The sequence below is a fragment of the Streptomyces sp. NPDC053541 genome (genome assembly GCF_044544705.1).
GTDB lineage: Bacteria > Actinomycetota > Actinomycetes > Streptomycetales > Streptomycetaceae > Streptomyces.
Window position 1 is genome coordinate 1 of sequence record NZ_JBITXM010000009.1, and the last position, 57671, is coordinate 57671.

General features: G+C 73.4%; 44 protein-coding genes and 1 other RNA gene (1 of these 45 running past the window's edge). 26 read left to right on the forward strand and 19 right to left on the reverse strand.

Going from position 1 to position 57671, the window contains the following annotated elements:
- Positions 1-158 precede the first annotated feature (158 nt).
- Genes ACIGW2_RS22760 through ACIGW2_RS22780 form a run of 5 tightly spaced genes read right to left on the reverse strand, consistent with a single transcriptional unit; the run spans position 159 to position 5555 of the window.
- Positions 159-1454 (reverse strand): DUF58 domain-containing protein, encoded by a 1296-nt coding sequence (locus ACIGW2_RS22760; protein ID WP_391655763.1) that lies wholly within the window; start codon positions 1452-1454, stop codon positions 159-161.
- A 13-nt stretch (positions 1455-1467) separates the two neighbouring features.
- A complete protein-coding gene (locus tag ACIGW2_RS22765) occupies positions 1468-2451 on the reverse strand; it encodes an AAA family ATPase (RefSeq protein ID WP_399845406.1) in 984 nt (327 codons plus the stop codon).
- Positions 2448-3671 (reverse strand): DUF4350 domain-containing protein, encoded by a 1224-nt coding sequence (locus tag ACIGW2_RS22770; RefSeq protein WP_399845409.1) that lies wholly within the window; start codon positions 3669-3671, stop codon positions 2448-2450. The genes ACIGW2_RS22765 and ACIGW2_RS22770 overlap by 4 nt, the downstream gene beginning before the upstream one ends.
- Entirely contained in the window at positions 3668-4345 is a 678-nt protein-coding gene (locus ACIGW2_RS22775) for a DUF4129 domain-containing protein (protein ID WP_399845412.1), read from the reverse strand. Before ACIGW2_RS22775 ends, ACIGW2_RS22770 begins: the two co-directional genes overlap by 4 nt.
- A gap of 4 nt (positions 4346-4349) precedes the next feature.
- A complete protein-coding gene (locus ACIGW2_RS22780) occupies positions 4350-5555 on the reverse strand; it encodes a hypothetical protein (protein WP_399845415.1) in 1206 nt (401 codons plus the stop codon).
- A 341-nt stretch (positions 5556-5896) separates the two neighbouring features.
- Here ACIGW2_RS22780 and mtrA point away from each other — a divergent pair, with 341 nt between their 5' ends.
- From mtrA to ACIGW2_RS22810, 6 genes are all read left to right on the forward strand, one after another.
- Positions 5897-6574 carry a two-component system response regulator MtrA gene (gene mtrA / locus ACIGW2_RS22785; RefSeq protein ID WP_009333493.1) on the forward strand — a complete coding sequence of 226 codons (678 nt, stop codon included), beginning with the start codon at positions 5897-5899 and terminating at the stop codon, positions 6572-6574.
- Between the two features lies 1 nt (position 6575).
- Entirely contained in the window at positions 6576-8618 is a 2043-nt protein-coding gene (gene mtrB, locus ACIGW2_RS22790; RefSeq protein WP_361582919.1) for an MtrAB system histidine kinase MtrB, read from the forward strand.
- Between the two features lie 97 nt (positions 8619-8715).
- Positions 8716-10482, forward strand: coding sequence for an LpqB family beta-propeller domain-containing protein (locus ACIGW2_RS22795; protein ID WP_399845882.1), 1767 nt, complete (start codon positions 8716-8718; stop codon positions 10480-10482).
- A 190-nt stretch (positions 10483-10672) separates the two neighbouring features.
- Positions 10673-11524: a ComF family protein gene (locus tag ACIGW2_RS22800; protein WP_399845418.1), complete on the forward strand. Its 852-nt coding sequence runs from the start codon at positions 10673-10675 to the stop codon at positions 11522-11524.
- Positions 11525-11819: 295 nt separating this feature from the next.
- A complete protein-coding gene (gene hpf, locus ACIGW2_RS22805) occupies positions 11820-12500 on the forward strand; it encodes a ribosome hibernation-promoting factor, HPF/YfiA family (protein ID WP_356071882.1) in 681 nt (226 codons plus the stop codon).
- Positions 12501-12725: 225 nt separating this feature from the next.
- Positions 12726-13481: a response regulator transcription factor gene (locus ACIGW2_RS22810; RefSeq protein WP_361582925.1), complete on the forward strand. Its 756-nt coding sequence runs from the start codon at positions 12726-12728 to the stop codon at positions 13479-13481.
- An 83-nt stretch (positions 13482-13564) separates the two neighbouring features.
- On the opposite strand, the gene ACIGW2_RS22815 is transcribed toward ACIGW2_RS22810, so the two are convergent.
- Together ACIGW2_RS22815 and ACIGW2_RS22820 are read right to left on the reverse strand one after the other, a co-directional pair.
- Positions 13565-14728, reverse strand: a complete 1164-nt coding sequence (locus ACIGW2_RS22815; RefSeq protein WP_361582928.1) for a DNA glycosylase AlkZ-like family protein — start codon at positions 14726-14728, stop codon at positions 13565-13567.
- Between the two features lie 9 nt (positions 14729-14737).
- Positions 14738-15346, reverse strand: coding sequence for a GNAT family N-acetyltransferase (locus ACIGW2_RS22820; protein ID WP_399845423.1), 609 nt, complete (start codon positions 15344-15346; stop codon positions 14738-14740).
- 308 nt (positions 15347-15654) lie between these two features.
- On the opposite strand from ACIGW2_RS22820, the gene secA reads away from it, so the two are divergent.
- A complete protein-coding gene (gene secA / locus ACIGW2_RS22825) occupies positions 15655-18465 on the forward strand; it encodes a preprotein translocase subunit SecA (protein ID WP_391655757.1) in 2811 nt (936 codons plus the stop codon).
- Positions 18466-19110: 645 nt separating this feature from the next.
- Here secA and ACIGW2_RS22830 read toward each other — a convergent pair.
- Positions 19111-19563, reverse strand: coding sequence for an Rv3235 family protein (locus ACIGW2_RS22830; RefSeq protein WP_391655756.1), 453 nt, complete (start codon positions 19561-19563; stop codon positions 19111-19113).
- Positions 19564-19864: 301 nt separating this feature from the next.
- Here ACIGW2_RS22830 and ACIGW2_RS22835 point away from each other — a divergent pair, with 301 nt between their 5' ends.
- Positions 19865-20371, forward strand: coding sequence for a DUF6912 family protein (locus ACIGW2_RS22835; protein WP_361582936.1), 507 nt, complete (start codon positions 19865-19867; stop codon positions 20369-20371).
- Positions 20372-20442: 71 nt separating this feature from the next.
- The gene (locus ACIGW2_RS22840; RefSeq protein ID WP_361582939.1) at positions 20443-21108 is read left to right on the forward strand and encodes an HAD hydrolase-like protein; all 666 of its coding nucleotides are present in this window, start codon (positions 20443-20445) and stop codon (positions 21106-21108) included.
- A gap of 52 nt (positions 21109-21160) precedes the next feature.
- Here the strand turns inward: ACIGW2_RS22840 and ACIGW2_RS22845 are convergent, their stop codons facing one another.
- Positions 21161-21724: a DJ-1/PfpI family protein gene (locus tag ACIGW2_RS22845; protein ID WP_361582942.1), complete on the reverse strand. Its 564-nt coding sequence runs from the start codon at positions 21722-21724 to the stop codon at positions 21161-21163.
- A 380-nt stretch (positions 21725-22104) separates the two neighbouring features.
- Here ACIGW2_RS22845 and ACIGW2_RS22850 point away from each other — a divergent pair, with 380 nt between their 5' ends.
- The gene (locus ACIGW2_RS22850) at positions 22105-27069 is read left to right on the forward strand and encodes an NAD-glutamate dehydrogenase (protein WP_391655755.1); all 4965 of its coding nucleotides are present in this window, start codon (positions 22105-22107) and stop codon (positions 27067-27069) included.
- A 90-nt stretch (positions 27070-27159) separates the two neighbouring features.
- On the opposite strand, the gene ACIGW2_RS22855 is transcribed toward ACIGW2_RS22850, so the two are convergent.
- Genes ACIGW2_RS22855 through ACIGW2_RS22865 form a run of 3 tightly spaced genes read right to left on the reverse strand, consistent with a single transcriptional unit; the run spans position 27160 to position 30166 of the window.
- Positions 27160-28464, reverse strand: coding sequence for a glycosyltransferase 87 family protein (locus ACIGW2_RS22855; protein ID WP_399845428.1), 1305 nt, complete (start codon positions 28462-28464; stop codon positions 27160-27162).
- Between the two features lie 33 nt (positions 28465-28497).
- On the reverse strand, positions 28498-29253 hold the full coding sequence (locus tag ACIGW2_RS22860) for an ABC transporter ATP-binding protein (protein ID WP_399845430.1): 756 nt from the start codon (positions 29251-29253) through the stop codon (positions 28498-28500).
- The gene (locus tag ACIGW2_RS22865; RefSeq protein WP_391655752.1) at positions 29240-30166 is read right to left on the reverse strand and encodes an ABC transporter permease; all 927 of its coding nucleotides are present in this window, start codon (positions 30164-30166) and stop codon (positions 29240-29242) included. The genes ACIGW2_RS22860 and ACIGW2_RS22865 overlap by 14 nt, the downstream gene beginning before the upstream one ends.
- Positions 30167-30290: 124 nt before the next feature.
- On the opposite strand from ACIGW2_RS22865, the gene ACIGW2_RS22870 reads away from it, so the two are divergent.
- On the forward strand, positions 30291-30905 hold the full coding sequence (locus tag ACIGW2_RS22870) for a TetR/AcrR family transcriptional regulator (protein WP_399845433.1): 615 nt from the start codon (positions 30291-30293) through the stop codon (positions 30903-30905).
- 17 nt (positions 30906-30922) lie between these two features.
- On the opposite strand, the gene ACIGW2_RS22875 is transcribed toward ACIGW2_RS22870, so the two are convergent.
- The 4 genes from ACIGW2_RS22875 to ACIGW2_RS22890 all read right to left on the reverse strand — a co-directional run bounded on the left by ACIGW2_RS22875 (position 30923) and on the right by ACIGW2_RS22890 (position 38271).
- Positions 30923-31801: a carbohydrate ABC transporter permease gene (locus tag ACIGW2_RS22875; RefSeq protein ID WP_391655750.1), complete on the reverse strand. Its 879-nt coding sequence runs from the start codon at positions 31799-31801 to the stop codon at positions 30923-30925.
- Positions 31798-33168 (reverse strand): carbohydrate ABC transporter permease, encoded by a 1371-nt coding sequence (locus ACIGW2_RS22880; protein ID WP_399845435.1) that lies wholly within the window; start codon positions 33166-33168, stop codon positions 31798-31800. The genes ACIGW2_RS22875 and ACIGW2_RS22880 overlap by 4 nt, the downstream gene beginning before the upstream one ends.
- A gap of 3 nt (positions 33169-33171) precedes the next feature.
- Complete coding sequence (locus ACIGW2_RS22885) at positions 33172-34524, reverse strand: ABC transporter substrate-binding protein (protein ID WP_391655748.1); 1353 nt, start codon at positions 34522-34524, stop codon at positions 33172-33174.
- A gap of 174 nt (positions 34525-34698) precedes the next feature.
- On the reverse strand, positions 34699-38271 hold the full coding sequence (locus ACIGW2_RS22890; protein ID WP_399845438.1) for an FtsK/SpoIIIE domain-containing protein: 3573 nt from the start codon (positions 38269-38271) through the stop codon (positions 34699-34701).
- Between the two features lie 479 nt (positions 38272-38750).
- Between ACIGW2_RS22890 and ACIGW2_RS22895 the strand changes: the two genes are divergently transcribed.
- From ACIGW2_RS22895 to ACIGW2_RS22910, 4 genes are all read left to right on the forward strand, one after another.
- Entirely contained in the window at positions 38751-40508 is a 1758-nt protein-coding gene (locus tag ACIGW2_RS22895; protein ID WP_391655746.1) for a serine/threonine-protein kinase, read from the forward strand.
- Between the two features lie 118 nt (positions 40509-40626).
- The gene (locus tag ACIGW2_RS22900; protein WP_361582962.1) at positions 40627-41868 is read left to right on the forward strand and encodes a serine/threonine-protein kinase; all 1242 of its coding nucleotides are present in this window, start codon (positions 40627-40629) and stop codon (positions 41866-41868) included.
- Between the two features lie 48 nt (positions 41869-41916).
- Positions 41917-43029, forward strand: coding sequence for a peptide chain release factor 2 (prfB, locus tag ACIGW2_RS22905; RefSeq protein ID WP_356067026.1), 1113 nt, complete (start codon positions 41917-41919; stop codon positions 43027-43029).
- 405 nt (positions 43030-43434) lie between these two features.
- Positions 43435-44379 carry an LPXTG cell wall anchor domain-containing protein gene (locus ACIGW2_RS22910; RefSeq protein WP_399845442.1) on the forward strand — a complete coding sequence of 315 codons (945 nt, stop codon included), beginning with the start codon at positions 43435-43437 and terminating at the stop codon, positions 44377-44379.
- 110 nt (positions 44380-44489) lie between these two features.
- On the opposite strand, the gene ACIGW2_RS22915 is transcribed toward ACIGW2_RS22910, so the two are convergent.
- Positions 44490-44675: a hypothetical protein gene (locus ACIGW2_RS22915; RefSeq protein WP_361582972.1), complete on the reverse strand. Its 186-nt coding sequence runs from the start codon at positions 44673-44675 to the stop codon at positions 44490-44492.
- 225 nt (positions 44676-44900) lie between these two features.
- Here ACIGW2_RS22915 and ftsE point away from each other — a divergent pair, with 225 nt between their 5' ends.
- From ftsE to ACIGW2_RS22945, 6 genes are all read left to right on the forward strand, one after another.
- Positions 44901-45590, forward strand: coding sequence for a cell division ATP-binding protein FtsE (ftsE, locus tag ACIGW2_RS22920; protein WP_128983761.1), 690 nt, complete (start codon positions 44901-44903; stop codon positions 45588-45590).
- 22 nt (positions 45591-45612) lie between these two features.
- Positions 45613-46530 (forward strand): permease-like cell division protein FtsX, encoded by a 918-nt coding sequence (gene ftsX / locus ACIGW2_RS22925; RefSeq protein ID WP_356067020.1) that lies wholly within the window; start codon positions 45613-45615, stop codon positions 46528-46530.
- 79 nt (positions 46531-46609) lie between these two features.
- Positions 46610-47788, forward strand: coding sequence for a S41 family peptidase (locus ACIGW2_RS22930; RefSeq protein WP_391655743.1), 1179 nt, complete (start codon positions 46610-46612; stop codon positions 47786-47788).
- 18 nt (positions 47789-47806) lie between these two features.
- Positions 47807-48346, forward strand: a complete 540-nt coding sequence (gene smpB / locus ACIGW2_RS22935) for an SsrA-binding protein SmpB (RefSeq protein WP_399845447.1) — start codon at positions 47807-47809, stop codon at positions 48344-48346.
- Positions 48347-48447: 101 nt separating this feature from the next.
- Positions 48448-48816: a transfer-messenger RNA gene (ssrA, locus tag ACIGW2_RS22940) on the forward strand.
- A gap of 218 nt (positions 48817-49034) precedes the next feature.
- Entirely contained in the window at positions 49035-50117 is a 1083-nt protein-coding gene (locus ACIGW2_RS22945; protein ID WP_391655742.1) for a hypothetical protein, read from the forward strand.
- Positions 50118-50153: 36 nt separating this feature from the next.
- Here the strand turns inward: ACIGW2_RS22945 and ACIGW2_RS22950 are convergent, their stop codons facing one another.
- On the reverse strand, positions 50154-51446 hold the full coding sequence (locus tag ACIGW2_RS22950) for an MFS transporter (protein WP_391655741.1): 1293 nt from the start codon (positions 51444-51446) through the stop codon (positions 50154-50156).
- Positions 51447-51530: 84 nt separating this feature from the next.
- Between ACIGW2_RS22950 and ACIGW2_RS22955 the strand changes: the two genes are divergently transcribed.
- The 4 genes from ACIGW2_RS22955 (at position 51531) to ACIGW2_RS22970 (ending at position 56021) form a co-directional block, all read left to right on the forward strand.
- Entirely contained in the window at positions 51531-52493 is a 963-nt protein-coding gene (locus ACIGW2_RS22955) for a LysR family transcriptional regulator (protein WP_399845451.1), read from the forward strand.
- A 216-nt stretch (positions 52494-52709) separates the two neighbouring features.
- Positions 52710-54065: a nitrate/nitrite transporter gene (locus ACIGW2_RS22960; protein WP_391655739.1), complete on the forward strand. Its 1356-nt coding sequence runs from the start codon at positions 52710-52712 to the stop codon at positions 54063-54065.
- A gap of 178 nt (positions 54066-54243) precedes the next feature.
- Positions 54244-55392 carry a uroporphyrinogen-III synthase gene (locus ACIGW2_RS22965; protein WP_391655738.1) on the forward strand — a complete coding sequence of 383 codons (1149 nt, stop codon included), beginning with the start codon at positions 54244-54246 and terminating at the stop codon, positions 55390-55392.
- A gap of 38 nt (positions 55393-55430) precedes the next feature.
- Entirely contained in the window at positions 55431-56021 is a 591-nt protein-coding gene (locus ACIGW2_RS22970; protein WP_399845454.1) for a GNAT family N-acetyltransferase, read from the forward strand.
- A 169-nt stretch (positions 56022-56190) separates the two neighbouring features.
- Here the strand turns inward: ACIGW2_RS22970 and ACIGW2_RS22975 are convergent, their stop codons facing one another.
- Positions 56191-57018 (reverse strand): helix-turn-helix domain-containing protein, encoded by an 828-nt coding sequence (locus tag ACIGW2_RS22975; protein ID WP_391655736.1) that lies wholly within the window; start codon positions 57016-57018, stop codon positions 56191-56193.
- Positions 57019-57315: 297 nt separating this feature from the next.
- On the opposite strand from ACIGW2_RS22975, the gene ACIGW2_RS22980 reads away from it, so the two are divergent.
- A protein-coding gene (locus ACIGW2_RS22980) for a HelD family protein (protein WP_399845457.1) crosses the window boundary here: on the forward strand, positions 57316-57671 show its beginning. Its footprint extends 2032 nt past the window's final position; only the first 356 of its 2388 coding nucleotides appear in the window; its start codon is at positions 57316-57318; its stop codon lies off the right edge, out of view.

The window sequence follows — 57671 nt, forward strand, 5'->3', positions numbered from 1 at the left end:
GGGGGACCCTGTGGGAGAGTAGGACGCCGCCGAACAATCTTTGTGGGAAAGCCCCGCACCGTATGGTGCGGGGCTTTTCTGCGTTCACGGCCCGGTCCACGACCCCGCAGACGGCCCGGCGCCGGTCCCGGCCGACGCCGGGCAATGCCGGGCACAGATCAGAGCTTGCCGGCCGCCTTCAGGGCGAGATACGCGTCCGCCAGTGCCGGGGCCAGGGCGTCCGGGGCCGCGTCCACGACGGTGACTCCGTGGCGCTGGAGCTGTTCGGCGGTACGGAGGCGCTGCGTCTGGGTCTGGGTGGCCGCGGCGGCCTCGTAGACGCCCTCGATCGTGCCGCGGTTGCCCGCCATGCGGGCCACGTGCGGGTCGGCCGGGGAGGCCACCAGAACCGTGTGGCGCTGGGTGAGCTGCGGGAGGACCGGGAGGAGGCCCTCCTCGACGGGGGCGGCGTCCAGAGCCGTGAGCAGCACGATGAGCGAGCGGCGCGGGGCGCGGGCCAGGGCGGTGGCCGCGAGGCCGCGGGCGTCGGTCTCCACGAGTTCGGGTTCGAGCGGGGCCAGGGCCTGGACCACGGCCGGCAGGACGTCGCTCGCCGAGCGGCCCTGGACCTGGGCGCGGAGGCGGCGGTCGTACGCGAGGAGGTCGACCCGGTCGCCCGCGCGGGAGGCGAGGGCGGTGAGCAGGAGCGCGGCGTCCATGGCCGCGTCGAGGCGGGGGACGTCGCCGACGCGGCCGGCCGAGGTGCGGCCGGTGTCGAGGACGATGAGGATGTGGCGGTCGCGTTCGGGGCGCCAGGTGCGGACGGCGACCGCGGTCTGGCGGGCGGTGGCCCGCCAGTCGATGGAGCGGGTGTCGTCGCCGGGGACGTACTCGCGGAGGCTGTCGAACTCGGTGCCCTCACCACGCGTCAGGACGCTGGTGCGGCCGTCGAGTTCGCGGAGCCGGGCCAGGCGCGAGGGCAGGTGCTTGCGGCTGGTGAAAGGCGGCAGGACGCGCACGGTCCAGGGGACCTCGTGGTTGCCCTGGCGGGCGGCGAGGCCGAGGGGGCCGAAGGAACGGACGGTGACGCGTTCGGCGCGTCGGTCGCCGCGGCGGGTGGGGCGCAGGACGGTGGTGACGCGGCGGCGTTCGCCGGCGGGGACCGTCAGGCGCTGGCGCGGGGGGCTCTGGGCGCTGCTGGGGGGCCAGGCGTCGCGGAGCTGGGCGCGAAGTCGGCGGCCGGACGGGTTGGTGACGGTGAGTCGGACCTCGGCGGCGTCACCCAGTCGAACCGTTGTGTCACCGTTTCGGGTGAACTGGAGCTTTCGCACTGGCGCGGCCATCGCGTAGTCGCACAGAATTGCGAGTGTGAGCGGCGCGTTCACCGCGAGCATCCCCGTCCAGCTGGGCGCGAGGATGCCCACGGGGAGCGACCCGATGGCGGCGAGCAGGGCGGTTCGTCCGGTGAGGGCCATGAGAGTGCCGTTCTCAGCGAGGTACGGGGACGTGGGCGAGGATCGAGTTGAGGACGGAGTCGGAGGTGACTCCCTCCATCTCGGCCTCGGGCCGCAGTTGGACACGGTGCCGCAGGGTCGGCAGTGCCAGGGCCTTCACATCGTCCGGGGTGACGTAGTCCCGGCCGGTGAGCCAGGCCCAGGCGCGCGCCGTGGAGAGCAGGGCGGTGGCTCCTCGGGGGGAGACGCCGAGGGTGAGCGAGGGGGATTCACGCGTGGCACGGCAGATATCGACGACATAGCCGGCGATCTCGGCGGAGACGGCGACCTCGGCCACCGCTTCGCGCGCGGCGGTGAGTTCGGCGGGGCCGGCGACGGGGCGGACTCCGGCGGCCTTCAGGTCGCGCGGATCGAAGCCCTGGGCGTGCCGGGTGAGGACGCTGATCTCGTCCTCGCGTGAGGGCAGCGGGACCGTCAGCTTCAGCAGGAAGCGGTCGAGTTGGGCCTCGGGCAGCGGGTAGGTGCCCTCGTACTCGACAGGGTTCTGGGTCGCGGCGACGAGGAAGGGCTCGGGCAGCGGACGGGGGGTTCCGTCCACCGTGACCTGGCGTTCCTCCATGGCCTCCAGGAGCGAGGCCTGGGTCTTCGGGGGCGTCCGGTTGATCTCGTCGGCGAGGAGCAGGTTGGTGAAGACCGGACCGGGCTGGAAGGAGAACTCGGCGGTCCGGGTGTCGTAGACGAGGGAGCCGGTCACGTCGCTCGGCATCAGGTCAGGGGTGAACTGGACGCGCTTGGTGTCGAGTTCGAGCGAGGTGGCGAGGGCCCGCACCAGGAGGGTCTTGGCGACGCCGGGGACGCCCTCGAGCAGCACGTGGCCCTTGCAGAGCAGGGCGACGACGAGTCCGGTGACGGCCGGGTCCTGGCCGACCACGGCCTTGCCGATCTCGGTGCGCAGGGCCTCCAGGGAGGCGCGGGCGGCGTCCGAGGGCGTCACGGTCTCGGGGGTCGGGGCGCTCATGAGGTGCGTACCTCTCTTTCGAGGGCGTCGAGTTGGTCCGCGAGGCGGACGAGGGCGGCGTCGTCGGCGGGAGCCGGGCCGAAGAGGAGGGTCCGGTGGACCGCGGCGGTGGTCGCGGGGATCCGCGCGGAGAGTGCGGACAGGAGCAGATCGGGGGAGTGGGCGTCCTTGGCGGGGAGGCCGAGGAGCGGGGCGATCCGGTCGCGGGTCGCGGTGCGCAGGACGGTGGCCGCGCGGTCGCGGGCGTCGGTCCTGCGGTAGAGGCGGGCGCGGCCCTCGGTGGCCTCGGAGGCGCGGATGGCGACGGGGAGGCGTTCGGGGACGAGGGGGCCGAGCCGGCGGGCTCGCCAGACGGCGGCGAGCACGGCGGCGAGGGCGAGTTGGAGGGCGCCCCACAGCCAGCCGGAGGGGATCAGGTCGAGGAAGGCGGAGCCGGGGTCGTCGGAGGCCTCCGGGTCCGGGGGCAGGTCGGAGAGCGAGGGGAGGAACCAGGCGAGATGCGGTCGGGAGCCGAGGAGTTGCAGGGCGAGGGACGCGTTGCCCTGCTGGGCGAGGCGCTTGTTGTAGAGCAGTTCGGGGGAGCCGACGAGGACGGTGTCGGCGGCGTCCGTTCCGGGGCCGGGGAGGCGGACCAGGGTCGGCAGGCCGTCGGCCGGGTAGCAGGCGTCGGCGGTGGGGGCGGTGCCGGTGCGGTAGCGCTCGCCGCCGAGGTCGGCCGTGCCGGCGCGGGTGGCGGCCGGGAGGGCGCAGGCCGGGCCGGGAGCGCGGGTGGCGACGGCGGCGCTGAGGTCGGTGGCGATGCCGGGGGCCAGGGTGTCCAGGCTCGCGGCGCCGGCGCCGAGGAGGACGGTGCGGCCGGCCGAGCGGCTCATCGCCCCGTACAGCGTGGACTGCTGCTCCGGGGTGAGCAGGTCGGGGGTGGTGACGAGGAGGGTGGTGTCCGCGCTGGTGGCGGCGGTGGCGTCGGCGAGGGTGTCGAAGACGTCGACGCTGACGCCGTGGGCCTTGAGGAGTTCGGCGACGGCGCGGCTGCCGTGCGGGTCGGCGGAGCGCGGGTCGAGGCGGCCGCCGTGGTCGCCGGAGCGGACCGTGGCGAGGACGAGGCCGCCGATCAGGGCCACGGCGATGAGCAGCAGGGCGCCGCGGGCGCGGCCCCACAGCTGGCGGGGGGTGAGCGAGGTGGAGGTGGCGGCCCGGGGCGTGGCGGTGCGGCGGCTCATCGGGGCGCCTCCGTGAAGCCGTCGGTGCTGCTCGTGGCGAGGACCGGTTTGGTGCGCTCCAGGGCGGTGTCGAGCTGTTCGACGCGCCGGTACGCGGGCTCGTCGGCGCTGCGGCCGCCGTATGTGACGTCGTCGAAGGTGCGGGCGGCGGAGCGCAGGGCGTCGGCGTGGGTCGGCAGGTGGCGGCCGGCCTCGGCGGCGGCCTCGTCGGCGGTGCGGCCGGGGCGCGGTTCGAGCAGGGTGCGCTCTTCGAGGGAGCGGACGATGGCGCGCATGCGTTCCTGGACGGCCTGGTTCCACTGGCCGGCGGAGGCGTGCCGGGTGGCGGCGGCCCGGTGTTCGGCGGCGGTGCGGGGAGCCGTGTCGAACAGGGCGTCGCCGCCGGTGGCGGGCGTGCGGTGGGGCGTGCCGAGGCGCCACCAGAGGGCGCCGATCAGGGCGAGCACGACGATGACGACGGCGACGAGCCCGACGGTGCCGCCGGGGGTCGCGGTGGAGGCGGCCTCGAAGAGGCCGTCGACCCAGTCCCAGAAGCGGTCGAGAGCGCGCTGGAGGAGGCTGGGGTCGTTCTCGTGGTACATCGGCTTGGACAGTTCGCGCTCCGCCGCCTCGCGGGCGGGGACGCGCGGAATGTCGACCGGTGTGTCACCGGCCGTGCCCCCCGTGATCGTCACGCCATCAGCCTCCGTAGCCGGGGAGGCCGGCGGCGCGGGCCAGTTCGAGGTCGAGGGCCTCGCGGCGGATGCGCTGGTCGATGTAGAGGAGCACCGTCACGCCGGAGGTCAGCGGGTAGGTGAGGGCGCTGGTGATCACGCCGCCGATGCCGACGACGATCAGGAAGGTCCAGCCGGTCTCGGCGACGGAGCCGTCCATGAAGGCGTCGAGTCCGCTGCCGGAGGCGAGCGTGGCCAGGATGAGGAAGGGGACGGCGACCAGCATCGAGAAGACGGCGACCATCACGTTGGTGAGCAGGGTGATGCCGAAGATGCGCCACCAGGAGCCCTGGACCAGCTTCATGGACCGCTTCATCGCCTTGACGACGCCCTGGCGCTCCAGCATGAGGGCGGGGGAGGCGAGGGAGAGGGCGATGGTCAGCCAGACGACGGCGACGAAGGCGCAGAAGCCGCCCACGAAGGCCAGGCCGTCGCCGGCGCTGCCGCCGAGGAGCAGTCCGGGCAGCACGCCGACGAGCATGATCGCGGCGGAGAGGGCGATCACCAGGAACGTGATGCCGAGGAGCTGGAGGAGCCGCGGGCGGGCGTCCCGCCAGGCCTCGCCGAGGGTGATCGGGCGGCCGAGGACGGCCCGGCTCATCACGACGGTGAGCAGCGCGGAGCAGAGGACTCCGGCGCCGATCATGATGATGTACGAGGGGCCGGACTGGACCAGCGCGCTCTTCAGCGAGTCCACGCTCTGCGCGAGCGCCTCGGCCGGGGTGGCGTCGGGGTCGAGCGGCACCGGCTCCGAGGCCAGGAAGCGGATGCTGAGGATGTCCGCGAGCTGGGCGACGACGGCGACGCCGAGGCTGATCGCGAGGACCGTCTGCCAGTAGCGGCGCATGGTCGTCGCGGCGCCGTCGAGGATGTCGCCGAGGGTCATCGGCCGCAGCGGCACCACACCGGGCTTCGCGGCGGGCGGCGGTCCCCAGTGGCCGTACGGGGGCGGCGCGTTCCAGCCGCCGCTCTGGGCCCGGGCCGGGGCCTGCGGCGGGGCGGCGGCACCGGGGGCGGTCGGCGGCTGCCACTGCCCGGCGGGCGGTTGCTCCTTCGACCACTGGGCGGAGCCGTTCGCGTCGCCGGGCGAGGCGGGCCGGGACACGCCCGAGCCGTCGTGGCCGTCGGAGGGAGCAGATCCGGGCGAGGTCCAGCCCGGAGTGTCGTTCACGGTCGTCCACCTCGAGGAATGGTCGCGGGGCCGGCTCGCCGAACCGGCTCGGTCTCTGCGGCCGTACGCCTGTCCGGGCGGCGGGCCGGGAGCCATCGTGCCACGCGGGCCCCTCCGCCGGGCGGGGCCTGGCGGATCGGGCGGCTCGCTCCATGGGCCGGAGGGGGTGGCGCGGGGTACGGTGCAGGGCGACCACGGGGGCAAGGGCTTGACCATCAGGTCTGACGTCGACACCCAGGGACACCGGCAGTTCACGGCGGGCTATCACGGGCGTCACCGCAGGTCAGTGAGGTATCTCACCAGCCGCCTTGAGACTGATACGGAAATGGGATGATGTCGATATGAAGGGACGCGTTCTCGTCGTCGACGACGACACCGCACTGGCCGAGATGCTCGGGATCGTGCTGCGAGGTGAAGGGTTCGAGCCGTCGTTCGTCGCGGACGGCGACAAGGCGCTCGCGGCCTTCCGGGAGGCCAAGCCGGACCTCGTGCTGCTCGACCTGATGCTGCCCGGGCGGGACGGCATCGAGGTGTGCCGGCTGATCCGGGCGGAGTCCGGGGTGCCGATCGTGATGCTCACGGCCAAGAGCGACACCGTCGACGTCGTCGTCGGCCTGGAGTCCGGCGCCGACGACTACATCGTGAAGCCGTTCAAGCCGAAGGAGCTCGTCGCCCGGATCCGGGCGCGGCTGCGCAGGTCCGAGGAGCCGGCGCCCGAGCAGCTGGCCATCGGCGATCTGGTGATCGACGTGGCCGGTCACTCCGTGAAGCGGGACGGGCAGTCCATCGCCCTGACGCCGCTGGAGTTCGACCTGCTCGTCGCCCTCGCCCGCAAGCCGTGGCAGGTGTTCACGCGCGAGGTGCTCCTGGAGCAGGTCTGGGGCTACCGGCACGCCGCCGACACCCGCCTGGTCAACGTGCACGTCCAGCGGCTGCGCTCGAAGGTCGAGAAGGACCCGGAGCGCCCGGAGATCGTCGTGACCGTCCGCGGTGTCGGTTACAAGGCAGGACCGAGCTGACATGAGCGCAGGCAGTGCTGCTCCGAAGCCCGGGAACCCGGGAGTCCGTACGGGGCGGGCTGCCGGACCGGGACGGGGGGGTTCCCGTTTCGGCCGTCTGCTCCAGGACGGTGCCCCGGGCGGGCCGGTGTTCCGGCTCGTCGTGCGCTGGGTGCGGCGTCCGCTGCTGCCCGCCGTACGGCTGTGGCGGCGCAATCTGCAGGTGCGCGTCGTCGCGGGCACCCTGCTCATGTCCCTCGGAGTGGTGCTGCTGCTCGGCCTGGTCGTCATCGGCCAGGTGCGCAACGGCCTGCTCGACGCCAAGGAGAAGGCGGCGCAGAGCCAGGCGGCCGGCGGGTTCTCCGCCGCGCAGGACCGGGCCGCGACCACGCCCTCCCAGCCCGGTGAGCAGGACGGCGGCCGGGCCGGCGCGTCCGTGAACTGGCGCTCGACGCTCGTCGAGCAGCTCGCCAGCGGCGGCCAGAGCGCCTACAACGTGGTCGCGCTGTCCCTGGAGACCGGCAACACCGCCAGCCGCGGCGCCCGCGCCTCCGGCGAGGTCGACCCGACCACGAGCATCCCCGCCGACCTGCGGCACAACGTCGCTCAGGGCACGAGCACCTACCAGAAGTTCGCCCGCATCCACTACACCAGCGGCAAGCCCTCCGAGGCCGGCCTGGTGATCGGCAAGCGGCTCAACGACGCCGACGGCACCCCGTACGAGCTGTACTACCTCTTCCCGCTGACGCAGGAGGAGGACTCCCTCGCCCTGGTCAAGACGACCCTGGCGACGGCGGGGCTGTTCCTCCTGGTGTTGCTGGGCGCCATCGCCTGGCTCATGGTGCGCCAGGTCCTCACGCCGGTGCGGATGGCCGCCGGGATCGCCGAACGGCTGTCCGTCGGCAAGCTCCAGGAGCGCATGAAGGTCACCGGCGAGGACGACATCGCGCGCCTCGGCGAGGCCTTCAACAAGATGGCGCAGAACCTCCAGCTCAAGATCCAGCAGCTGGAGGAGCTGTCCCGGATGCAGCGGCGCTTCGTCTCCGACGTCTCGCACGAGCTGCGCACCCCGCTGACCACCGTGCGGATGGCCGCCGACGTCATCCATGACGCGCGCGCCGACTTCGACCCGGTGACCGCGCGCTCCGCCGAGCTCCTCGGCGACCAGCTCGACCGCTTCGAGTCGCTGCTCTCCGACCTCCTGGAGATCAGCCGCTTCGACGCGGGCGCGGCGGCCCTGGAGGCCGCGCCGATCGACCTGCGCGAGGTGGTGCGGCGGGTGATCGGCGGCGCCGAGCCGCTGGCCGAGCGCAAGGGCAGCCGGATCGTCGTCACCGGTGACGAGCAGCCCGTGGTGGCCGAGGCGGACGCCCGCCGGGTCGAGCGGGTGCTGCGCAACCTGGTCGTGAACGCCGTCGAGCACGGCGAGGGCCGGGACGTCGTCGTGAAGCTGGCCTCGGCCGGCGGGGCCGTCGCGGTCGCCGTGCGCGACTACGGCGTGGGCCTCAAGCCCGGCGAGGCGACCCGGGTCTTCAACCGCTTCTGGCGCGCCGACCCGGCCCGCGCCCGCACCACCGGAGGTACGGGCCTTGGCCTGTCCATCGCGGTGGAGGACGCCCGGCTGCACGGCGGCTGGCTGCAGGCCTGGGGCGAGCCGGGCGGCGGCTCGCAGTTCCGGCTCACCCTGCCGCGGACCGCGGACGAGCCGCTGCGCGGTTCCCCGATCCCGCTGGAGCCGGAGGACTCGCGGCGCAACCGCGAGCAGGCCGCGCTCGCCGCGGGCGGTGCGCGCAGGGCCGGTGACGAGCCGGCCGGCGGCACGGGCGCGGGGGCGCGCCTGTCGGCGGTGCCGGTGCAGCCCGCCGGGGACCGCCCGGCCCTGCCCGTACCGCCGCGGATGCCCGCCGTGCCGCGGGCGGCCGTCGATCCGACGGCCCTGCCGGGCAACGGCGCACGGGTGGTGTCCCGGTCCGCCGAGGGCGCGGAGGACCCCGCGGGAGACGGGGGTGGTGAGGCGATGGCGTCGACGCGCGCCGAGCGGGAGGACGGAACTGGTGGGCGCTGACCTTCGAGGGAAGCGGGAGCCCCTGGGGCGGGGAAGGACAGTACGGATCGCGGTCCTCGTGGCGTGCGGCACGCTGCTCGTGGGCGGCTGCGCGACCATGCCCGACAGCGGTGACGTCCAGCCCGTGAAGGCCTCCAATCCGGGGGACTCGCAGGTGCGGGTGTACGCCGTGGCGCCCCGGGAGGGCGCCGATCCGGACGAGATCGTCGACGGCTTCCTGGAGGCCATGACGAGTGACGACCCCGGCTTCGCCACCGCGCGGAAGTACCTGACGAAGGAGGCGGCGCGCGGCTGGAAGCCGGAGGAGAGCATCGCCGTGCTCACCAACGCGCCCGGCCGCGACCCGGCCGTGCGGCTCGCCGATCCCGAGAGCAAGGGCCGGACCTTCCCGCTGTCGGGGCGGCAGATCGCGACGGTGGACGCCAGTCACGCGTACCAGCCGAAGGCGCCCGCCGAGTACACGCAGTCGATCCACGTGGTGCAGCAGCCGTCGGCGGACGGCAAGAGCAAGGAGTGGCGCATCGACAAGCTGCCGCAGGGCCTGGTGCTCGGCGAGGCGGACTTCCTGCGCAACTACCGCTCGGTCAACAAGTACTACTTCGCCTCCGGTGAGAACTGGGTCGTCGCCGACCCCGTCTACATCCGGCAGCGCCAGGACCCGGTCACCCGCATGGACCCGGTGGCGCAGACCGTGAAGGCGCTCCTGGAGGGCCCGACGGGCTGGCTCGACCCGGCCGTCGACACCCGCTTCCCGTCCGGGACGCAGTTGCGCGAGGGCGTGACCACGCTGGTCACGGACGACCAGTCCACCCTGAAGGTGCCGCTCAACGAGAAGGCCGACCACGTCGGCGCGGCGGCCTGCAAGGGGATGGCGGCGCAGCTGCTGTTCACGCTGCGCGACCTGACCTCGGTACGGGTCGAGCAGGTGGAGATCCAGGACAGCGGGCGCAACCGGCTGTGCCTGCTCGGCAAGGGGCAGGCCCTCGACGAGTACTCGCCGGTCCGCAACCCCGGCGCCGGTGAGAACCCCTACTTCGTCGACGAGCACGGCAAGCTGATGATGCTGTCCGTCGACGGGCAGCGGCCCGACAAGCCGACCGAGGTGACCGGGCCCTTCGGCAAGGGCACGGTCCCGCTGCGGTCGGTGGCCGTGGACCGGGAGGAGAGCCACGCGGCGGGCGTCGTCCTGGAGGGGCGCGAGCTGCGCGTCGGCTCGCTGACGACCGACGAGGAACTGCCCGCGCCCGTCGTCACCAGCAGCGCCGCCCTCCCCGACAACCGTCTGTCGGCGCCGAGCTGGGACGGCCGGGGCGATCTGTGGGTCGCCGACCGCAATCCGCTCAGGCCGCGCCTGTGGATGGTGCCGGGCGGCCGGGGCGAGCGGATCGAGGTCGCCACGCCGTGGCTGCGGGACGGCGCCCGGATCGAGTCGCTGCGGCTCTCCGCCGACGGGGTGCGCATCGCGCTCCTGGTCACCCAGGACAAGCGGACCACGCTGCAGATCGGGCGGGTCGAGCGGACCTTCGAGGACGGCGTGCAGACGGTCGCCGTGACGGACCTGGAGAACGCGGCGCCGCGCCTGGAGTCGGTCACCGCCGTCTCCTGGGCCGGGCCGAGCCGGCTCGTCGTGGTCGGCACGGAGGCCGGCGGGGTGCAGCAGGTGCGCTACGTGCAGACGGACGGCTCCACCTCGGCGACCTCGGTCCTGCCGGGCCTCAACGGTGTCGAGGCGGTCGCCGCACCGCACGGCGAGCAGGCTCCGGTGGTCGCCGACTCGGGCAACGACGGCATCGTCCGGCTGATGCCGGGCACCAACTGGCAGCCGGTGGTGAAGGAGGGCGGCTCACCGGTCTACCCGGGCTGAGCCGTCCACCTCACCCTCGGCACCCGCTTCCCCCCGGGGCCGAACACCGTCCCCGCGCCCGTACGGGCCCGGGCCGCACGCATGTGCGGTCCGGGCCCTCTTCGTGTCCCCTTCGCCGTTGTCCACAGGCTGTTCGCGGTGGTTGTCCACAGGGGTGGCCGGAGGCGCCGGGCAGGAGGACAGTGGAGCCATGCGGGGGTGGTGGCGAGAGATGGCCGGGCTGGTGCTGCCGGGCTCCTGCGGAGGCTGCGGCAGACCCCGTACGGCGCTGTGCCCGTCGTGCGCGGTCGAGCTCACCGGCGCGGCCCGCCGGGTGCGGCCGGCGCCGGAGCCGCCGGGGCTGCCGGTGGTGTTCGCGGCGGCCGCCTACGAGGGCGCGACGCGGGCCGTGCTGCTCGCCCACAAGGAGCGCGGCGCGCTGGCGCTCGCGGGGCCGCTGGGCACGGCTCTCGCCGGGGCCGTGACGGCCGTCGCCGGGGGCCGGGGCGGGCTCGGGGGCCGCCCGCTGCTCCTCGTACCGGTGCCGTCTTCGAGGCGCTCGGTGCGGGCACGCGGCCATGATCCGACGTGGCGGATCGCGCTGGCCGCGGCGGGCCGGCTGCGGCGTACGGGCCGGGCGGCGCGGGTCCTTCCGGTGCTGCGGCAGCGGCGGGAGGTGGCCGACCAGGCCGGTCTGGGGGCGCGCGGGCGGCGGGCGAACCTGGCCGGGGCCCTGGAGGTGCCGGCGGCCGGGCTCGGGCCGCTCGGCGAGGCCCTGCGGGCGGGGGCGCGGGTGGTGCTCGTGGACGACCTGATGACCACCGGGGCCTCGCTCGCGGAGGCGGCGCGGGCGCTCGCGGCGGCGGGGCGGGGGCTCCGCTCCGTACACCGTCCGTTCATGTACCCCGGATTACCGGACAGGCCGAAGGGAGGACCGGCGGGAGGCGTCACTGAAGGCGAATTCGAACAGGCCGCGGCAGCGGTAGTCGCATCTTCTCCGTCCTCGTTCGAAATAAACCGGAACTCGCGGGGAACTTGCGTCGTTGCAGGTGGTGAGAGGTGAAAACACCCGAACGGAGGTAACCGGCTCCAGCGGGTGCCGACACCCGTCCGAACGAGCTATGTTCGGTTGTGAGGAATGGCGAATGCCACACCTCATCGAATGCACGGGTGCGCCTACAGGACAGGAGTTCAAGGCGAATTAACCTCTCGTTGATGGGGTGGGGAGCTTGTCGACTGGGGAGGAGGAGGTCAGGTCGCCAAGTCCGAGACTCCGGTAATCGCCGGGGTCTGGTGCAAAGGGATGTAGCCCGCCGGGCCAAGGAGCCGGGACGGGCAATCCGGGAACGGAGTTCTGCGTGGACATCGTCGTCAAGGGCCGCAAGACCGAGGTGCCCGAGCGGTTCCGGAAGCACGTGGCCGAGAAGCTGAAGCTGGAGAAGATCCAGAAGCTCGACGGCAAGGTGATCAGCCTCGACGTCGAGGTGTCCAAGGAGCACAACCCGCGGCAGGCCGACAGGTCGGACCGCGTGGAGATCACCCTCCACTCCCGAGGCCCGGTGATCCGGGCGGAAGCGGCAGCAGGCGACCCGTACGCAGCGCTCGACCTCGCCAGCGACAAGCTGGAGGCCCGACTGCGCAAGCAGCACGACAAGCGCTTCACCCGCCGTGGCGCCGGCCGGCTGTCCGCGGCCGAGGTCGGCGACGTGGTGCACGGCGCCGCCCAGCTCGACGGCAGCGGTCAACTGGTCGCCGACGAGACCCAGAACGTGCCCACCACGATGATGGGTTCGATCGAGGTCCAGGGCGAAGGGCCGCTGGTGGTCAGGGAGAAGACCCACAGTGCCGCCCCCATGAGCCTCGACCAGGCGCTCTACGAGATGGAGCTGGTCGGGCACGACTTCTATCTCTTCGTCGACTCCGACACCAAGCAGCCCAGCGTCGTCTACCGCCGACACGCCTACGACTACGGCGTCATCCACCTGGAGAGCGACCCGCTGGCCGAGGGTGGCGGCGCGGGCGGCGCGCTCGGCGGCTGACCCTCCGGGCCCGCCCCGCGCGGACCACGACACCGGTGCCCCTGGAGCGCCCCGTGCGCTCCCAGGGGCACCCCTGTGCGCCCACGTGCGCCCATGGGATCACCGCGCGGTGGCCGCGGCATGAAAGCATGGGGTGCACGCCAACCGGTGCTCATCGGGCAGCGGTTGGGACCGAAAGCGAACCAGTACACGACTTCAGGCCACGGCCTTCATGGGGGAGGAACGATGGCGGACAGCTTCGGGCCGGTGCACGGCGGGCGAACGCTCGACGAGCCGGTGAACCCGGAGGTAATGGATTCGGCCAACGACGCGTCGCGCGACGAACCGATCCGGGTCCTCGTCGTGGACGACCACGCCCTTTTCCGCCGCGGTCTGGAGATCGTCCTCGCGCAGGAGGAGGACATCCAGGTCGTCGGCGAGGCGGGCGACGGCGCGGAAGCCGTCGACAAGGCCGCCGATCTCCTGCCCGACATCGTCCTGATGGACGTCCGCATGCCCAAGCGCGGCGGAATCGAGGCGTGCACCTCCATCAAGGAGGTCGCCCCCAGCGCCAAGATCATCATGCTGACGATCAGCGACGAGGAGGCCGACCTCTACGACGCCATCAAGGCCGGCGCCACCGGATATCTCCTCAAGGAGATCTCCACCGACGAGGTCGCCACCGCGATCCGCGCCGTCGCCGACGGGCAGTCGCAGATCAGCCCCTCGATGGCCTCGAAGCTGCTCACCGAGTTCAAGTCGATGATCCAGCGCACCGACGAGCGCCGGCTCGTGCCCGCGCCCCGGCTGACCGACCGCGAGCTGGAGGTCCTCAAGCTCGTCGCCACCGGGATGAACAACCGGGACATCGCCAAGGAGCTGTTCATCTCCGAGAACACCGTGAAGAACCACGTCCGCAACATCCTGGAGAAGCTGCAGCTGCACTCCCGGATGGAGGCCGTGGTCTACGCGATGCGCGAGAAGATCCTCGAGATCCGCTGAGACAACGGCTGAGAGAACGGCTGAAGAACGGCCGAGAGATCCGCTGGGAGAGCCGCTGAGGGACCTCCCGAGGGATCTGCCGCTCAGGCCAGGGCCTTCACCAGCGCGGGCGCCAGCTCCGGGGCGTCGACCCGCTCCACCGCCACCGCGTCGCAGCCGACCCACTCGGCCGCCTCGCGCAGCGCCTGCGCCACCGCCGGGACCGCCTTGGCGCCGTCCAGGGTGACCTGCCGGGCCACCAGCGTGCGCCCGTCCCGGGCCGGGTCCACCCGGCCCACCAGCCGGCCGCCGGCCAGGACCGGCATCGCGAAGTACCCGTACACCCGCTTCTGCTTCGGCACGTACGCCTCCAGGCGGTGCGTGAAGCCGAAGATGCGCTCGGTGCGCGGGCGCTCCCAGATCAGCGAGTCGAAGGGCGAGAGCAGCGTCGTGCGGTGCCGGCCGCGCGGCTCGGTCGCGAGCGCGGCCGGATCGGCCCAGGCCGGCTTGCCCCAGCCCGCGACCGTCACCGGCACCAGACCCGAGTCCGCCACCACCGCGTCGAAGGCCTCGCCCTTGATCCGGTGGTAGTCGGCGAGGTCCGCGCGGGTGCCGACGCCGAGCGCCTCGCCCGCCTGCCGCACCAGGCGGCGCAGGCACTCCCGGTCGTCCAGGTCGTCGTGCAGCAGCGCGTCCGGGATCGCGCGCTCCGCCAGGTCGTACACCCGCTTCCAGCCGCGCCGCTCGGTCACCACGACCTCGCCGAACATCAGCGCCCGCTCGACGGCGATCTTCGAGTCGGACCAGTCCCACCACTCGCCCTTGTTCTTGGCGCCGCCCAGCTCGGTGGCGGTCTGCGGGCCCTCGGTCTTCAGCTGGGAGATCACCGCCTCGTAGGCCCCGTCGGCCAGCTGGTGGTTCCAGTGCGGGCGGTCGCGGTAGGCGCGGCGGCGGAAGGCGAAGTGCGGCCACTCCTCCACGGGCAGGATGCAGGCGGCGTGCGACCAGTACTCGAAGGCGTGGCCCTCCGTCCAGTACGCCTCCTCGACGGTGCGGCGGCCGACCGCGCCCAGGCGCGCGTACGGAATCAGCTCGTGCGAGCGGGCGAGCACGGAGATCGTGTCCAGCTGGACCTGCCCGAGACTCCGCAGCACGCCCCGCACGCCGGCCCGGCGGTCGGGGGCACCGAGGAATCCCTGGGCCCGCAGGGCGATCCGGCGGGCTTCGTCGGCGGACAGTTCGGCAGCGGGGCGCGGGGCGGTCGTCATGCTCCGACCCTAGGGCCTGGCACTGACATCCCGGAGGGGCTCCGAGCCGCTCTTCGCCGGGAGGTACGGCACCGGCGACGGCAGGCCCACGTCGGAGGGGAGGAGCGCGCCGAGCCAGCAGTCGCGGGCGGTGCCCTTGTTCGTCAGACCGGCCCGCTCGACGCCCTCGACGACGAAGCCGGCCCGCTCGGCCACGGCCCGGGACGGGACGTTGCCGACCTCGGCGCGCCACAGCAGGCGGTGGGTGCCGAGCGCGGTGAAGGCCCAGTGGGCGAGGGCGCCGACGGCCTCCGTGACGTAACCCCGGCCGCGCTGCTCCGCGACGGCCCAGAAGCCGACCTCGCGCACGCCCGGACCGCGCGCGTGCAGGCCGACGGCGGCGACCAGCGGGCCGCCCTCCAGCGGCTCGACGGCGAAGGCGTAGTCGTTGTCGGCGCGCCAGCCGTCCGGGACGATGCGGGTGGTGAAGAGTTCGGCGTCCTCGCGCGTGTACGGCGAGGGGACCTGGGTCCAGCGCTGGATGTCCGGGCTCTGGCAGGCCTGGTGGACGGCGTCGGTGTCGGCGGGCGTGAAGACGCGCAGGCGCAGTCTGGCCGTGGTGAGGGTGATGGGCTCCATGACCGAATTCTGGTGACCCGCCGCGGCCGGTGCGAACACTTTTCGCAGCGGGCGGCACCTTCCGGCGGCCTCGTGCGTTGGTCAGGGAGCGAGGTGTCACGGGCGGGAGCGGGACCCTCGGCACCGGCCCCGGCACCGGGCCCGGACCCGTCCCGCAGCGCTCCGCCACCGCTCCGGCCTTGCGGGCCTCCCTCCACGAGGGGGGTCTCGCTTACGATGGCCGTTGCGGTGGGGACCACCTGCCGTGCCCGCGCCCGAGTCATGACAAGACCCAGTGCCAGGCCCGACCGGCAAGGAGACCAGCCTCAGTGTCCGTCTTCCACAAGCTCATGCGTGCAGGCGAAGGCAAGATCCTGCGCAAACTGCACCGCATCGCGGACCAGGTCAACTCCATCGAAGAGGACTTCGTCAACCTCTCCGACGCCGAGTTGCGGGCGCTCACGGACGAGTACAAGCAGCGCTACCAGGACGGCGAGTCCCTGGACGACCTGCTTCCGGAGGCGTTCGCCACGGTCCGCGAGGCCGCCAAGCGCGTCCTCGGCCAGCGCCACTACGACGTGCAGATCATGGGTGGCGCCGCCCTGCACCTCGGCTACGTCGCCGAGATGAAGACCGGTGAGGGCAAGACCCTCGTCGGTACCCTCCCCGCGTACCTGAACGCGCTGTCCGGCAAGGGCGTCCACCTGATCACGGTGAACGACTACCTGGCCGAGCGCGACTCGGAGATGATGGGCCGGGTCCACCGCTTCCTCGGTCTGACCGTCGGCTGCATCCTCGCGAACATGACTCCGGCCCAGCGCCGCGAGCAGTACAACTGCGACATCACCTACGGCACGAACAACGAGTTCGGCTTCGACTACCTGCGCGACAACATGGCGTGGTCGAAGGACGAGCTGGTCCAGCGCGGCCACAACTTCGCCTGTGTCGACGAGGTCGACTCGATCCTGGTCGACGAGGCCCGCACGCCGCTGATCATCTCCGGCCCGGCCGACCAGGCCACCAAGTGGTACGGCGACTTCGCCAAGCTGGTCACCCGCCTGGTCAAGGGCGAGCCCGGCAACCCGCTGAAGGGCATCGAGGAGACCGGCGACTACGAGGTCGACGAGAAGAAGCGCACCGTCGCCATCCACGAGTCCGGCGTCGCCAAGGTCGAGGACTGGCTGGGCATCGACAACCTGTACGAGTCGGTGAACACCCCGCTCGTCGGTTACCTGAACAACGCCATCAAGGCGAAGGAACTGTTCAAGAAGGACAAGGACTACGTCGTCATCGACGGCGAGGTCATGATCGTCGACGAGCACACCGGCCGCATCCTCGCCGGCCGCCGCTACAACGAGGGCATGCACCAGGCCATCGAGGCCAAGGAGGGCGTGCCGATCAAGGACGAGAACCAGACGCTCGCCACGATCACCCTCCAGAACTTCTTCCGCCTCTACGACAAGCTCTCCGGCATGACCGGTACGGCCATGACCGAGGCGGCCGAGTTCCACCAGATCTACAAGCTGGGCGTCGTGCCGATCCCGACGAACAAGCCCATGCAGCGCAAGGACCAGCCGGACCTGATCTACCGGACCGAGGTCGCCAAGTTCGCCGCCGTCGTCGACGACATCGTGGAGAAGTACGAGAAGGGCCAGCCGGTCCTCGTCGGCACCACCTCCGTCGAGAAGTCCGAGTACCTCTCGCAGCAGCTCAGCAAGCGCGGCGTGCCGCACGAGGTGCTCAACGCCAAGCACCACGAGCGCGAGGCCGCGATCGTCGCGCAGGCGGGCCGCAAGGGCGCCGTCACGGTCGCCACGAACATGGCCGGCCGCGGTACGGACATCAAGCTCGGCGGCAACCCCGACGACCTCGCCGAGGCGGAGCTGCGGCAGGCGGGCCTCGACCCGGTCGAGCACGTCGAGGAGTGGGCGGCGGCCCTGCCGGGCGCCCTGGAGCGCGCCGAGAAGGCCGTGAAGGCGGAGTTCGAGGAGGTCAAGGAGCTCGGCGGGCTCTACGTCCTCGGCACCGAGCGGCACGAGTCGCGCCGCATCGACAACCAGCTGCGCGGTCGTTCCGGCCGTCAGGGCGACCCGGGCGAGTCCCGCTTCTACCTGTCGCTGGGCGACGACCTGATGCGCCTGTTCAAGGCGCAGATGGTCGAGCGGGTCATGGCCATGGCCAACGTCCCGGACGACGTGCCGATCGAGAACAAGATGGTGACCCGTGCCATCGCCTCCGCGCAGGCCCAGGTCGAGTCGCAGAACTTCGAGACCCGCAAGAACGTCCTGAAGTACGACGAGGTGCTCAACCGGCAGCGCGAGGTCATCTACGGCGAGCGTCGCCGCGTCCTGGAGGGCGAGGACCTGCACGAGCAGGTGCAGCACTTCATGGACGACACGATCGACGACTACATCCGCCAGGAGACCGCCGAGGGCTTCGCGGAGGAGTGGGACCTCGACCGCCTGTGGAACGCCTTCAAGCAGCTGTACCCGTGCAAGGTCACGGTCGAGGAGCTGGAGGACGCGGCGGGCGACCGGGCGGGCATCACCGCCGAGTTCATCGCGGAGTCCATCAAGGACGACATCCACGCGCAGTACGAGGCGCGCGAGAAGCAGCTCGGCTCGGAGATCATGCGTGAGCTGGAGCGCCGGGTCGTCCTGTCGGTCCTGGACCGCAAGTGGCGCGAGCACCTCTACGAGATGGACTACCTCCAGGAGGGCATCGGCCTGCGCGCGATGGCGCAGAAGGACCCGCTGGTCGAGTACCAGCGCGAGGGCTTCGACATGTTCTCCGCGATGATGGAGGGCATCAAGGAGGAGTCCGTCGGCTACCTGTTCAACCTGGAGGTCCAGGTCGAGCAGCAGGTCGAGGAGGTCCCGGTGCAGGAAGCGGCGCCGTCCCTGCAGAAGGACGCCGTGCCGGCGGGCACCGGCCGTCCGGAGATCCGGGCGAAGGGCCTGGACGCCCCGCAGCGTCCGGACCGGCTGCACTTCTCGGCGCCGAAGGTCGACGGTGACGGCTCGGTCGTCGAGGGCGACTTCGCCGCCGACGGCGAGCCGCTGGACGCGGGCGACGGGATGACCCGGGCGGAGCGCCGCAAGGCGCAGAAGAGCGCGGGCGGGCGTCGCCGCAAGAAGTAGTGCCGACACGAGGGAGGGGCCGGTCGTCCTGGACGACCGGCCCCTCCCTCGTGCTGTCGGGCGGCCGGCGGCCGGATCGCCCGAAGGGGTACGGCCGCCTGGTCGCGTTGTCGTGGGCCCCGGACGGCCCGTGAGCTTCGCCTCGGACGGAGCCCAGGGGGCCGGCGTCGCTTCCGCCCCCAGGCCCTGGCGGGGCCTGGATGGCGCCAGCTCTGGCCCTGCGGGTCCGGGGGCCCAACCCCGGGCTTGGGGGGCCCAGAGCTTTGACCCCCGGTCCCGTCGGGCCTGGGTGGACCCGGCCCGGGGCCGCGGCCACCCCGGTCCCGTCGGGCCTGGGTGGACCCGGCCCGGGGCCGCGGCCCTGCGGGCCCGGGCCCCCACCCCCCCCGACCCTTGGGGGCCCGGAGAGGCCCCGGCTCCGGCCCTGCGGGCCTGGGAAGCCCCACCCTCGGCCTTGGGAGCCCGGAGAGCCCCGGCTTCGGCCCTGGCCCCCGGGAAGCCCCACCCCCGCCCTGCCGCGCCCGGGGGTCCCTCCCCGGCCCCGGCGGGCCCCGGGAGCCCGCCAGGCGCCGGACGACGCTCTCCCGCCGTGCCGGGGGCACGGCCCGGGCGAGCGCGAGCGCGGCCCGGTCCGGAAGGGGTGGTCTACGGGAGGCCGTCGAGTTCGATGGCGGCGCAGCGCCAGCGGAGGTCGCGGCCGCGTTCGAGGCGGAAGGCCATGGCGCGGACGCGGTCTCCGGTGGCGATGGTGGCGCAGGCTTCGACGGCTTCTCGGTGGCCGGGTTGGCGGGCGGTGCAGCGGCGCAGGACCGGGCGGGGGCCGGTCGAGCGGAGGGGGGTGCGGGGGGCGAGCCGCACCAGCTGTTCGTACGCCTCGCCGATGGTGAAGCCGAGCATCCAGTGCACCGGCCGCTCCCCGCTCAGCACGGCGAGCAGGCGCTCGGCGAACATCACGTGCGGCGGGAGCCAGTGCGCCGGGCCGGTGCCGGCCCGTCCGCGCGGTCCGGTGCCGGCCGGTCCGGCCGGTCGCCGGGGCGCGGAGCGCGGACGCCGCTGGGGGCGTGGGCGCGGCTGCTGGGTGTCCGTGTCCGTGGTCATGCGGGTCCCCGTTCGTCGCGTGGAGTCACCGTTCCGTACTCATCGGTAACTCTCTGTCGGGGATCTTGTACGGGCGGGGGAGCGGGCCCGGCAAGGGCGGCGGGGGTCCCGGCGGTCACGCAGCGCGATTCACCTATCCGGGTGGGGGCCGGGGCGGGCCTGGTTCCGGGCGCCCCCGCGGGCCGTGCCGCCCCGTCTCCGGCGCTGACGGACGGTGGTCCGCCGGTCGGGCCCCACCGCCCCCCGAAAGAGGACGCCGCACGTATCCTGAGGGCGATTCCGACGATGAAAGCGGCCTGCCATGCGTGTGTACGTACCCCTGACCCTCTCCGGGCTCGCACAGGCGTACAAGGGCGGTGAGCTGGGGCCCGGGCCCGTGGTGGCCTACGGCGTGACCCCGGCGCTGCGCGAGTGGTACGTGTCGGACGACATCGAGGAGCTGGAGTACGCGGCGCTGAACCGGGCCGCGGCGGCCTCCCTGCGGCTGATCGCGGGCGACCCGACGGCGGCCCGGCGCCGGGTGGTCGTGGCCGTGGACGTGGCCGACAAGGACGCCGTCGTCGACCCGGACCGGGGGCTCGACCCCGGGGCGCTCGGCGAGGTGCGGATCGCGCGGGCGGTGCCGATGGGCAAGGCGGCGGCGGTGCACGCCGACGCCGACGACGCCGAGGCGGACGTGGCCGCCGCGGCCGCCGCGCTCGGCGCGGCCGACCAGGGCGACGACGACGCCCAGTTCGTCGTGGACGGCGCCGAGGACCACGAGCTGCTCTGGTTCGGCGTGCAGGAGATCCCCGGCCTGCTCGGCTGACGGCGGAGGCGAGGGCGGAGGCGACGGCGGGGCGCGGGGGCCGCTCCGTGCGGCCGGTACCGTGGCTGTCCATGGGGAAGCACGGCATACACGGCAAGCATCTGGTCTGGGACTGGAACGGCACGCTGCTCGACGACATCGGCGCGGTCATCGGCGCCACCAACGCGGCCTTCGCCGAGCTCGGGCTCGAACAGATCACCCTGGAGCGGTACCGCGAGCTGTACACGGTGCCGGTCCCGAAGTTCTACGAGCGGCTCATGGGGCGGCTGCCCACCGACGACGAGTGGACGCTGATGGACGGCACCTTCCACCGGCACTACTGGCAGCGCGCCGACGCCTGCGGGCTCACCGAGGGCGCCGCGGAGCTGCTCGCCGCCCGTCGGGCCGCCGGCGCCACGCAGTCGCTGCTCTCCCTCGCGCCGCACGAGGAGCTGATCCCGCTCGTGCGGCGCCACGGCATCGCCGAGCACTTCGTCCGCATGGACGGGCGGGTCGGCAGCTCCACGGACGGCAAGTCGGGCCACATGGTCCGCCACCTGGCCGCCCTGGAGGTCCCGGCCGAGCGGGTCGTCGTCATCGGTGACGCCGCGGACGACGCCGTGGCGGCCCGGCACGTGGGCGCCAGGGCCGTCCTGTACACCGGCGGCTCCCACAGCCGTCGCAGCCTGGAGCGGGTCGGCGTGCCGGTCGTCGACTCCCTGGCCGAGGCCGTCGCGGTCGCCGAGGAGCTGGTCTAGCCGAGGAGCCGGCCCAGGGTCCGCGCGCCGTCGGCCCGCCCGGGCCGGCTCGCTACGGGCGGACGCCCGACTCCCGCAGCAGCTTCAGGAACTCCCGCATCCAGGACGGGTGGTCCGGCCAGGCGCGGGAGGAGACCAGCTTGCCGTCCACGACCGCCGCGGTGTCCTGGAAGCTCGCGCCGGCCGCCTGCATGTCGAGTTCGAGGGCCGGGTACGCCGTGACGCGGCGGCCGTCCAGGGAGCCGAGGGCGGCGGTCAGGAGCGGGCCGTGGCAGATCTGGGCGACCGGCTTGTCGGCGTCGAAGAAGGACTTGAGGATCTTGCGCAGCTCCGGGTCGTTGCGCAGGTACTCCGGCGCCCGGCCGCCCGGGATCACCACCGCCGCGTAGTCGCCCGGGTCGACCTCCGAGAAGGCCAGGTCGGCGGGCCACGTGTAGCCCGGCTTCTCCGTGTACGTGTCGTAGCCCGGCTCGAAGTCGTGGACCACGAAGCGGAGCTGCTTGCGGGAGGGGGCCGCGATGTCGACCTCGTACCCCTCTTCGAGCAGACGCTGGTAGGGGTACATCACCTCCAGCGACTCCGCCGCGTCCCCGGTCACGATCAAGATCTTCGCCATGGCGACTCCCCGGTCCGTCCAGATCCCTGATGTCGGTGTGTGCCCCGCAGAAACATTCGTCGCTGTCCACAGTGTCAAACTTCGCGCCCCTGTTTTGTACACATAAGGCTCATGACGGCCAGGGGGGCAACAGCGATAGGCTTTTCCCGTGATCAGCGCGATACGCCGTGGGGGCAGCGCAGCCCCCGGCATCCGCCCGGTTCGCCTCAGCGGCCGGGCCGACGGTGCGTTCGCGGAGGTCCCCGGTCCGGTGGCCGAGAAGCGCCCGGACATCTCTCATCGCGGCATAACGTCTCTTTCGACCGGTACCACCGCGTCGTGGCGTTGTGTCCTTTCTTCCACCGACGTCACGCAACGGCGCGCGACAGGAGTCAGAGGACATGCAGACCAAGCTGGACGAAGCCAAGGCCGAGCTGCTCGATCGGGCCGCCCGGGTAGCTGAGAACAGCCCGGTCGGGGGGCGACTTCCGACAGGGCCCGACGGGAAGCGTCCGGACCACGCGACCGTGCTCGACTACCTCCAGCGCTACTACCTGCACACCGCGCCCGAGGACCTGACGGACCGCGACCCCGTCGACGTCTTCGGCGCCGCGCTCTCGCACTACCGCCTCGCGGAGAACCGTCCGCAGGGCACCGCGAACGTCCGCGTGCACACCCCGACGGTCGAGGAGAACGGCTGGACCTGCAGCCACTCCGTCGTCGAGGTCGTCACCGACGACATGCCGTTCCTCGTCGACTCCGTCACCAACGAACTGTCCCGCCAGGGCCGCGGCATCCACGTGGTCATCCACCCGCAGGTGCTGGTCCGCCGCGACCTCACCGGTCGGCTCATCGAGGTGCTCGCCAAGGAGCCCGACCTCAAGGCCGGGGCCGAGCTGCCGCACGACGCGCTCGTCGAGTCCTGGATCCACGTCGAGATCGACCGCGAGACCGACAAGGCCGACCTCAAGCAGATCACCAGCGACCTGCTGCGCGTCCTCTCCGACGTCCGCGAGGCCGTCGAGGACTGGGAGAAGATGCGCGAGGCCGCGCTGCGCATCGCCGACGGCCTGGCCGACGAGCCCACCGCCTCCGACCTGCGCCCGACCGAGGTCGAGGAGGCCCGCGAGCTGCTCCGCTGGCTCTCCGAGGACCACTTCACCTTCCTCGGCTACCGCGAGTACGAGCTGGTCAACGGCGACGCCCTGGCCGCCGTCCCCGGCACCGGCCTCGGCATCCTGCGCTCCGACCCGCACCACAGCGGCGAGGACAACCACGCCCACCCGGTCTCCCCGTCCTTCAGCCGGCTGCCCGCCGACGCCCGCGCCAAGGCCCGCGAGCACAAGCTGCTGATCCTGACGAAGGCCAACAGCCGCGCGACCGTGCACCGCCCCTCGTACCTCGACTACGTGGGCGTGAAGAAGTTCGACGCCGAGGGCAACGTCATCGGCGAGCGCCGCTTCCTCGGCCTGTTCTCCTCCGCCGCGTACACCGAGTCCGTGCGCCGCGTCCCGGTCATCAAGCGCAAGGTCCAGGAGGTCCTGGAGGGCGCCGGCTTCTCGCCGAACAGCCACGACGGGCGCGACCTGCTCCAGATCCTGGAGACCTACCCGCGCGACGAGCTCTTCCAGACCCCGGTCGACGAGCTGCGCTCCATCGTCACCAGCGTGCTCTACCTGCAGGAGCGCCGCCGGCTGCGGCTCTACCTGCGCCAGGACGAGTACGGGCGCTACTACTCGGCCCTCGTCTACCTGCCGCGCGACCGCTACACCACCCGCGTCCGGCTGCGGATCATCGACATCCTCAAGGAGGAGCTGAACGGCGCCAGCGTCGACTTCACGGCCTGGAACACCGAGTCGATCCTCTCCCGGCTGCACTTCGTCATCCGCGTCGAGCCCGGCACCGTCCTCGCCAAGCTCACCGAGGCCGACGTCGACCGCATCGAGGCCCGGCTCGCCGACGCCACCCGCTCCTGGGCCGACGGCTTCGCCGAGGCCCTCAACGCCGAGTGCGGCGAGGAGCGCGCCGCCGAGCTGCTGCGCCGCTACGGCAACGCCTTCCCCGAGGGCTACAAGGCCGACCACTCGCCGCGCGCCGCCGTCGCCGACCTCCAGCACCTGGAGGCCCTGGCCGGCAGCGAGAAGGACTTCGCGCTCTCCCTCTACGAGCCGGTCACCTCCGGCACCGGCGAGCGCCGCTTCAAGATCTACAAGACCGGCGAGCAGATCTCCCTGTCCGCCGTCCTGCCGGTGCTCGCCCGCCTCGGCGTCGAGGTCACCGACGAGCGCCCCTACGAGCTGCGCTGCGCCGACCGCACCCACGCCTGGGTCTACGACTTCGGCCTGCGGATGCCCACGCCCACCGGCAACGGCGACTACCTCGGCGACGACGCCCGCGAGCGCTTCCAGGAGGCCTTCGCCGCCACCTGGACCGGCGAGGCCGAGAACGACGGCTTCAACGCGCTGGTCCTCTCCGCCGGGCTGACCTGGCGCGAGGCGATGGTGCTGCGCGCCTACGCCAAGTACCTGCGGCAGGCCGGCTCGACCTTCAGCCAGGACTACATGGAGGACACCCTCCGCAACAACGTCCACACCACCCGGCTGCTGGTCTCCCTCTTCGAGGCCCGGATGGCGCCCGAGCGCCAGCGCGCCGGCACCGAGCTGACCGACGGGCTCCTGGAGGAGCTGGACGGCGCCCTGGACCAGGTCGCCTCCCTCGACGAGGACCGCATCCTGCGTTCCTTCCTCACCGTCATCAAGGCCACCCTCCGCACCAACTTCTTCCAGAAGGCGGAGAACGGGCAGCCGCACCCGTACGTGTCGATGAAGTTCGACCCGCAGGCCATCCCGGACCTGCCGGCCCCGCGCCCGGCCTTCGAGATCTGGGTCTACTCGCCGCGCGTCGAGGGCGTCCACCTGCGCTTCGGCAAGGTCGCCCGCGGCGGTCTGCGCTGGTCCGACCGCCGCGAGGACTTCCGCACCGAGATCCTCGGCCTGGTCAAGGCGCAGATGGTGAAGAACACCGTCATCGTGCCGGTCGGCGCCAAGGGCGGCTTCGTCGCCAAGCAGCTCCCGGACCCGTCCGTGGACCGGGACGCCTGGCTGGCCGAGGGCATCGCCTCGTACAAGACCTTCATCTCGGCGCTGCTCGACATCACCGACAACCTGGTGGCCGGCGAGGTCGTGCCCCCGGCGGACGTGGTCCGCCACGACGAGGACGACACCTACCTGGTGGTCGCCGCCGACAAGGGCACCGCGACCTTCTCCGACATCGCCAACGGCGTGGCCCAGGACTACGGCTTCTGGCTGGGCGACGCCTTCGCCTCCGGCGGCTCCGCCGGCTACGACCACAAGGGCATGGGCATCACCGCCCGCGGCGCCTGGGAGTCGGTCAAGCGGCACTTCCGCGAGCTGGGCCACGACACCCAGACCGAGGACTTCACCGTGGTCGGCGTCGGCGACATGTCCGGCGACGTCTTCGGCAACGGCATGCTGCTCTCCGAGCACATCCGGCTCGTGGCGGCCTTCGACCACCGCCACATCTTCATCGACCCGAACCCGGACGCGGCCACCTCGTACGCCGAGCGCCGCCGGCTCTTCGAGCTGCCGCGCTCCTCCTGGGCGGACTACAACACCGAGCTGCTGTCCGCGGGCGGCGGCATCCACCCGCGCACCGCGAAGTCCATCCCGGTCAACGCGCAGATGCGGGCCGCCCTCGGCATCGAGGACGGGATCACCAAGCTGACCCCGGCCGAGCTGATGAAGGCGATCCTGCAGTCGCCCGTCGACCTGCTGTGGAACGGCGGCATCGGCACCTACGTGAAGTCCAGCGTCGAGTCGAACGCCGACGTCGGCGACAAGGCCAACGACGCCATCCGGGTCGACGGCCAGGACGTGCGCGCCAAGGTCATCGGCGAGGGCGGCAACCTCGGCGCGACCCAGCTGGGCCGCATCGAGTTCGCCCGCTCCGGCGGCCCCGAGGGCCTGGGCGGCAAGGTCAACACCGACGCCATCGACAACAGCGCCGGCGTGGACACTTCCGACCACGAGGTCAACATCAAGATCCTGCTCAACGGTCTGGTCGCCGAGGGCGACATGACCGTCAAGCAGCGCAACAAGATCCTCGCCGAGATGACGGACGAGGTCGGCGCGCTGGTGCTGCGCAACAACTACGCGCAGAACACCGCGCTGGCCAACGCCGTCGCCCAGTCGCCGTCCCTGCTGCACGCCCACCAGCGCTTCATGCGCCGGCTCGGCCGGGACGGGGCGCTCGACCGCTCGCTGGAGTTCCTGCCCAACGACCGGCAGATCCGCGAGCTGCTCAACAACGCCCGCGGCCTGACCCAGCCGGAGCTGGCCGTCCTGCTCGCCTACACCAAGATCACGGTGGCCGACGAGCTGATCGGCACCGAGCTGCCCGACGACCCGTACCTGCGCGGGCTGCTGCACGCCTACTTCCCGACGCAGCTGCGCGAGAAGTTCGGCGAGGCCGTGGACAACCACCCGCTGCGCCGCGAGATCGTCACCACGGTCCTGGTCAACGACACCGTGAACACCGGTGGCTCGACCTTCCTGCACCGTCTGCGGGAGGAGACCGGCGCGTCCATCGAGGAGATCGTGCGCGCGCAGACCGCGGCCCGCGCGATCTTCCGCCTGGGCGAGGTCTGGGACGCCGTGGAGGCCCTGGACAACCGGGTGGCCGCCGAGTTCCAGACCCGGATGCGCCTGCACTCGCGCCGGCTGGTCGAGCGCGGCACCCGCTGGCTGCTCAACAACCGGCCGCAGCCGCTCCAGATCGGCGAGACCATCGACTTCTTCGCGGAGCGGGTCGAGCAGGTCTGGGAGAAGCTGCCGCAGCTGCTGCGCGGCTCGGACCTGGAGTGGTACCAGTCGATCCTGGCGGAGCTGACCGGCGTCGGCGTCCCCGAGGAGCTGGCGCTGCGGGTGGCCGGGTTCTCCTCGGCCTTCCCGACGCTCGACATCGTGGCGATCGCGGACCGCACCGGCAAGGACCCGCTGGCGGTCGCCGAGGTCTACTACGACCTGGCCGACCGGCTGCGGATCTCCGACCTGATGGACCGGATCATCGAGCTGCCGCGCAACGACCGCTGGCAGTCCATGGCCCGCGCCTCCATCCGCGAGGACCTGTTCGCCGCGCACGCCGCGCTCACCGCGGACGTGCTCGCGGCCGGGAACGGCACCTCCACGCCGGAGGAGCGGTTCAAGGCCTGGGAGGAGAAGAACGCGGCGATCCTGGGCCGGGCGCGCACGACCCTGGAGGAGATCCAGGGCTCGGACGCCTTCGACCTGGCGAACCTCTCGGTCGCCATGCGGACGATGCGCACCCTGCTCCGTACGCACAGCTGAGCGCCGTACGACGCGGAACGCCCCCGCCGGTCCTCGTGACCGGTAGGGGCGTCCCCGTTCTCGCGCGTCCTTCGCGCGCGTAGGGCGCGGTTACGGGGTCACGGTGGCGCTCCACAGGCGGCGGGCGGCGAGCACGGCGGCGGCGAGGAGCAGGGCGTTGCGGACGGTCATGACGGCGAGGCCCGTCCAGGTGCCGGCGACGACGTCCTCGTAGAGCACGGGGTACGCCAGCGCGCTGAGCGCGGCGGCGGGCAGGAGCAGCAGGGCCACCGGGCGCATGACGGTGGCCCGGGAGGTCAGGCAGACGGCGGCCAGGCCGAGCAGCCAGATCAGGTACTGGGGGCTGATCACCCGGCTGGTGACGGTGAAGAGCAGGACGGCGGCGAGGGCCGCGTCCAGCGGGGTGGCCGGGTTCCAGCGGCGGGCCCGGACGCGCCAGAACACCAGCCACACGAAGGCGGCGGCGGTCAGGAACAGGGCCAGGTGCCCGACGGTGGAGACGTAGGGGCCGACGTACTCGAAGGCGCCGTAGCGGAACTCGACCCGCCCGGGCCACAGGCCGCCGGCCCGGGCGAGGGCGAGCCCGGTGCCGCCCAGGGACTCGATCTGCACGCCCCGGTCGCCCTGCTGGCGCAGGAAGCCGAGGGGCTCGGCGAAGAGCAGCGCCAGGGCGCCGAGCAGGGTGACGGCGGTGACGGCGGCGGCGGTCCAGGCCGCGCGGGTGGTGCGGCCGCGCGGGGTGCCGATCAGCGCGAGCGCGGGCCAGACCTTGACCAGGGCGCCGAGTCCGGCGAGCGCGCCGCCGATCCGGTGGGCGGCGGCGGGCCGGGCGGCGAGCGCGAGCAGGGCGAGCACGGCGAGGGCGGTGGTCTGCACGTCGTAGCGGGCGAGCGGGATGTGCAGGAGCAGCGGCAGGCCGAGGGCCCAGTACCAGGCGCCGTGGGTGAGCCGGGCGCGGTCGGCGTGGGCGAGCGCGACGGTGACGACGGCGTCGGCGAGCAGCGCGAGGGCGACGAAGGCCTGGAAGTAGCTGAGCCAGGGCAGGGCGCCGGGCGCCATGATGACCAGGCCGGCGCCCGGAGGGTACTGCCAGGTGACGTCGCCGGGCGGGAAGGTGCCCTGGGCGAACTGCCCGTACCAGTGCCGGTAGAGCAGGTACACCTCGCTGGCCACGCCGCCGATGCCGAGGCTGTCGCGGACCAGGAGCAGCAGCATCCCGGCCCGGGTCAGCAGCCAGACGGCGGCGAGGGCGAGCAGCGGGCCGCGGCCGACGGTCACGAAGGTGGCGGAGGTGAAGGTCTCGGACTCGAACGGGGAGCGGGTCAGCGCCGGGGGCGCGGGGCTGGTGCGGGCGGGGTCGGGGGAGGGCGGGCCGGTCGCCGGATCGGTCGTCACCCCACCGCACTGTAGTGCGCTTTATCCCTTTTGTTAGGTTTTTGCGGGCCGTCGGGGTGAGGTGTCCGTCCGCCGTTCGTAGGCCGCCACCACCTCCTTCGCCGGGCCGTCCATGAGCAGTTCGCCCGACTCCAGCCACAGCGCCCGGTCGCAGGTCTCGGTGATGGTCGTGTTCGAGTGGCTGACCAGGAAGACCGTGCCGGCCTCGGCGCGCAGTTCGTCGATCCGCTTCTGGCTGCGGCGCCGGAAGGCCGCGTCGCCGGTGGCGAGGGCCTCGTCGATGAGCAGCACGTCGTGGCTGCGGGCGGCGGCGATGGCGAAGCGGAGGCGTGCGCCCATGCCGGAGGAGTAGGTGCGCATCGGCAGGGAGACGAAGTCGCCCTTGTCGTTGATGCCGGAGAACTCGACGATGTCGGCGTACCGGGCGGTGATCTCCTTGCGGCTCATGCCCATGGCGAGCCCGCCGAGGATCACGTTCCGCTCGCCGGTCAGATCGCCCATGAGGGCCGCGTTCACTCCGAGCAGGGCGGGCCGGCCCCGGGTGTAGATCCGGCCGGCGCTGGTCGGCAGGAGCCCGGCGATCGCCTTCAGGAGGGTGGACTTCCCCGATCCGTTCGACCCGATCAGGCCGATCGCCTCGCCCCGGTACGCGGCGAAGCCGACGCCCTTGACCGCGTGCACCGTGCGCCGGCCGCGGGGGCCGCCGCGTTCGGTGTACGTGACGTGGACGCCGTCGGCGACGACGGTGGGCGTGCGCTGCTCGGGTCCCGGGTGCTCAGCCACGGCCATAGCTCTCCTCGGCCCTCCAGAAGTAGACGAAGCCACCCGCGAAGGCGAGCAGCGCCCAGCCGGCCGCGAGCGCCCACACGTGCGGGGGCAGCCGGTCGGCGGTGAAGCTCTCGACCAGGGCGAAGCGCATCAGGTCGATGTAGACGGCGGCCGGATTGGCCTGGAGCAGCAGCACCACCGCGTGCGGCAGGCCGCGGCCCCGGGTGACCCCGGCGATGGACCACATCACGCCCGAGGCGTACATCCAGGTGCGCAGCACGAAGGGCATCAGCTGCGCGATGTCCGGGGTGCGGGCCGCCAGACGGGCCGTCACCAGGGCGAGCCCGGTGCTGAACAGCGCCTGCAGGGCGAGCGCCGGCACCGCGAGCAGCCAGCTCGGGCGCGGGAACTCGCCGAAGCAGAAGAGCAGGACGACCAGCGCGCCCAGCGAGAAGAGCAGCTGCTGGAGCTGCTGGAGCGCGAGCGCCACGGGCAGGCTGGCGCGCGGGAAGTGCAGCGCCCGGACCAGGCCGAGGTTGCCGCTGATGGCGCGGGTGCCGGCCATCAGGGTCTGCGCGGTGAAGGTCCACACGAAGACGCCGGTGATGAGGAAGGGCACGTAGTCCGGGATGCCGTGCCGCACGTCCATGAGGACGCCGAAGATCGCGTAGTAGACGGCCGCGTTGAGCAGCGGGGTCATCACCTGCCAGATCTGGCCCAGCCGGGCCTGGCTGTACTGCGCGGTCAACCGGGCCGTCGCGAACGCGGTGATGAAGTCCCGCCGGGACCACAGCTGCCGCACGTAGGCGGGGAGGGAGGGGCGCGCGCCGCTCACGGTGAGCCCGTGGCGCAGCGCGAGGGCGCGCAGCTCCTCGGAGCTCGGTGGTGCCGGGGCGGGGCCCGGTGGGCGGTCGAGGGTGGGGGAGGTCGTCACGGCTTCGCCTTCGATGGAACGGGTCCGTATCGTCGCTACGTGGAGAGTAGGTCCTCATTACGTCGGAACGCAACCGTCTCGTCGTCACGTCATCCGGGCGTCGGCGCTGGATAGGATCGGCTCCATGACGTCATCCACCGGACCCTCGGGAACCCCTCGCCGCGCCCCCGCGGGAGCCGCCGTGCTCCGGGAGGACGTCACCGAGGCCATCCGCGCCGCCGTCTTCGAGGAACTGGCCGCGGTCGGCTTCGCCCGGATGTCCATCGAGGGCATCGCCCGCCGCGCCGGGGTCGGCAAGACCGCCGTCTACCGGCGCTGGAAGTCCAAGCTCGCGCTCGTCCTCGACCTGGTCGGCGCCGTCGCCGTCCAGGGCCTGCCCGCCCCGGCCACCGGCACGCTGCACGGCGACGTCCGCGCCCTCCTGGAGGTCGCCGCGCACGCGCTGCGGCACCCCGTGGCCTCCCAGGTCATCCCCGACCTCCTCGTCGAGGCCGCCCGGCACCCGGAGATCGCCGACACGCTGAAGGCCGTCCTGCTCGACCCGCAGCAGGGCGTCGTCGCCCAGGTCGTCCGCGCCGCCGTCGAGCGCGGCGAACTGCCGGCCGGGGCCGACCCGGACCGGGCGCTCGACCTGGTCCTCGGGCCGCTCTACTGGCGCCTGGTGGTGGTCCGCACCGAGCCGCCGCAGGGCTACCTCGACGACCTGGCGCGGTCGGCGGTGGCCGCGCTCACCGCGTAACACCCCTCAGGGGGAGGTCACTTGACCGCCCCGGCCATCACCCCGTTGACGAACTGCCGCTGGAACGCGAAGAAGACCAGCAGCGGGATCACCATCGACACGAACGCGCCCGGCGCCAGCACGTCCACGTTGTTGCCGAACTGCCGCACCTGCTGCTGCAGCGCCACCGTGATCGGCGGCGACTGCGCGTCCGCGAAGATCAGCGCCACCAGCATGTCGTTCCACACCCACAGGAACTGGAAGATGCCGAGCGAGGCGACCGCCGGGCCGCCCAGCGGCAGCACCACCCGGGTGAACAGGCGCAGCTCGCCCGCCCCGTCGAGCCGGGCGGCCTCCAGCAGCTCGCGCGGGATCTCCGCGAAGAAGTTGCGCAACAGGAAGATCGCGAAGGGCAGGCCGAAGGCCGTGTGGAACAGCACCACGCCCAGTGTCGTCTCGAAGATCCCCACCGCGCCGAACAGCTTCGACACCGGCACAAGCGCCACCTGCACCGGCACCACGAGCAGCGCCACGACCAGCAGGAACCACCAGTCCCGGCCCGGGAAGTCCAGCCACGCGAAGGCATAGCCGGCGAAGGCACCGATCACGATCACCAGCAGGGTGGCCGGGACGGTGATCAGCACCGTGGCGACCAGCGAGTCGGTGATGGCCTCGTTCGCGAGCAGCCCGCGGTAGTTCTCGGTGGTCAGCTGCGCCGGCGCCGTGAACACCTGCCACCAGCCGCTGGACGCGATGTCGGCGGGCGAGCGCAGCGAGGACAGCAGCAGCCCGACGGTCGGCAGCAGCCAGAACAGCGCGACCAGGACCAGCAGGACGCGCAGCGCGCCGCCCCCGGCGCGGGCGGCGATCCGCGCCGCCGGGGAGGTGCGGGGACGGACACCGCTCGTGCTGCTCATCGGCGGTTCTCCCTTCGCATGCGGCGGATGTTCACGGCCATCACCGGCAGCACGAGCAACAGCAGCACCACGGCGATCGCCGAGCCGACCCCGAGGTCCGCGTCCGTCCCGAACGACGAGCGGTAGAGCTGGAGCGCCAGCACGTTCGCGTCGTCCTGCGCGGAGCCCGGCGCGATGATGAAGACCAGGTCGAAGACCTTCAGGACGTTGATCATCAGGGTGACCAGGACGACGCCGAGCACCGGCGCCAGCAGCGGCACGGTGATCCGCCGGAACACCTGCCACTCGTTCGCCCCGTCGACCCGGGCCGCCTCCAGGACGTCCCGGGGCAGCCCCGCGAGCCCGGCGGCGATCAGCACCATCGCGAACCCGGCCCACATCCACACGTAACTGCCGATGATCGCCGGCGTGACGAGCCGCGGACCCAGCCACGAGACGCCGTTGTACTGCTCGCGGAAATTGCTCGCCGGCAGCCGCAGGACCGCCCCCTCGGCGGCGCCGTCCAGGGAGAAGCTCCCGTCGGCGGCGGCCGTCGCCCGGGCCACCACCCGCCCGTCCTTGACCGCCTCGATCCGCAGCCCGGCGAGCCCGAGCTCCTTCGGATCGACCGTGTTCGGCCGCCCGCCGCCGCCCCGGGTGAAGTCCAGCCAGGCGACGCCCTCGATCGTGTCCTTGACCCCCACCTCGGGGGTACGGGCCGGGCGGGCGCCCTCCGGCATCTGCGCCGGAGCCACCCCGACCAGCGGAAGCCGCGCCACCTCGCCCATGCGGACCGGGGACTTCGTCTCGTACGCCCCGCCGCCGGCCGCCTTCAGCGGGTGCACCGGCAGCGGGCGGGCCCGCGGGAAGACCGAGGCCTCGGCGAAGGTGTCGTGCACCCCGACCCAGACCGCGTTGGCGATCCCGCGGTCCGGGTCCTGCTCGTACACCAGCCGGAAGATGATCCCCGCGGCCAGCATCGAGATCGCCATCGGCATGAAGACGACCAGCTTGAACGCCGTGCCCCAGCGCACCCGCTCGGTGAGCACCGCGAAGACCAGGCCGAGCGCCGTCGCCACGGTCGGCGCCAGCACCACCCAGATCAGGTTGTTGCGCAGGGCGGTGCGCAGGGACTCGTCCGTGAACAGCGCCACGTAGTTGTCCAGGCCCGCGAAGGAGTCGCCGGACTTGTCGAAGAGCGAGCGCTGGACCGAGTACCCGATCGGGTAGACGACCAGCGCGCCGAGCAGCACGAGCGCCGGCAGCAGGAACAGCGCGGCGACGACGGTGTGCCGGGAGCGGGCCGACCGCGGGGCCCCGACCGGCTCGACGAGGCCGAGGGGCTCGGCGGGCGGCGTGGACGTGGTGGACCCGGTGGGCGTCTCCACGGCTCAGCCCCGGTACGCCTTGGCCGCCTCCGCCTCCAGGCGCGCCTGCGTCCCCGCCACGTCCTTCGGGTTCTTCAGGAAGTCCTGGAGCGCCTTCCACTCGCCCTTGCCGGGGGTGCCGCCGAAGGACTGCGGCATCTGGTCCGACATGTCGAAGCGGAAGGAGTCGCCCGCGCCGATGAGGGCCTTCGCGATGGTGCGCTGCACCTCGTTCGGGTAGGCGGCCGGGTCGAGCGCCTTGTTGGGTGACAGGAAGCCGCCCTCGGCCGCCCACACCCGGGCCGCGTCCGGCGAGGCGAGGAAGGTCAGCAGGGCCTGCGCGCCCTTGCCGTCCTTCAGCGCCACGGCCGCGTCGCCGCCGGTCACCACGGGGGCCGCGCCCTCGCCGACGGCCGGGAACGGGAACGCCTTCGCGTCCGTGCCGATCTTCGCGCCGGTCTCGGCGATGTTGACGGCCGAGAAGTCGCCCTCGAAGACCATGGCGGCCTTGGCCTGGTCGCCGCCCGTGAAGGTCTGCGTGACGGACACCGGGAACTCGGTCTGCAGCGCGCCGTTGGTGCCGCCGGCGATCAGGTTCGGCTTGCCGAACAGCTCGGCGAGCGTGGTGAGGGCCCGCGCCACGGACGGGTCGGTCCACTTGATCTCGTGCTTCGCCAGCCGGTCGTACTTCTCCGGGCCGGCCTGGGAGAGGTAGACGTTCTCGAACCAGTCGGTGAGCGTCCAGCCGTCCGCGCCGCCCACCGAGACGGGCGTGACGCCCGAGGCGGAGATCGTCTCCGCGGTGGCGAGGAAGTCCTTCCAGGTCTTCGGTTCGCTCGCGCCCGCGTTCTCGAAGGCGGCGGTGTTGTACCAGACCAGCGACTTGTTGGCGGCCTTGAAGTACACCCCGTACGCGGTGCCGTCGACCGCGCCCAGGTCCTGCCAGCCCTTCGAGTAGTTCGCCGCCAGCTGGGCCTTCGCCTCCGGCCCGAGCGGCTTCAGCCACTTCTGCGCGGCGGCCTGCTGGATCGCGCCCACCTGCGGCAGCATCGCCACGTCGGGCGGCGAGCCGCCGGCGATCTTCGTGCCGAGGAAGTTCACGATCGGGTCCTGGGCGGGCACGAAGGTCACGGTCGCGCCGGTGCGCTTCTCGAACTCCTTCAGGACCTTGGTGAAGTTCGCCTGTTCGGGTCCCGTCCACACGGCGGCGACCTCCAGCTTCTCGCCCTTCAGGGAGGGCAGCGCCACCCCCGGGCCGCTGGATCCGGGCGCGGCGCCCGCCGGTTCCTTCCCGCCGTCGCCGCCCCCACAGCCGGCCGCCGCGAGCACGGCGACCGCCGCCACCACGCCGAGTCGAAGAGTTCTGCCGTTACGCATCCGAGCCCCGCCTCTCCCGCGTTCTTCGGTCCCGTGCCCTCAGGTCTACGCGCGGCGCCGGAGCCCCGCAAGGCCGCCTTCGGGGCCGGACGGGGGATCGTGATGGGCTCGTGACGTGACGTCAAGTGGCGTACAGGGGCGGTGTGGAGGGGCGACGGGGGCGCGTCCGGAGGCTCAGGCGGGCGTCGGCGACACCAGCGGCGGCACCGGCGTCGCGTCCACGGAACGGGCCGCGCGGTCCAGGGCGCTGGCCAGCAGCGCCAGGTCCGTCGGGCCGTTGCCCAGCTCGCGGACCGGGCGGCGGGCCGGCGGATCGCCCATGCGCTCCCACTCCAGCGGCACCACCGTCGGGCGCTGCGTCGCCGTGCGCGGGATGCGGCCGGTGACCCGCCCGGTCTGGAACGGCGTCACCCGGCCGTCCGGGTGACCGAGCCGGCCGCGCCCCGGCCGCGGCTCCTCCGGACCGGGCGCCGCGGGCGGCGGGTCCAGGACGATCCGCAGCCGCGCGCCGTGCGCCAGCTCCGTGTCCACCGTGCGGTCCGGGCGCGCCGAGGCCGCCACCAGGTGCACCCCGAGCCGCGCCCCGTTGCGCGCGACCGCTTCCAGGGCCCGCACCACGGACCCGGCCGCCGGACGGCCGGGCGCGCCGAGCGCGGGCGCGACCAGCGCGTCGAAGTCGTCCACCAGGACCACCAGCCGCGGCAGCGCGCTCGCCCCTTCCGCGGGCGGCCCGCTGCGCACGGGGTCGGTCCGGCTGCTCGGCGTGTCCCCGAGCACCCCGTCGCCGGTCAGCCGCAGGGTGCGACTGCTGGGCCGGTCGCCGAGCAGGTCCGCGCCGGGCGGGGGCGTGCGGTCGGCGGGGGCGTGGCGGGGGAGGCGTCCGCTGGGCCGGTCGCCGAGCGGGTCGGCGCCCGGGGGAGGGGTGCGGTCGCCTGCGCCGGGGCGGGGGAGGCGTCCGCTCGGGCGGTCGCCGAGGAGGTCCGCGCCGGGCGGGGGCGTGCGGTAGGTGCCGGTGTCGGTCTGCTGGTCGTAGACCTCGCGGGGCGGGGTGCGGTGGCTGCGGCTGCTCGGGACGTCGCCGATGGCGCCGTCGGCGGAGACCCGCAGGGTGCGTCCGCTGGGCCGGTCGCCGAGCAGGTCGGAGCCCGGCGGCGGCGTGCGGTCGGCACCGCCCGTACGGGGCACGCGGCCGCCGCCCGGGGCGGACGGGTCCTGACCGGAGCGGGCGTCCGGGACCCGGGCGCCGGCCCGGCCGGCGGCCGGCGGCACGGACTCGGCCGGGCTCGGGGAACGCTGGCCGATCAGCCGGCCCGAGCGGCGGTCGGCGAAGTGGGTGTCGCCGAGGAGCTCGGCGCGGCGCTTCAGCTCGGCGCCCAGCGCCTGCGCGAACTCCCGCATCCGGACCGGGTCCGAGGCCACCAGGTGCTCGGTGACGTGCGGCAGCTCCGTGCACGCCGCGAGGCCCTCGCCGCGCTCGCCGCCCGCGCCGTCGACCAGGAGCAGGCCGAGGCGGTCGGGGCGGGCCCCGGCGGCGAGGGAGGCGGCCACGGCGCGCAGCAGCTCGGTGCGGCCGCTGCCCGCCGGGCCCTCGATGAGCAGGTGCGGGCCCTCCTGGGCGAGGTCGACGGCCACCGGGCCGTGCGGGCCCGCGCCCAGGACGGCGGTGCCGTCGGCGGAGGAGGCCCAGCGGGCCATCAGGGAGGCCGGGGTGGCCCGGGCGAGGCCCAGCTCGTCGAGGAGGCGGGCCGACAGGGGCAGCGCGGCGGCCGTCCGGCCGCCCGGCCCGGCGCCCGCGGCCGTCTCGGTGCGCAGCGGGGCGAGGGCCCGGCCGAAGCGCTCGGCCCAGGCCACGGACACCGCGTCGACCACGCCGACCGTGCCGTGCCCGGCGGCCCGGCCGCCCGCCGTGCGCAGCAGCCGCAGCGCGGTCGCCACGTCACCGCTGAGCAGGGCGGCCGCCCCGCACTCGCGGAAGGCCAGGGAGGCCGCGCAGGCCGTCTCGTAGGTGGCGGCGACCGGGGAGGCGGGGGAGGCGGCGGGGGCCTCGGCGAGACAGAGCAGATGGATGCCGGCGGCGGGGCCGGCCCCGGCGAGCCGGGCCGCCGTCTCGCGCAGCGCGGCGGAGCCCGGGTCGCCGTCGACGATCACGACCGTCGCCGGGCCCTCGTGGCGCGCGGCGGCCTCGGCCACGGCGGCCCGGTCGGCGCTGGGCCAGCCGGGGCCGAGCGGCCCGTCGTCGAGCCGCCGGGTGAGCTCGGTGAACCGGGCGTGCGCCTGGTCGCGGTCGTAGGCCAGCAGCAGCCGGCAGTCCTGGCCGTGCGCCGGGCGGGTGTGCGGCAACCAGCCGAGCCAGGCCCAGTCCCGGCGCCGCTCCTCCAGCGGGCGGTTGCGGTCGGCGGAGACCAGGACGATCTCCAGGTCGGCGGGGGAGTGCAGGGCGGCCAGCTGGGCGACCACGGAGCGGGCCAGGCCGCCGAGCCGGGGCGCGGGCCCGGCGAGGCCGAGCGAGCCGGCCTCGCGCAGCCCGACGGTGACCGGCACCCCGGACAGCTCGGCGCGGTCGGTGGTGCCGAGCCGGACCACCAGGGCCTCGGGGTGGCCGGCGTCCCGCTCCCACAGGCGCGGCCCGGGGCCGAGGGCGGTGAGCAGGATCGCGGCCGGGTCGGGCCAGCTGTCGGGCGCGGGCAGGGCGGCGCCGCTCCCGCCGGGCGCCTCGCCGGCGGGCGGGCCGCCGGCGAAGGCGGGCACCGGGGCCACCCCGTACTCGCCGTCCCGGTCCTCGTCCCGGCCGCCCGCGAGCCGCCGGGCCCAGGCGCCGAGGCCGCGGCGGCGGGTGGGCCGGGTCCTGCCGTGGGCCGCGACCTCGCCGTCGGACCCGGTGGGGTCCGCCACGCGCGCGTGGCCGTGGCCCTCGTCCTCGCGCGCGCCCGGGAAGCCGCCGGGCCCGTGCTCGCCGGGCGGCACGTGCGCGTACGGCGCGGGGCCCGCGGCCGGCTCGTCGGCGCCGCCCGCCGGGGCCGGGGCGGCTTCCGGCGCGGCCTCCCGGGGGCGCAGGCCCACCCGCAGATGGCCCTCGCCGTCGGGGACGACCGGCAGCCGCAGCTCGTCCGCGCCGGGGTCGGCGCCGCCCTCCGCACCCGGGCCCGCGCCCGTACCGCCCGTGAGGCGCAGCGCGGACTCGCCGACCCGCAGGACGCCGCCGGGCGGGAAGCGGACCGGGCGGGGGCCGACCGGCGCGCCGTCGAGGGTCGTGCCGTTGGTGGAGCCCCGGTCGGTGACCGTGATCCGGCCGTCCGGGCCGACCGTGACCGTGCAGTGCACCCGGGAGACGTCCGGGTCGTCGAGCGGCACGTCCGCGTCCACAGAACGGCCGATTCCGATCGCTCCGCCGTTCGCCCCGCCGTGCAGCAGGTGGACGCCGCCGGCGTCGGGGCCCGCGACCACGTGCAGCCGGGCCGGGGCGCCCTCGCCCATGACCTCGCCCGGGCCGGGCACCTGGAGGGACAGCACCGCCCCGTCGACCAGCGGCGGCTCGCCGAGCAGACAGCGGCGGGGGTCGAGCCGGCGCTCGCCCGCGTACAGCACGGTGGTGCCGGAGGAGGAGGTGTCGGGGCCGGCGACGGCCGCGGCCAGCGAGGAGGCCACGGCGGCCAGCTCGGTCCCCGCGGGCGCGGTGACGAGCACGTCGCAGGCGCGCCCCGCGCCGTGGCCGGCGTGCGGCGCGAGGACGGTCAGCCGGATCTGCATCGCCGTCAGCGGTCCCTTCTGCGCGGCGCGCCCGGCAGGGGACAGGACCGCTCGCTCCCCCCACCCGGCGCGGACGCGTCGTCCGGTACAGGTCGGCACGGGGCCGGGGCTCCCGACCCCGACACGACGTGCTGTACGCATCCTCGCACCTGCCACTGACAACCCGCCCCCGGGTCGCCTCGAAGTGATCTTGTTCGGTCGCCGATGGACGCTATTTCGCCTGGTTGCGCATGGCTCGCGGCACATGCGGCAACCCCGGCCGGGTTCCGGGCGTCCTCTCCTCCGACGCGTTCCGGACCGGATTCGGACAGGCACGGCACCGGAATCGGCCGTCCTGTGGACGGTCGATGACACGTTCGGCGGCACCGGAGAGGCCCTAAAGTGGGTCGGACACCCGGACGGGTCACAGAACACACAGGGACCCCGGGGACACTCCGACGACGACACCCCAGGACCACGATCAGCAGGGAGCGCGTGACGTGCGGCCTATCGGCAGCAAGTACCTGCTCGAGGAGCCGCTCGGCCGCGGCGCCACGGGCACCGTCTGGCGAGCCCGCCAGCGGGAGACCGCCGGCGCCGAGGCGGCGGTGGCGGGCCAGCCCGGCGAGACCGTCGCGATCAAGGTCCTCAAGGAGGAGCTGGCCAACGACGCGGACATCGTGATGCGCTTCCTGCGCGAGCGGTCCGTGCTGCTCCGGCTCACCCACCCCAACATCGTGCGCACCCGCGACCTGGTCGTGGAGGGCGACGTCCTCGCCCTCGTCATGGACCTCGTCGAGGGCCCCGACCTGCACCGCTACATCCGCGAGAACGGCCCGCTCACCCCGGTCGCCGCCGCGCTGCTCACCGCCCAGATCGCCGACGCGCTCGCCGCCAGCCACGCCGACGGCGTCGTGCACCGCGACCTCAAGCCGGCCAACGTGCTGCTCGCCGAGCAGGACGGCGGCATGCACCCGATGCTCACCGACTTCGGCATCGCGCGGCTCGCCGACTCCCCGGGCCTGACCCGCACCCACGAGTTCGTCGGCACGCCCGCGTACGTCGCGCCGGAGTCCGCCGAGGGCCGCCCGCAGACCTCCGCCGTCGACATCTACGGCGCCGGCATCCTGCTCTACGAGCTGGTCACCGGCCGCCCGCCGTTCGCCGGGGGCACCGCCCTCGAAGTGCTGCACCGGCACCTCAGCGAGGAGCCGCGCCGCCCGTCCACCGTCCCGGGCCCGCTGTGGACGGTGATAGAGCGCTGCCTGAGCAAGGAGCCGGAGCGCCGGCCCAGCGCCGAGAACCTGGCCCGCGGCCTGCGCACCGTCGCCGCCGGCATCGGCGTGCACGCCTCGCCCGCCCAGATCGAGGCCGCCGAGGGCGTCGGCGCGCTGCTCGCCCCCGACCCGGCGCCCGCGCCGGTCCCCGAGACCCCGGGCGTCGACCCGGCCGGCGCCACGCAGGTGCTGCCGAGCGGTTCGGCCGCCCCGGCCGGCGCCGGTGCCTACGACCCGGCCGCGCCGACCAGCGTGCTGCCGACCAGCGGCCCGCAGGGCGCCGCCGACCCGACCGCGGTGATGCCCCCCGTACCCCCGCAGGACCCGCCCGGCCCGCGCCCGGAGGACCCGCACCCCTGGCAGACCCAGCTGGGCGCGCTGCGCGACCGCAACGAGCAGACCCAGGTGCAGTACCTCGACCCGAGCGAGGACCCGCTGCGCCGCCGCCCGCAGCGCCGGGCCCAGCCGCAGCCCCCGCAGGGCCAGGGGCAGGGTTACGGGCAGGGCCAGGGGTACGGGCAGCCGGCACCGCAGGCGTACCAGCGGCCGCAGGGGCCCCCGCCGGGCTACCCGCAGCCCCAGCAGCCGCCCCAGCCGCAGCAGTACGCCCCGCAGCCGCCGCCCCGGCAGTACGCGCCCCAGCCCCAGCAGCAGTACACGCCGCCGCAGCCGCCCCCGCAGGCCCCCGCGCCCGCCCCGGCGCCGCGCGAGCCGCGCCCGCCGCGGCAGCGCAGCGCCAACCCCATGCGCATCCCGGGCCTCGGCTGCCTCAAGGGCTGCCTGTTCACGATCGTCCTCTTCGTGGTCGCCGGCTGGCTGATCTGGGAGCTCACCCCGCTCCAGGACTGGGTCGCCCAGGGCAAGGGCTACTGGGAGACCATCGGCGACGCGATCAGCTCCTTCACCGACTGGGTCTCCTCGCTCGGCGACACCGCGAGCGGCTCGGGCAGCACCGGTGCTACCGGCGGTACGGGCCAGTAAGGGCGACCCGTTCTGTCGCTTTGTCGACTTCCGAGGGGTGATTTCCCCTCGGAAGTGCCGGTCGGTGCCCTCGGCCGCGTAACTTTGACGCGAACTCGCAGCCGCTGAGGGAGCAGTCTTGGCACGGAATATCGGCAGCCGCTACACGGCCCACCAGATCCTCGGGCGGGGCAGCGCCGGCACGGTGTGGCTCGGCGAGGGCCCCGAGGGCCCCGTCGCCATCAAGCTGCTGCGCGAGGACCTCGCCTCCGACCAGGAACTCGTCGGCCGCTTCGTCCAGGAGCGCACCGCGCTGCTCGGGCTCGACCACCCGCACGTCGTCTCCGTCCGCGACCTCGTCGTCGACGGCAACGACCTCGCGCTCGTCATGGACCTGGTCCGCGGCACCGACCTGCGCACCCGCCTGGACCGCGAGCGCCGGCTCGCCCCCGAGGCCGCCGTCGCGATCATCGCCGACGTCGCCGACGGCCTCGCCGCCGCCCACAAGGCCGGCGTGGTCCACCGGGACGTCAAGCCCGAGAACATCCTGCTCGACATGGAGGGCCCGCTCGGCCCCGGCGGCGCCCACCCCGCCCTCCTCACCGACTTCGGCGTCGCCAAGCTCATCGACACCCCCGGCCGCACCAAGGCCACCCGGATCATCGGCACCCCCGACTACCTCGCCCCCGAGATCGTCGAGGGCCTGCCGCCCCGCGCCGCCGTCGACATCTACGCCCTCGCGACCGTGCTGTACGAGCTGCTGGCCGGGTTCACCCCGTTCGGCGGCGGCCACCCCGGCGCCGTACTGCGCCGCCACGTCACCGAGACCGTCGTCCCGCTCCCCGGCATCCCCGAGGAGCTGTGGCAGCTGATCGTCCAGTGCCTCGCCAAGGCGCCGGCCTCCCGGCTGCGCGCCTCCGAGCTGGGCAGCCGGCTGCGCGACGTGCTGCCGATGCTCAAGGGCATCCCGCCGCTGGACGTGGACGAACCGGACGCGGACCCCGTGACGGAGCCCGAGGCGGACCCGTACCCGACGAACGGCGGCGCCGGCGGCGGCGAGCCCGCCCCCCGCCGCGCCGCCGTCCCCCTGGTGCCGGGCGCCTCCCCCGACTCCAACCGCGACACCCACACCTCCATGCGGGTGCCCGGCCCCGACGAGCTCTCCGGCGGCCCCCTCGGCACCGCCCGCGCCCCGCGCCCGGCCGGCGCCCGCCGCCCCGGCTCGGCCCGCCACAAGGCGGACGCGGTCCGCAAGCGCCGGATCACCCTCGCCGTGGCCGCGGTCGTCCTCGCCGGCGCGCTGGGCACCGGCGCCTACCTGGCCGCCTCGGGCGGCGAGGAGGCCCCGCCGCAGGACTCGAAGCAGTCGCAGCAGCCGTGAGCGCGTAGCGGAGTCCGGGTCGGGGCGCGGAGCCGTTACGCTGGACGCGTGGCAGTCGTCGATGTATCCGAAGAGCTGAAGTCCCTCTCCTCGACCATGGGGTCGATCGAGGCCGTCCTGGACCTCGAGAAGATGAGGGCAGACATCGCCGTGCTCGAAGAGCAGGCCGCGGCCCCGTCCCTGTGGGACGACCCGGAGGCGGCGCAGAAGATCACGAGCCGGCTCTCGCGCCTCCAGGCCGAGGTCCGCAAGACCGAGGCGCTGCGCGGCCGCATCGACGACCTCGCGGTCCTCTTCGAGCTGGCCGAGGAGATGGACGACCCGGACACCCGGGCCGAGGCCGAGACCGAGCTCACGGCCGTCCGCAAGGCCCTGGACGAGATGGAGGTCCGCACCCTCCTCTCCGGCGAGTACGACGAGCGCGAGGCGCTGGTCAACATCCGCGCGGAGGCCGGCGGCGTGGACGCCTCCGACTTCGCCGAGCGCCTCCAGCGCATGTACCTGCGCTGGGCCGAGCGCCACGGCTACCCGACGGAGATCTACGAGACCTCGTACGCGGAAGAGGCCGGCATCAAGTCGACCACCTTCGTGGTCAAGGCCCCCTACGCCTACGGCACCCTCTCCGTCGAGCAGGGCACCCACCGCCTGGTGCGCATCTCGCCCTTCGACAACCAGGGCCGCCGCCAGACGTCCTTCGCGGGCGTCGAGGTGCTCCCGGTCGTCGAGCAGTCCGACCACGTGGACATCGAGGAGTCGGACCTCCGCATCGACGTCTACCGCGCCTCCGGCCCCGGCGGCCAGGGCGTCAACACCACCGACTCGGCGGTGCGCATCACGCACATCCCGACCGGCATCGTGGTCTCCTGCCAGAACGAGCGCTCCCAGATCCAGAACAAGGCGAGCGCGATGAACGTCCTCCAGGCCAAGCTCCTGGAGCGCCAGCGCCAGGAGGAGCGCGCCAAGATGGACGCCCTCAAGGGCGACGGCGGCAGCTCCTGGGGCAACCAGATGCGTTCGTACGTGCTGCACCCCTACCAGATGGTCAAGGACCTCCGCACCGAGTTCGAGGTCGGCAACCCGCAGTCCGTCCTGGACGGCGAGATCGACGGCTTCCTGGAGGCGGGCATCCGCTGGCGCAAGCAGCAGGAGCAGACCGCGTAACTCCGGCGCCCCGCGCCTCGTGTCGTACGACGGCCCCGGCCCACCGACGGTGGTGGCCGGGGCCGTCGGCGTCTCCGGGGCCGGCCCCGAGCGACTTCGCGGGCGCAAGCGCCGAGTTGGCGGTTCTGGCGCTTTGTCGACATGAGAACTGGTCCGGCGGGGCCGGGAGTTCCGGGATTACGTCACAGTTGCATCGTCGCATGGCGGTCACAAGGTGATCTTTCGGGCATCGCACGCGCAACGACCTTGACGTGTCATCGGAAACTCGGAAGGGTGGCGAACGGCATGCGTGAATCTGGGGCGCGTGTGAACGGGGGCAGGTCCAGAGCGTTGTGACGCCCCCGGTGTCCGGCGGCCCCGAGCGCAGCTCTACAGACGATTTGAGCTACTGGGGGTAGCAGCCAGATGACCAAGAAGACGCGGATCCGCGTCGCGCGGATCGCCGCCGGTGCCGTCATCGCGGCCGGCGCGTCGCTGACCGTCGCGGGTGCCGCTCAGGCCGTGGTCGGCGTCGACGCCGACATCACGGTGACGGACGAGCAGGTCGACATCGGCCTCGGCATCAACGAGGACGGCGGCGCCGGCAACGGTGGCACGGGCCCCGGCGGCGTCGACGCCGGAGCGACGACCGCGGGTGGTACCGACGCCGGTACGACGACCGCGGGTGGCACGGACGCCGGTACGACGACCGCCGGTGGCGCGGACGCGGGCACCACGACCGCGGGTGGCACGGACGCCGGTACGACGACCGCCGGTGGCACGGACGCGGGCACCACGACCGCGGGTGGCACGGACGCCGGTACGACGACCGCCGGTGGCACGGACGCGGGCACCACGACCGCCGGTGGCACCGACGCCGGAACCACCACCACGGGCGGCAGCACCACGACCGGCGGTACCACCACGACCGGCGGCACGACCACCACGGGCGGCAGCACCACGACCGGCGGCACCACCACCTCGGGTGGTACCACCACGACCGGCGGCACCTCCACCAACGGTGGCAACCACGGCGGCACCACCACCAACGGTGGCAACAACGGTGGTTCGTCCTCCAACGGCGGGTCCTCCAACGGTGGCGGCTCCGTCACCGGCGGTGGCTCCTCCACCGACGGTGGCGCCGGCACCTGCACCGTGGACCTGGACGGCGCCGAGTGCGTCGACAACAACCCGGGCACCAACAACGCCGGCTCGCAGCCCGTCGAGCAGGGCAAGGCCAAGGAGGAGCTGGCCGAGACCGGCGCCGCCGAGACCTCGTTCCTGATCATCGGGGCCGCCACCATGATCGCGGGCGGCATCGGCTTCCGCTTCCTGCCGCGCCTCGTCTCCGGCGGACGCACCGCCGTCTGAGTCGGCTGACGTCCGGCGGCGTACGGAACGCACAGAAGGGCCGGAGGTGCTTCTCAGCGCCTCCGGCCCTTCCGCGTGCTCTCGGATGCTCTCGATGCCCCTGCGGGCTCCTACACCCCCCGCACCGCCACCAGCAGCGCCATCGCCGCCACCAGCGCGATCACCAGGGTCAGCAGCATCGCCGGGGTCAGACCCGAGGGCTGCGGCAGTCGCTCGCGGTTCGCGCGGCAGACGGGGCAGCGGCCCTCCGCGACGGGGGCCGCGCAGTTGGCGCACACCAGCCGGTCGTAGGTCATGCGCTCTCCTCCTCCCGCACGGGGCTCGTACCAGGACAACGCGCGGCACGATCCGTGCGTTCCCTTTACCACTGTGCCAGCTCCGGAGCTTTTCGGCGCGCCCCATGGGCGCCCGGGCGCAAGGACGAAAAGGATAAAGGACGCAAGCCAGGACCGCGACTGCGCGGGCCTTCCCGGTTCGCGTATGGTCACGCACACCTACTCCCGGCCGACCGTGGTGCATCCGTGATCCGATTCGACAACGTCTCCAAGTCCTATCCGAAGCAGAACCGCCCCGCGCTCCGGGATGTCTCCCTGGAGATCGAGAAGGGGGAGTTCGTCTTCCTCGTCGGTTCCTCCGGCTCCGGAAAGTCGACCTTTCTTCGGCTGATCCTGCGCGAGGAGCGCGCCAGCCAAGGGCAGGTGCACGTCCTGGGCAAGGACCTCGCCCGGCTGTCCAACTGGAAGGTGCCGCACATGCGCCGCCAGCTCGGGACCGTCTTCCAGGACTTCCGGCTGCTCCCCAACAAGACCGTCGCCGAGAACGTGGCCTTCGCCCAGGAGGTCATCGGCAAGCCGCGCGGCGAGATCCGCAAGGCGGTGCCGCAGGTCCTCGACCTGGTCGGCCTCGGCGGCAAGGAGGACCGGATGCCGGGCGAGCTCTCCGGCGGTGAGCAGCAGCGCGTCGCCATCGCCCGGGCCTTCGTCAACCGCCCGATGCTGCTGATCGCGGACGAGCCCACCGGCAACCTCGACCCGCAGACCTCGGTCGGCATCATGAAGCTGCTCGACCGCATCAACAGGACAGGGACCACCGTCGTCATGGCGACCCACGACCAGAACATCGTCGACCAGATGCGCAAGCGCGTCATCGAGCTGGAGAAGGGCCGTCTGGTCCGCGACCAGGCGCGCGGCGTCTACGGCTACCAGCACTGAGCGGACAGGGGGAAGTCACACCATGCGCGCTCAGTTCGTGCTCTCGGAGATCGGGGTCGGTCTCCGGCGCAATCTGACGATGACCTTCGCCGTCATCGTGTCCGTGGCCCTGTCGCTGGCCCTGTTCGGCGGGGCGCTGCTCATGCGCGAGCAGGTCAGCACGATGAAGGACTACTGGTACGACAAGGTCAACGTCTCCATCTTCCTCTGCAACAAGAGCGACGGGGCCACCTCGCCCAAGTGCACCAAGGGCGCCGTCACCAAGCAGCAGGCGGACCAGATCGAGGCCGACCTGAAGAAGATGGACATCGTCGAGACGGTGCACCGCGAGTCCGCCGACGAGGCCTTCAAGCACTACAAGGAGCAGTACGGCGACACGGCCATCGCGTCCGTCGTCACCCCGGACCAGATGCAGCAGTCCTTCCGGGTCAAGCTGAAGGACCCGGAGAAGTACAAGGTGGTCGCGACCGCCTTCGCCGGCCGGGACGGCGTCGAGTCCGTCCAGGACCAGCGGAACATCCTGCAGAACCTCTTCGACCTGATGAACGGCATGAACATCGCCGCCCTCGGCGTCATGTTCCTCATGCTGGTCATCGCGCTGATGCTGATCGTGAACACGGTTCGCGTCTCGGCCTTCAGCCGCCGCCGGGAGACCGGCATCATGCGGCTGGTCGGCGCGACCAACTTCTACATCCAGATGCCCTTCATCATGGAGGCCGCCTTCGCCGGCCTGCTCGGCGGTGCCGTCGCCTGCGTCATGCTGATGGTCGGCCGCTACTTCCTGATCGACCACGGCATCGCGCTGGCCGACAAGATGCAGCTGGTGAACTTCATCGGCTGGGACGCGGTGCTGGCCAAGCTGCCGCTGGTGCTCGCGATCGGCCTGCTGATGCCGGCCGTCGCCGCCTTCATCGCGTTGCGCAAGTACCTGAAGGTGTGACGGTTCCCTCGCGTTGCGTCCATGGCGTCGTACGGCCAACCGCCGTACGGCGCCATGCGCTTGTCCTAGAGTGGGCCGCATGCGTGCCGGAGCCGGCCCCGAGTTCTGTCGCAGGCCCCGCGGAGTCCTCCGTGGGGCCGCTTTGACGTTGGTCTTCACCGGGGTGCTCGGCACCGCCGCCGCCACCGGCTCGCTGCCCCGGCGCGAGCCGTCCGCCGAGACCGCCGCGCCCGCCGCTGCCGCCGCCGGCCGCAGCACGGTCGACCGCGCCGCGCTCTCCCGGGCCGCCGCCGAGGCCATGGCCGACGGCAAGTCCGGCAAGAAGGCCGCCGAGGAGTTCGTCAGCCGCAGCGGCGACCGCTGGGCCGCCGTCTACGACAAGCGGGAGTACGCCGAGTTCGAGCAGGCCCTCGACGGCTCGTACACCGGCGTCGGCCTGTCCGCCCGCCGCGCCGGACGCGACCGGGTGGAGATCAGCCGGGTGCAGCCCGGCGGCCCGGCCGAGCGGGCCGGACTGCGCGCCGGCGACCGGCTCACCGCCGTGGACGGACGCCCGGTCGACGGGCTCTCGGTCTCCGAGATCGTCTCCCTGCTGCGCGGCGACGGCGTCCCCGGCTCCGTCGTCCGCCTCGGCGTCGAACGGGGCCGGGCCGCCTGGACCGAGCCGCTGCGCCGGGCCCGGCTCGCCGTCGACCCGGTCGCCGTCCGACGGCTCGGCGACGGCACGCTGCTGATCCGGGTCGCCGCCTTCACCAAGGGCACCGGCGAGGAGGTGCGGCGGGCCGTGCGCTCCGCACCGGCCGGCGCCGGCGTCCTGCTCGACCTGCGCGGCAACTCCGGCGGACTGCTCACCGAGGCCCGGGCCGCCGCCTCCGCCTTCCTCGACGGCGGCCTCGTCGCCACGTACGACGTCGACGGACAGCAGCACGCGGTGTACGCGGAGGGCGGCGGTGACACCGCGCGGCCCCTGGTGGCGTTGATCGACGGCGGCACCATGAGCGCGGCCGAGCTGCTCACCGGCGCCCTGAAGGACCGCGGCCGGGCCGTCACGGTCGGCTCGCCCACCTTCGGCAAGGGCTCGGTCCAGATGCCGAGCACCCTGCCCGACGGCTCCGTCGCCGAGGTCACCGTCGGTCACTACCGCACCCCGGCCGGTCACGCCGTGGACGGGCGCGGGATCAGCCCGGACGTGGCCGGCGGCGACCGCCCGGAGGAGCGGGCCCGCACGGTATTGAGTGGCCTCGGAGGGGCCTCGTAGTGCGAAAATGACCGCACTATGGCAAAGGGACTCGTCAACGTGCAGGGCAAGCCTGCGAAGAAGAAGGCCGACAAGGGGCCGGAGCGCAAGCTCATCGCGCAGAACAAGAAGGCGCGGCACGATTACCACATCCTCGACACCTACGAGTGCGGCCTCGTGCTCATGGGCACCGAGGTGAAGTCGCTCCGGATGGGCCGGGCCTCGCTGGTGGACGGCTTCGTCCAGATCGACGGCGGTGAGGCCTGGCTGCACAACATCCACGTGCCCGAGTACTCCCAGGGCAGCTGGACCAACCACTCGGCGAAGCGGAAGCGCAAGCTCCTGCTGCACCGGGAGGAGATCGACAAGCTGGCGCAGAAGTCCTCCGAGACGGGTCACACGATCGTGCCGCTCGCGCTGTACTTCCTGGGCGGCCGGGTGAAGTGCGAGATCGCGCTGGCCAAGGGCAAGAAGGAGTACGACAAGCGGCAGACCCTGAAGGAGAAGCAGGACACCCGCGAGGCGAACCGCGCCATCGCGGCGGCCCGGCGCCGGCAGCGAGCGGCCGAGTCCCGGTAACCCGCGCGTCGGCCGCCGGGAATGCGCTGGCAACCGCGGGCGTTGGTCACGTACGATGGGCCACGCACCTCACCGAGGGTGCGACCTTGAAAAATCAACATGGGGATGATCGGTTTCGACAGCGGATGTCGAAGCAGGGGAAGCGTGTCGAGGAAGCGGCAATGATCTCGTAAACCACGCGCCGAAACCAATAATCGCCAACACCAAGCGCGATTCCTTCGCCCTCGCTGCCTAAGTAGCGACTCGCGAAGTGTCAGCCCGGGGCTGTTCCCGACCCGGATCCTGGCATCAGCTAGGGAACTAAACCTCGATCCCGGTCACGGGGTGAAGAGGGAAATCAAACAGTGACTGAGCCCGTTCCGGACTTGTCTGGGTGATCCGGAGGGCCGAGAAAATCGCACCAGACTGCACACGGAGAAGCCCTGGTTCCGCACCGTTGGACGCGGGTTCGATTCCCGCCATCTCCACGAGTGGAGGTGGACCGTGCTCGCGGAAAGCGCGAGCACGGTCCACATCGTCCCGGTTCAGGGGGCATGACCCCCAGACCCCCTCATCCCATGTGGGCACGGGCCCGGTAGTCGCACGCGACTGCCGGGCCTTTGTCATGCCCGCCCTCTTGCCCACTTGGTCTGGACCTGACACCCTTCCGGTCGCCGCCCCCCACGCCACGGCATCCCCGGAGGTACGTATGCGCCACAAGGGACTCCTCGCGGTCCTGCCCATGCTCCTCGCCCTCCTCCTCCCCGGCACCGCGGCGCCGGCCGCCGCTGCCGCGCCCGTGCAGGTGTACGGCGCCTGGCACTGCGGGGACGACTACTGCACCTGGTCCACCGTCCGTGACGTCGCCGAGTTCGACGCGAAGAACCACTGGCTGGTCGACCGCGGCGACGGACGGCCCTCGGTCAACCTGGTCGTCCTCAGCTTCGTCGAGCCGCTGAAGCTGCTGCACCGCACCAACGACGCCGGCACCGTGAACGGCGTGCCCGTCGGGATGAGCCGGGAGATCGTGCGGTACTTCACCTCGCACGGGATCCGCGTGATGCTCTCCATCGGCGGCATCACCTACACCGACGCCTGGGACGCGGCCCTCGCCGAGGACCCTGCCGGGCTCGGCCGGGCGGCGGCGGCCGTCGCCGCCGACCTCGGCGTCGGCATCGAGATCGACTACGAGCAGAACACCGCCCCGAACCTGACCGGGCTCCAGGCCTTCATCGACGCCTACCGCGCCGTCCACCCCTACGACGCCACAGGCGCGAACCCGGCGGCCCGGCTGACCATCGACACCGCGGCCGGCGACCGCTGGCTGATCGACCTCAACCGCAAGGCCACCGCCGACTGGCTGCGCACCGACCGCCCGGTGCTCGACTACGCCAACGCCATGGTCACCGCCCGCCCCGCCTCGGCGAGCACGGCCGTCGCGAACTGGCAGGAGCACCTCGACGGAAAGTCCCAGTACTCCCCGCCGGTCCCCCCGCTCGCCCCCGCCAAGTTCACCGCGGGCCTCTACATCGCCTACGGGCGCAGCCCGCTGCCCGAGTGCACCGACTACCCGAACTCGGTGCAGAAGGCGACGGCCGACTGGCTCCGGAACGCGGCCCCCAACGGCGCCGGCACCACGGCCGGCCTGCTCGGCTACATGTTCTGGGCCGCCGAGAAGCCCTCGACCCGCGGCCTCGGCACGCAGGAGCCGGACGGCTGCGAGGGCGGCGTGGGCGCCGGGGCCACGGCGCTCGGCGTGCAGACGCCGATGGGGCCGCTGCGGCAGAGCTGAGCGGGAGCGGCTCTCGCACGAGGGGGGAAGGGAGCGTCATCCGCGCCCGCGGGACCGGCCCCGGTCCGTCGCCGTGCACAGCAGGAAGGCCAGGGCCGCTGCCGCGGGTGGGGTCAGATAGGCGTGGAGGGGGGTCGGGGCGTGGTCGGCGAGCCAGCCGGCGGTGGACGAGCCCGCCGCGATGCCGCCGAGGAGGGCGGTCACCGCGAGGGTCATGCCCTCGTTCAGGCGGTCCGGCGGGGTGAGGCGCTGGACCAGGCCCATGCCCGTGATCATGGTCGGGGCGGTGGCGGCGCCCGCCACCAGGAGCGCGGCGGCGAGCACCGGCAGCGCCCCCGTGGTCGCGGCGGCCAGCAGCGGCAGGGCCATCAGGGCGCTCATCGCGGCGAGGCAGGCGGCGAGCGGGGCCGCGCGGCGGACCCGGCCGTAGAGCAGGCCCGCCGCGCAGGAGCCGGCGGCCTGGAGGGCCAGTACCGGCCCGGCGGCCGGGCCGTCCACGTACGCCAGGGTGGCCACCTCCATCGCGCCGAACACCGCGCCGGTCGCCAGGAAGACCGCGAGCAGCGCGGGCATGCCGGGCGCGCGCAGCGGCGCGCCGCCCGCGGTGCGCGGCGCGACCGGCGGCTCGGTGTCGCGCTGGGCGGCGAAGAGCAGGATGCCGCCGAGGAAGAGCGCGGAGCCGGCGAGCGCGCCGGCCTCCGGGAAGAGCGCCGAGCACAGGAAGGCGGCGAGCACCGGGCCGAGCATGAAGCAGAGTTCGTCGGCGGCCTGCTCGAAGGAGTTGGCGGTGTGCCGGGCGGCCGGGTCGTCCCGCAGCAGGTGCGCCCAGCGGGCCCGGGCCATGCCGCCGGTGTTGGGCGCGGTCGAGCCGAGCACCGCGGCGGCGAACAGCGTCCACTCCGGCGCCCGGCCGTGCGCGCACAGCAGCAGGGTCAGCTGGCCGAGGACCGCCCAGACGGTGGCGGGGACCGCGACCCGGGCCTGCCCGTGCCGGTCCACGAGCCGGGCGATCCAGGGCGCGGTGACGGCGCCCGCGACGAGCCCGGCGGCGCTCACCGCGCCGGCCAGCGCGTAGGAGTCGTAAAGCCCGGCGATCAGCAGGACGGTGCTGACCCCGAACATGCCCATGGGCAGCCGGGCGATCAGGTTGCCCGCGGTGAAGGCGCGGGTGCCGGGGAGCGCGAAGAGCCGCAGATACGGGTTGCGGGGGAGCGGGCGCGCGGCGGCGGGCGCGGCGGGCGCCGCGGGGCGGGGCGCGTAGGAGGGCGCCGGGGCGGGCCCGGCGGGGGTGAGGATCGGGGGACGGGACGGGTCAGGCTGGTACGGCATGCCCCCAGGCTCCGTTGGCATGCCCCTGCCGGTCCAACACCAATCCGGTGGCCATTCACGCACCCCGGTTGTTAAAAAGGGCGCGTGGCCACCCCGAACGACCTCGACCCCCGCCTCCTGCGCGCCTTCGTCGCCGTCGCCGAGGAGCTGCACTTCACCCGCGCCGCCGGCCGGCTCTTCGTCGCCCAGCAGGCGCTGAGCCGGGACATCCGTCGGCTCGAACGCGCCCTGGGCGCCGAGCTGTTCGTGCGCACCACCCGTCAGGTCGCCCTCGCCCCGGACGGCGAGCGACTGCTGCCGTACGCCCGCCGGGTGCTCGCCGCCCACGACGAACTCGCCGAGGCCTTCCGCGACGAGCCCCGCCCCTTCCTCGTCGACCTCAACAGCGCCGGCCTCAGCCACGAGCGGGTGCTCCACCGGGCCCGCGCGCTCGCCCCCGAACTGGAGCTGCTCGCCCGCTACGAGAGCGGCCTCACCGGTGCCGCCCGCGAGCTCCTGGCCGGCCGGCTCGACGCCTCCTTCGGACGCTACGGCGGGCTCGCGCCCGGCCTGCGGGCCGGTCTCGACGCACAGCTCGTGCGCTACGAGCCGATGGCCGTGCTGCTGCCCGAGGGCGACCCGCTGGCCGGGCTGTCCCGGCTCCCGCTCGACGCCCTGGCCGGCCGCACCGTCTACGCGGGCGCCGGCAACGACCGCACGCCCGAGTGGACCGACCTCGCGCTGCGGCTCTTCGCCGGCCGGGACATCCGGATCGCGCCGCCCGCGCCGCTGCTCGTCGGCAAGGAGGAGTTCCGCCGGGTGATGGCCAAGGCCCCGACCCCGGTGCTCGCCGTCGTCGACTTCCCGCCGATGCCGGGCAGCGTGCTGCGGCCGCTGACCGACCCCGTACCGCTGTCACCGGTGAGCCTGGTGTGGCGCAAGGGGCTGCGGCATCCCGGTCTGGACGCCCTGCGCCGGGCCGCGGCCGAACTCGCCGCCCACGAGGGCTGGCTCGTCCGGCCGCCCGGCTCCTGGCTCCCCGAGGGCGAGCTCCCCGGCCCGCCGTGACGTCGACCGTGACGCCCGCCGTGACGTCGACCGTGACGCCCGCCGTGACGCCCGCCGTGACCCCCACCGTGACGCCCGCCGGACCGGCGGCGCTCACAGCCGGCCCGCGCGCAGGGTGAGAGCAAGGTTCCGTGCCCGTCACCTTCCGCCGCCGCCGCCCGAAACGCGCCGTTCCTAGCGTCGGCCACGACAGGACGAACGGCGTGGAGGTGTGCGATGGGCGGTCGGTGGATCGAACGCTGGGAGCCGGAGGACGAGACCTTCTGGCGCGAGACGGGCGAGAGGATCGCCCGGCGGAATCTCCTCTGGTCGGTGGTCTCCGAACACATCGGCTTCTCGATCTGGAGCATGTGGTCGGTCATGGTCCTCTTCATGGGACCGGCCTACGGCGTCGACCCGGCCGGGAAGTTCTTCCTGATCGGCACCGCCACCCTGGTCGGCGCGCTCATCCGCGTCCCGTACACCTTCGCCGTCGCCCGCTTCGGCGGCCGCAACTGGACCGTCTTCAGCGCGCTGCTGCTCCTGCTGCCGACCGGCCTCGCCTACGCGGTGATGGAGCCCGGCACCTCGTACGGCACCTTCCTGCTGGTCGCCGCGCTGACCGGGGTCGGCGGCGGCAACTTCGCCTCCTCCATGACCAACATCAACGCCTTCTTCCCGCTCCGGAAGAAGGGCTGGGCGCTCGGCCTCAACGCGGGCGGCGGCAACATCGGCGTCCCCGTCGTCCAGCTCGTCGGCCTGCTCGTCATCGGCACAGCCGGCGCCCTGCACCCGCGGCTCGTCCTCGGCGTCTACATCCCGCTCATCGTGCTCGCCGCCCTGTGCGCCGCGCTGTTCATGGACAACCTCGCCCCGGTGCGCAACGACACCGGCGCCGCCAAGGAGGCCGTGCGGGCGGGCCACACCTGGATCATGGCCTTCCTCTACATCGGCACCTTCGGCTCCTTCATCGGCTACAGCTTCGCCTTCGGACTGGTCCTCCAGACCCAGTTCGGACGCACCCCGCTCCAGGCCGCCTCCCTCACCTTCATCGGCCCGCTGCTCGGCTCCCTCATCCGGCCCATCGGCGGCTCCCTCGCCGACCGGTACGGCGGCGCCCGCATCACCCTGGGGGCCTTCGTCGCCATGGCCGCCGCCACCGGCGTCGTGCTCTACGCCTCGGCCGTCGAGTCCCTGACCGTCTTCCTGGTCGGCTTCGTCGCCCTCTTCGTGCTCAGCGGCCTCGGCAACGGCTCCACGTACAAGATGATCCCGGCGATCTTCCTGGCCCAGGGCCACCGCAAGGGGCTCTCGGGCGAGGCCGCCGAGGCCTACGGGCGGCGCATCTCCGGCGCCTCTATGGGCCTCATCGGTGCCGTCGGCGCGCTCGGCGGCCTCGGCATCAACCTCGCCTTCCGCCAGTCCTTCCAGACCGTCGGCTCCGGCACCGGCGCCTTCGCCGCCTTCCTCGCCTTCTACGGCGTGTGCATGCTGGTCACCTGGGCGGTATACCTTCGCCGGCCCGGCTCCGTGGCCCCCGTGCCCGACACCGCCGAGGGCGCCGAGCCGCGCCCCGCCCCCGCCGGGGTATGACCCGCACCCGCCGGGACATGAGGCACACCCGCGGGGACGCGGGCGCCGCCCCCGCGGGCGCCGTCCGCGCGGGTGCCGCCCGCCGAGGCATGAGTCACAGTGGTCCGGCGAGGGCCGTAACGACCAGGAAATACGCGTGAACCGAGACGGACATCCTTCCCCGGCAGTGTCGGCGGACATGGACGAGCAAGAGCAAGGCCCCCTGGCGGGCTTCACCGTGGGCGTCACGGCGGCGCGGCGCGCGGACGAACTCATCGCGCTGCTGCGCCGGCGCGGCGCGGGCGTCGTCCACGGCCCCGCGCTGCGGATCGTGCCGCTCGCCGACGACACCGAGCTGCTCGCGGCCACCAAGGACCTCATCGACCACGCCCCGGACGTCGTCGTCGCCACCACGGCGATCGGCTTCCGCGGCTGGGTCGAGGCGGCCGAGGGCTGGGGCTTCGGCGAGGCCCTGCTCGGCCGGCTGCGCGGGGTGGAACTCCTCGCCCGCGGCCCCAAGGTCAAGGGCGCGGTGCGGGCCGCCGGGCTCACCGAGACCTGGTCGCCGTCCTCCGAGTCCATGGCCGAGGTCCTCGACCGGCTGCTCGACGAGGGCGTCGCCGGCCGGCGGATCGCCCTCCAGCTGCACGGCGAGCCGCTCCCCGGCTTCGTCGAGGCGCTGACCGAGGGCGGGGCGGAGGTCGTGCCCGTGCCCGTCTACCGCTGGATGCCGCCGGAGGACCTCGGCCCGCTCGACCGGCTGCTCGACGCGACCGTGGCCGGCGCCCTGGACGCGGTGACCTTCACCAGCGCCCCGGCCGCCGCCTCGCTGCTCGACCGGGCCCGCGAACGCGGCCTGGAGGAGGAGCTCCTGACCGCCCTCCGGCAGGACGTGCTCGCGGTCTGCGTGGGCCCGGTCACGGCCCTGCCGCTGCAGTCCCACGGCATCACCACCCACCAGCCCGAACGCTTCCGGCTCGGCCCGCTGGTGCAGCTGCTCTGCCGCGAACTGCCCGCCCGCGCCCGGGTCCTGCCGGTGGCCGGGCACCGGGTCGAGATCCGCGGCCACGGCGTCCTCGTCGACGGCGAACTGCGCCCGGTCCCGCCGGCCGGGATGGCCCTGCTCGGCCTGCTCGCCCGCCGCCCCGGCTGGGTCGTCGGCCGTCCCGAGCTGCTGCGCGCCCTGCCCGGCGCGGGCCGCGACGAGCACGCCGTGGAGACGGCGATGGCCCGGCTCCGCACCGCCCTCGGCACGCCGAAGCTGATCCAGACGGTGGTCAAGCGCGGCTACCGGCTGGCCCTCGACCCGGCGGCGGACACGAAGTACGGGGACGGCAGCGGGGATTGAGGGTGAGGGGCGGCGGGGCGGCCGGTTACCGTACGCGGATGAGCACCGTGACGATCAGGCCCGCCGACCCCGGATCCCCCGCCGAAGCCGCCGCGCTCGCCGCCGCCCTGCTGCGCAACCGCGCCCACATGCGGCCCTGGGAGCCGCGCCGGGCGGAGGAGTACTACACGCCCGAGGAACAGGCGGCGCGGCTGGTGGACGGCTCGTGGCGCTGGTTCGCCGTGGACGCGGCGGCGGGCCCGGCGGCGGACGGCCCCGCGGCCGGCGCGCCGATCGTCGGCTGCATCACGCTGAGCGGGGTCGTCCTCGGCCCCTTCCGCAGCGGCTCGATCGGCTACTGGGTGGACGAGGCGTACACCGGCCGCGGCCTGGCCACCGCGCTGGTACGGGAGGCCTGCCGGGCGGCCGCCGAGGAACTCGGCCTGCACCGGGTCGAGGCGAGCACCCTGCTCCACAACCACGCCTCGCAGCGGGTCCTGGCCAGGTGCGGCTTCGAACGCATCGGCACCGCGCCCCGCTATCTGCACATCGACGGCGACTGGCGCGACCACCACCTCTTCCAGCGGATCCTGCACGACGACCCGCCGGCCGGCTTCGGCGTCGCGGGGCCCGAGGAGAGCACCCGCTAGGTCCTGTCCGGAAAGTGGCGTCGTCTGCCCGCAGGGCAGGGCTCGCGGTGTCTGGTGCGTGCGATCGCAAGGCGGAGGAGGGAGACATGGCTTGCCATGGCGACCGACGACAACGCGGCGAGCGTGCGTGCCAGGCGCCGCGAGCCAGGCGAAACTTTCCGGACAGGGCCTAGGGGACCGCGCGCAGCACCGGTGTGCGCGCCGGGGGCTCCTCGGACGCCGGCCGGAACAGCAGGATGATCAGGCGCGCGCCGGGCGCGGTCAGCGGCTGGGCCGCGCAGATCGTCACGTGGCCGGGACCCAGGAGGGCGTGGTGCAGGGGGCGTTCGACGCCGTCGGGGTGGATGTGCGCCCCGCCCGCCTCCCACAGCGGGCCGAGGAACGCGTCGGCGCGCACGTCCCGCTCGATCCGCCGCAGCGTCGCGTCCTCGGGGCGCGCGACGAGCGCGGCGCGCAGCTGGGGGAGCACCGGCGGCGCCCACACCGTGTGCCAGTCGATCAGGCTCTGCTCGCGGGCACCCCGGTCGAAGAGCATCCAGCGCATGGTGTTCGCGGGAGCCCGGCCACCCGGGTACATCTCCGCGAAGCGCCGGTTGTGGGCGAGGACGTTCCAGGAGGCGTCGCTGACGTACGCCATGTGCCCGATGCCGTCGACCGCCTCCTGCCACGCCCCGTGGACCTCCAGGCCGGAGGCCGGGTCGAGCGGACCCGGCGGGTCGCCGACGCCGGCGTACCGGCAGAGCATCACCCACTCCCGCTCGTCGAACCCGAAGAGGCGCCCGATCTGGCGCAGGTAGTCGGCGGGCGGGTTGGGATAGCGCCCGGTCTCCAGGCGGTTGTACGTGTCGACCGCCCGGCAGGTCAGCTCGTCGACCTGCTGCTGGGCAAGGCCGCGGGCCCGCCGCCCGCGGCCGGTCGGCCGCGACAGGCCGTGGGCCTCCGGGTCGATCAGTTCGCGCCGCTCCTTGAGCAGGGCCCGCAGTGCCGTCTTGTTCACCCGGCCTCCGATGTGTCCGCGCGCGAATTGTCAGGAAAAACGGTCCGTAGATAATAAACGGTTCAACATTCATGCTGTGGGTGCCCGCGCACTCCGCCCGTTTTGTGGCGCTGACCTGCGCGGACTCACCGGACCACCGGACGGCGCACCCCCGAGCCGCCCGGTTTCCGGTCGGCCCGGGCGGCTCCCCCGTACGCCCGGGCCGACCGCTGTCCGCCACCGGCACCAGGCCTGACATATCGCCCCGCGGTGGCGTACGCTCGACGGCTGCCCAGTGCACGTCAGAAGGGGGCCCGGGTGGCCGCGCAGGAAGCCGTCGACACGGTCAGAGACCGTGAGATCGGTGTCGAACAGGAACATCTGGATCAGGTCTACCGCCGCCTCGAGGAGAAGATCCACGAGGCCGAGTTCCTGATGCAGGACGCCGCCCAGCGGGGACAGGTCGGCACGCCCGGCGCCCTCGCCGAACGCGACGCCCAGGTCTTCCGGGCCGGCATCCACCTCAACCGGCTCAACAACGAGTTCGAGGACTTCCTCTTCGGCCGGATCGACCTGCTCTACGGCAAGGACGGCAAGAAGGGCCCCGACGGCGCCTACACCTCCGTCGAACCCGCCGAGGACGCCATCCGCACCGAGGGCGGCCGGCAGTACGC

Coding starts and splice junctions, on each gene's coding strand:
- ACIGW2_RS22835 (WP_361582936.1), top strand. CDS start 19,865: ATGCGTGTGTACGTACCCCTGACCCTCTCCGGGCTCGCACAGGCGTAC.
- ACIGW2_RS22770 (WP_399845409.1), bottom strand. CDS start 3,671: ATGAGCCGCCGCACCGCCACGCCCCGGGCCGCCACCTCCACCTCGCTC.
- ACIGW2_RS22810 (WP_361582925.1), top strand. CDS start 12,726: ATGGCGGACAGCTTCGGGCCGGTGCACGGCGGGCGAACGCTCGACGAG.
- ACIGW2_RS22850 (WP_391655755.1), top strand. CDS start 22,105: ATGCAGACCAAGCTGGACGAAGCCAAGGCCGAGCTGCTCGATCGGGCC.
- ACIGW2_RS22845 (WP_361582942.1), bottom strand. CDS start 21,724: ATGGCGAAGATCTTGATCGTGACCGGGGACGCGGCGGAGTCGCTGGAG.
- ACIGW2_RS22800 (WP_399845418.1), top strand. CDS start 10,673: ATGCGGGGGTGGTGGCGAGAGATGGCCGGGCTGGTGCTGCCGGGCTCC.
- ACIGW2_RS22960 (WP_391655739.1), top strand. CDS start 52,710: ATGGGCGGTCGGTGGATCGAACGCTGGGAGCCGGAGGACGAGACCTTC.
- ACIGW2_RS22945 (WP_391655742.1), top strand. CDS start 49,035: ATGCGCCACAAGGGACTCCTCGCGGTCCTGCCCATGCTCCTCGCCCTC.
- ACIGW2_RS22930 (WP_391655743.1), top strand. CDS start 46,610: ATGCGTGCCGGAGCCGGCCCCGAGTTCTGTCGCAGGCCCCGCGGAGTC.
- ACIGW2_RS22970 (WP_399845454.1), top strand. CDS start 55,431: ATGAGCACCGTGACGATCAGGCCCGCCGACCCCGGATCCCCCGCCGAA.
- ACIGW2_RS22875 (WP_391655750.1), bottom strand. CDS start 31,801: ATGAGCAGCACGAGCGGTGTCCGTCCCCGCACCTCCCCGGCGGCGCGG.
- mtrB (WP_361582919.1), top strand. CDS start 6,576: ATGAGCGCAGGCAGTGCTGCTCCGAAGCCCGGGAACCCGGGAGTCCGT.
- ACIGW2_RS22795 (WP_399845882.1), top strand. CDS start 8,716: ATGCCCGACAGCGGTGACGTCCAGCCCGTGAAGGCCTCCAATCCGGGG.
- ACIGW2_RS22860 (WP_399845430.1), bottom strand. CDS start 29,253: ATGGCCGTGGCTGAGCACCCGGGACCCGAGCAGCGCACGCCCACCGTC.
- ACIGW2_RS22910 (WP_399845442.1), top strand. CDS start 43,435: ATGACCAAGAAGACGCGGATCCGCGTCGCGCGGATCGCCGCCGGTGCC.
- ACIGW2_RS22840 (WP_361582939.1), top strand. CDS start 20,443: ATGGGGAAGCACGGCATACACGGCAAGCATCTGGTCTGGGACTGGAAC.
- ftsX (WP_356067020.1), top strand. CDS start 45,613: ATGCGCGCTCAGTTCGTGCTCTCGGAGATCGGGGTCGGTCTCCGGCGC.
- ACIGW2_RS22760 (WP_391655763.1), bottom strand. CDS start 1,454: ATGGCCCTCACCGGACGAACCGCCCTGCTCGCCGCCATCGGGTCGCTC.
- ACIGW2_RS22870 (WP_399845433.1), top strand. CDS start 30,291: ATGACGTCATCCACCGGACCCTCGGGAACCCCTCGCCGCGCCCCCGCG.
- ACIGW2_RS22765 (WP_399845406.1), bottom strand. CDS start 2,451: ATGAGCGCCCCGACCCCCGAGACCGTGACGCCCTCGGACGCCGCCCGC.
- ACIGW2_RS22815 (WP_361582928.1), bottom strand. CDS start 14,728: ATGACGACCGCCCCGCGCCCCGCTGCCGAACTGTCCGCCGACGAAGCC.
- ACIGW2_RS22885 (WP_391655748.1), bottom strand. CDS start 34,524: ATGCGTAACGGCAGAACTCTTCGACTCGGCGTGGTGGCGGCGGTCGCC.
- ACIGW2_RS22890 (WP_399845438.1), bottom strand. CDS start 38,271: ATGCAGATCCGGCTGACCGTCCTCGCGCCGCACGCCGGCCACGGCGCG.
- smpB (WP_399845447.1), top strand. CDS start 47,807: ATGGCAAAGGGACTCGTCAACGTGCAGGGCAAGCCTGCGAAGAAGAAG.
- ACIGW2_RS22950 (WP_391655741.1), bottom strand. CDS start 51,446: ATGCCGTACCAGCCTGACCCGTCCCGTCCCCCGATCCTCACCCCCGCC.
- ACIGW2_RS22915 (WP_361582972.1), bottom strand. CDS start 44,675: ATGACCTACGACCGGCTGGTGTGCGCCAACTGCGCGGCCCCCGTCGCG.
- ACIGW2_RS22830 (WP_391655756.1), bottom strand. CDS start 19,563: ATGACCACGGACACGGACACCCAGCAGCCGCGCCCACGCCCCCAGCGG.
- ACIGW2_RS22820 (WP_399845423.1), bottom strand. CDS start 15,346: ATGGAGCCCATCACCCTCACCACGGCCAGACTGCGCCTGCGCGTCTTC.
- ACIGW2_RS22965 (WP_391655738.1), top strand. CDS start 54,244: ATGGACGAGCAAGAGCAAGGCCCCCTGGCGGGCTTCACCGTGGGCGTC.
- mtrA (WP_009333493.1), top strand. CDS start 5,897: ATGAAGGGACGCGTTCTCGTCGTCGACGACGACACCGCACTGGCCGAG.